At 53.9% G+C, this 48,869-nt stretch carries 46 protein-coding genes and 1 pseudogene (1 of these 47 only partly in view); 31 read left to right on the forward strand and 16 right to left on the reverse strand.

Going from position 1 to position 48,869, the window contains the following annotated elements:
• A protein-coding gene (gene fhuB / locus OGX93_RS13980; RefSeq protein WP_286449856.1) for a Fe(3+)-hydroxamate ABC transporter permease FhuB crosses the window boundary here: on the forward strand, positions 1-723 show its end. Its footprint begins 1,257 nt before the window's first position; the window shows 723 of its 1,980 coding nt (coding positions 1,258-1,980); the start codon falls outside the window, past its left edge; the stop codon is at positions 721-723.
• Between the two features lie 70 nt (positions 724-793).
• Here fhuB and hemL read toward each other — a convergent pair whose 3' ends face one another.
• Positions 794-2,074: a glutamate-1-semialdehyde 2,1-aminomutase gene (gene hemL / locus OGX93_RS13985; protein WP_112001167.1), complete on the reverse strand. Its 1,281-nt coding sequence runs from the start codon at positions 2,072-2,074 to the stop codon at positions 794-796.
• 170 nt (positions 2,075-2,244) lie between these two features.
• Between hemL and clcA the strand changes: the two genes are divergently transcribed.
• The 3 genes and pseudogenes from clcA to erpA all read left to right on the forward strand — a co-directional run bounded on the left by clcA (position 2,245) and on the right by erpA (position 4,091).
• Positions 2,245-3,666, forward strand: a complete 1,422-nt coding sequence (gene clcA, locus OGX93_RS13990; protein ID WP_047458831.1) for a H(+)/Cl(-) exchange transporter ClcA — start codon at positions 2,245-2,247, stop codon at positions 3,664-3,666.
• Between the two features lie 28 nt (positions 3,667-3,694).
• A pseudogene (gene yadW, locus OGX93_RS13995) lies at positions 3,695-3,754 on the forward strand (small protein YadW).
• Positions 3,747-4,091, forward strand: coding sequence for an iron-sulfur cluster insertion protein ErpA (erpA, locus tag OGX93_RS14000; RefSeq protein ID WP_012134001.1), 345 nt, complete (start codon positions 3,747-3,749; stop codon positions 4,089-4,091). Before yadW ends, erpA begins: the two are co-directional and overlap by 8 nt.
• A 105-nt stretch (positions 4,092-4,196) precedes the next feature.
• Here the strand turns inward: erpA and OGX93_RS14005 are convergent, their stop codons facing one another.
• Genes OGX93_RS14005 through mtnN form a run of 3 tightly spaced genes read right to left on the reverse strand, consistent with a single transcriptional unit; the run spans position 4,197 to position 6,348 of the window.
• Complete coding sequence (locus OGX93_RS14005; protein ID WP_012134000.1) at positions 4,197-4,820, reverse strand: TRIC cation channel family protein; 624 nt, start codon at positions 4,818-4,820, stop codon at positions 4,197-4,199.
• A gap of 36 nt (positions 4,821-4,856) precedes the next feature.
• Positions 4,857-5,657, reverse strand: a complete 801-nt coding sequence (btuF, locus tag OGX93_RS14010) for a vitamin B12 ABC transporter substrate-binding protein BtuF (RefSeq protein ID WP_286487809.1) — start codon at positions 5,655-5,657, stop codon at positions 4,857-4,859.
• Positions 5,650-6,348 (reverse strand): 5'-methylthioadenosine/S-adenosylhomocysteine nucleosidase, encoded by a 699-nt coding sequence (mtnN, locus tag OGX93_RS14015; protein ID WP_012133998.1) that lies wholly within the window; start codon positions 6,346-6,348, stop codon positions 5,650-5,652. Before mtnN ends, btuF begins: the two co-directional genes overlap by 8 nt.
• An 83-nt stretch (positions 6,349-6,431) precedes the next feature.
• Between mtnN and dgt the strand changes: the two genes are divergently transcribed.
• The 3 genes from dgt (at position 6,432) to cdaR (ending at position 10,816) form a co-directional block, all read left to right on the forward strand.
• A complete protein-coding gene (dgt, locus tag OGX93_RS14020; protein ID WP_012133997.1) occupies positions 6,432-7,946 on the forward strand; it encodes a dGTPase in 1,515 nt (504 codons plus the stop codon).
• A gap of 132 nt (positions 7,947-8,078) precedes the next feature.
• A complete protein-coding gene (gene degP / locus OGX93_RS14025) occupies positions 8,079-9,500 on the forward strand; it encodes a serine endoprotease DegP (protein ID WP_012133996.1) in 1,422 nt (473 codons plus the stop codon).
• Positions 9,501-9,658: 158 nt separating this feature from the next.
• Positions 9,659-10,816, forward strand: a complete 1,158-nt coding sequence (cdaR, locus tag OGX93_RS14030) for a DNA-binding transcriptional regulator CdaR (RefSeq protein WP_112001165.1) — start codon at positions 9,659-9,661, stop codon at positions 10,814-10,816.
• A gap of 90 nt (positions 10,817-10,906) precedes the next feature.
• Here cdaR and OGX93_RS14035 read toward each other — a convergent pair whose 3' ends face one another.
• From OGX93_RS14035 to map, 4 genes are all read right to left on the reverse strand, one after another.
• Positions 10,907-11,293: a DUF3461 family protein gene (locus OGX93_RS14035; protein ID WP_286449855.1), complete on the reverse strand. Its 387-nt coding sequence runs from the start codon at positions 11,291-11,293 to the stop codon at positions 10,907-10,909.
• A 109-nt stretch (positions 11,294-11,402) separates the two neighbouring features.
• Positions 11,403-12,227: a 2,3,4,5-tetrahydropyridine-2,6-dicarboxylate N-succinyltransferase gene (gene dapD / locus OGX93_RS14040; protein WP_012133993.1), complete on the reverse strand. Its 825-nt coding sequence runs from the start codon at positions 12,225-12,227 to the stop codon at positions 11,403-11,405.
• A 30-nt stretch (positions 12,228-12,257) separates the two neighbouring features.
• The gene (glnD, locus tag OGX93_RS14045; RefSeq protein WP_012133992.1) at positions 12,258-14,930 is read right to left on the reverse strand and encodes a bifunctional uridylyltransferase/uridylyl-removing protein GlnD; all 2,673 of its coding nucleotides are present in this window, start codon (positions 14,928-14,930) and stop codon (positions 12,258-12,260) included.
• A gap of 106 nt (positions 14,931-15,036) precedes the next feature.
• Positions 15,037-15,831, reverse strand: coding sequence for a type I methionyl aminopeptidase (gene map / locus OGX93_RS14050; protein WP_153258118.1), 795 nt, complete (start codon positions 15,829-15,831; stop codon positions 15,037-15,039).
• Between the two features lie 324 nt (positions 15,832-16,155).
• Here map and rpsB point away from each other — a divergent pair, with 324 nt between their 5' ends.
• The 20 genes from rpsB to tilS all read left to right on the forward strand — a co-directional run bounded on the left by rpsB (position 16,156) and on the right by tilS (position 39,887).
• The gene (gene rpsB, locus OGX93_RS14055) at positions 16,156-16,881 is read left to right on the forward strand and encodes a 30S ribosomal protein S2 (protein ID WP_012133990.1); all 726 of its coding nucleotides are present in this window, start codon (positions 16,156-16,158) and stop codon (positions 16,879-16,881) included.
• Between the two features lie 134 nt (positions 16,882-17,015).
• Positions 17,016-17,867: a translation elongation factor Ts gene (gene tsf / locus OGX93_RS14060; protein ID WP_024130688.1), complete on the forward strand. Its 852-nt coding sequence runs from the start codon at positions 17,016-17,018 to the stop codon at positions 17,865-17,867.
• Positions 17,868-18,014: 147 nt separating this feature from the next.
• A complete protein-coding gene (gene pyrH / locus OGX93_RS14065; protein WP_012133987.1) occupies positions 18,015-18,740 on the forward strand; it encodes a UMP kinase in 726 nt (241 codons plus the stop codon).
• A gap of 272 nt (positions 18,741-19,012) precedes the next feature.
• On the forward strand, positions 19,013-19,570 hold the full coding sequence (gene frr, locus OGX93_RS14070) for a ribosome recycling factor (RefSeq protein ID WP_024130687.1): 558 nt from the start codon (positions 19,013-19,015) through the stop codon (positions 19,568-19,570).
• A 95-nt stretch (positions 19,571-19,665) separates the two neighbouring features.
• Positions 19,666-20,862, forward strand: a complete 1,197-nt coding sequence (gene ispC / locus OGX93_RS14075) for a 1-deoxy-D-xylulose-5-phosphate reductoisomerase (protein WP_115626370.1) — start codon at positions 19,666-19,668, stop codon at positions 20,860-20,862.
• A gap of 255 nt (positions 20,863-21,117) precedes the next feature.
• Positions 21,118-21,876 carry a (2E,6E)-farnesyl-diphosphate-specific ditrans,polycis-undecaprenyl-diphosphate synthase gene (ispU, locus tag OGX93_RS14080; RefSeq protein WP_024130686.1) on the forward strand — a complete coding sequence of 253 codons (759 nt, stop codon included), beginning with the start codon at positions 21,118-21,120 and terminating at the stop codon, positions 21,874-21,876.
• 12 nt (positions 21,877-21,888) lie between these two features.
• Positions 21,889-22,746 (forward strand): phosphatidate cytidylyltransferase, encoded by an 858-nt coding sequence (cdsA, locus tag OGX93_RS14085; RefSeq protein ID WP_012133982.1) that lies wholly within the window; start codon positions 21,889-21,891, stop codon positions 22,744-22,746.
• Positions 22,747-22,757: 11 nt separating this feature from the next.
• Positions 22,758-24,110, forward strand: a complete 1,353-nt coding sequence (rseP, locus tag OGX93_RS14090) for a sigma E protease regulator RseP (protein ID WP_286449854.1) — start codon at positions 22,758-22,760, stop codon at positions 24,108-24,110.
• Positions 24,111-24,141: 31 nt separating this feature from the next.
• Entirely contained in the window at positions 24,142-26,571 is a 2,430-nt protein-coding gene (gene bamA, locus OGX93_RS14095) for an outer membrane protein assembly factor BamA (protein WP_071257613.1), read from the forward strand.
• 122 nt (positions 26,572-26,693) lie between these two features.
• Entirely contained in the window at positions 26,694-27,179 is a 486-nt protein-coding gene (gene skp, locus OGX93_RS14100; protein ID WP_024130685.1) for a molecular chaperone Skp, read from the forward strand.
• Positions 27,180-27,182: 3 nt separating this feature from the next.
• Complete coding sequence (gene lpxD, locus OGX93_RS14105; RefSeq protein ID WP_286449853.1) at positions 27,183-28,208, forward strand: UDP-3-O-(3-hydroxymyristoyl)glucosamine N-acyltransferase; 1,026 nt, start codon at positions 27,183-27,185, stop codon at positions 28,206-28,208.
• A gap of 103 nt (positions 28,209-28,311) precedes the next feature.
• Positions 28,312-28,767, forward strand: coding sequence for a 3-hydroxyacyl-ACP dehydratase FabZ (fabZ, locus tag OGX93_RS14110; RefSeq protein ID WP_003018528.1), 456 nt, complete (start codon positions 28,312-28,314; stop codon positions 28,765-28,767).
• A 3-nt stretch (positions 28,768-28,770) separates the two neighbouring features.
• Positions 28,771-29,559 carry an acyl-ACP--UDP-N-acetylglucosamine O-acyltransferase gene (lpxA, locus tag OGX93_RS14115; RefSeq protein ID WP_024130684.1) on the forward strand — a complete coding sequence of 263 codons (789 nt, stop codon included), beginning with the start codon at positions 28,771-28,773 and terminating at the stop codon, positions 29,557-29,559.
• Complete coding sequence (gene lpxB / locus OGX93_RS14120; protein WP_286449852.1) at positions 29,559-30,707, forward strand: lipid-A-disaccharide synthase; 1,149 nt, start codon at positions 29,559-29,561, stop codon at positions 30,705-30,707. Before lpxA ends, lpxB begins: the two co-directional genes overlap by 1 nt.
• Positions 30,704-31,300: a ribonuclease HII gene (rnhB, locus tag OGX93_RS14125; protein ID WP_012133974.1), complete on the forward strand. Its 597-nt coding sequence runs from the start codon at positions 30,704-30,706 to the stop codon at positions 31,298-31,300. The genes lpxB and rnhB overlap by 4 nt, the downstream gene beginning before the upstream one ends.
• Before the next feature lie 36 nt (positions 31,301-31,336).
• Entirely contained in the window at positions 31,337-34,819 is a 3,483-nt protein-coding gene (gene dnaE, locus OGX93_RS14130; protein ID WP_024130683.1) for a DNA polymerase III subunit alpha, read from the forward strand.
• A gap of 12 nt (positions 34,820-34,831) precedes the next feature.
• Positions 34,832-35,791, forward strand: a complete 960-nt coding sequence (accA, locus tag OGX93_RS14135; protein WP_012133972.1) for an acetyl-CoA carboxylase carboxyl transferase subunit alpha — start codon at positions 34,832-34,834, stop codon at positions 35,789-35,791.
• Between the two features lie 129 nt (positions 35,792-35,920).
• Complete coding sequence (gene ldcC, locus OGX93_RS14140; RefSeq protein ID WP_104869059.1) at positions 35,921-38,059, forward strand: lysine decarboxylase LdcC; 2,139 nt, start codon at positions 35,921-35,923, stop codon at positions 38,057-38,059.
• A gap of 59 nt (positions 38,060-38,118) precedes the next feature.
• A complete protein-coding gene (locus OGX93_RS14145) occupies positions 38,119-38,508 on the forward strand; it encodes a VOC family protein (protein WP_286449851.1) in 390 nt (129 codons plus the stop codon).
• 62 nt (positions 38,509-38,570) lie between these two features.
• Positions 38,571-39,887, forward strand: coding sequence for a tRNA lysidine(34) synthetase TilS (tilS, locus tag OGX93_RS14150; protein WP_058668595.1), 1,317 nt, complete (start codon positions 38,571-38,573; stop codon positions 39,885-39,887).
• A gap of 83 nt (positions 39,888-39,970) precedes the next feature.
• On the opposite strand, the gene rof is transcribed toward tilS, so the two are convergent.
• Both rof and OGX93_RS14160 read right to left on the reverse strand, forming a co-directional pair.
• Positions 39,971-40,231, reverse strand: a complete 261-nt coding sequence (rof, locus tag OGX93_RS14155) for a Rho-binding antiterminator (protein ID WP_024130681.1) — start codon at positions 40,229-40,231, stop codon at positions 39,971-39,973.
• On the reverse strand, positions 40,218-40,418 hold the full coding sequence (locus OGX93_RS14160; protein ID WP_012133967.1) for a YaeP family protein: 201 nt from the start codon (positions 40,416-40,418) through the stop codon (positions 40,218-40,220). Before OGX93_RS14160 ends, rof begins: the two co-directional genes overlap by 14 nt.
• A gap of 199 nt (positions 40,419-40,617) precedes the next feature.
• Here OGX93_RS14160 and OGX93_RS14165 point away from each other — a divergent pair, with 199 nt between their 5' ends.
• Genes OGX93_RS14165 through nlpE form a run of 3 tightly spaced genes read left to right on the forward strand, consistent with a single transcriptional unit; the run spans position 40,618 to position 42,317 of the window.
• On the forward strand, positions 40,618-41,163 hold the full coding sequence (locus OGX93_RS14165; RefSeq protein ID WP_286449850.1) for a YaeQ family protein: 546 nt from the start codon (positions 40,618-40,620) through the stop codon (positions 41,161-41,163).
• Entirely contained in the window at positions 41,160-41,582 is a 423-nt protein-coding gene (arfB, locus tag OGX93_RS14170) for an alternative ribosome rescue aminoacyl-tRNA hydrolase ArfB (protein ID WP_286449948.1), read from the forward strand. The genes OGX93_RS14165 and arfB overlap by 4 nt, the downstream gene beginning before the upstream one ends.
• A gap of 30 nt (positions 41,583-41,612) precedes the next feature.
• The gene (nlpE, locus tag OGX93_RS14175) at positions 41,613-42,317 is read left to right on the forward strand and encodes an envelope stress response activation lipoprotein NlpE (RefSeq protein ID WP_012133964.1); all 705 of its coding nucleotides are present in this window, start codon (positions 41,613-41,615) and stop codon (positions 42,315-42,317) included.
• Positions 42,318-42,376: 59 nt separating this feature from the next.
• Here nlpE and proS read toward each other — a convergent pair whose 3' ends face one another.
• The 6 genes from proS to metN form a co-directional block, all read right to left on the reverse strand.
• Positions 42,377-44,095: a proline--tRNA ligase gene (gene proS, locus OGX93_RS14180; RefSeq protein ID WP_012133963.1), complete on the reverse strand. Its 1,719-nt coding sequence runs from the start codon at positions 44,093-44,095 to the stop codon at positions 42,377-42,379.
• 110 nt (positions 44,096-44,205) lie between these two features.
• Positions 44,206-44,913 (reverse strand): tRNA (N6-threonylcarbamoyladenosine(37)-N6)-methyltransferase TrmO, encoded by a 708-nt coding sequence (gene tsaA, locus OGX93_RS14185; protein ID WP_024130680.1) that lies wholly within the window; start codon positions 44,911-44,913, stop codon positions 44,206-44,208.
• Positions 44,910-45,314 carry an envelope stress sensor lipoprotein RcsF gene (gene rcsF / locus OGX93_RS14190; protein WP_012133960.1) on the reverse strand — a complete coding sequence of 135 codons (405 nt, stop codon included), beginning with the start codon at positions 45,312-45,314 and terminating at the stop codon, positions 44,910-44,912. Before rcsF ends, tsaA begins: the two co-directional genes overlap by 4 nt.
• A 118-nt stretch (positions 45,315-45,432) precedes the next feature.
• On the reverse strand, positions 45,433-46,248 hold the full coding sequence (metQ, locus tag OGX93_RS14195; protein ID WP_012133959.1) for a methionine ABC transporter substrate-binding lipoprotein MetQ: 816 nt from the start codon (positions 46,246-46,248) through the stop codon (positions 45,433-45,435).
• 39 nt (positions 46,249-46,287) lie between these two features.
• Entirely contained in the window at positions 46,288-46,941 is a 654-nt protein-coding gene (locus OGX93_RS14200; RefSeq protein ID WP_012133958.1) for a methionine ABC transporter permease MetI, read from the reverse strand.
• The gene (gene metN / locus OGX93_RS14205) at positions 46,934-47,965 is read right to left on the reverse strand and encodes a methionine ABC transporter ATP-binding protein MetN (RefSeq protein ID WP_049008092.1); all 1,032 of its coding nucleotides are present in this window, start codon (positions 47,963-47,965) and stop codon (positions 46,934-46,936) included. The genes OGX93_RS14200 and metN overlap by 8 nt, the downstream gene beginning before the upstream one ends.
• Before the next feature lie 189 nt (positions 47,966-48,154).
• Between metN and gmhB the strand changes: the two genes are divergently transcribed.
• Positions 48,155-48,721: a D-glycero-beta-D-manno-heptose 1,7-bisphosphate 7-phosphatase gene (gmhB, locus tag OGX93_RS14210; RefSeq protein WP_286449849.1), complete on the forward strand. Its 567-nt coding sequence runs from the start codon at positions 48,155-48,157 to the stop codon at positions 48,719-48,721.
• Positions 48,722-48,869 lie beyond the last annotated feature (148 nt).

Below are 48,869 nucleotides of genomic sequence, written 5' to 3' on the forward strand. Positions count from 1 at the left end.
AGCCCGGAAGTGCTGGGTATCAGCTCCGGCGCGGCGTTCGGCGTGGTGCTGATGCTGTTCCTGGTGCCGGGTAACGCCTTTGGCTGGTTGCTGCCTGCCGGGAGCATCGGCGCGGCGGCGACGTTGCTGATCATCATGGTCGCGGCAGGACGCGGGGGCTTTTCTCCGCACCGTATGCTGCTGGCGGGGATGGCGCTCAGTACGGCGTTTACGATGCTGTTGATGATGTTACAGGCGAGCGGCGATCCGCGCATGGCGGGAGTGCTGACCTGGATCTCCGGTTCGACCTACAACGCATCGGAAGAACAGGTGGTACGCACCGGCATTGTGATGGTGATTCTGTTGGCGATTACGCCGCTGTGTCGTCGCTGGTTAACCATTTTACCGCTGGGCGGCGAGACGGCGCGGGCGGTGGGTATCGCGTTGACGCCATCGCGTGTTGGGCTGTTGTTGCTGGCGGCCTGTCTGACGGCGACCGCGACGATGACCATTGGGCCGCTGAGCTTCGTTGGGCTGATGGCACCGCATATCGCGCGGATGCTCGGTTTTCGCCGCACGATGCCGCATGTGATTATGTCGGCGCTGGCGGGGGGAATACTGCTGGTTTTCGCCGACTGGTGCGGCAGAATGGTGTTGTTCCCGTATCAGATCCCGGCGGGATTGCTCTCGACGTTTATCGGCGCGCCGTATTTTATTTATCTGTTACGTAAGCAGAGCCGGTAATGGTGCTTTATCCGGCCTACGGCGCCATATGTAGGCCGGGTAAGCGTAAGCGCCACCCGGCAATGACGATTTACAGTTTCGCAAATACCCGACGTGCGGCATCAATGGTGTTGTTGATATCGTCCATGCTGTGCGCCACGGACATAAAGCCTGCCTCGAAGGCGGACGGCGCCAGGTAAACGCCTTCATCCAGCATCATGTGGAAGAAACGTTTGAAGCGCTCAACGTCGCATGCCATTACATCCTGATAGCAGTTTACGGATTCCGCGTCGGTAAAGAAGATGCCGAACATACCGCCGACGTGATTCACCACCAGTGGAATATCGGCTTCCTGCGCGGCGTCCAGCAGGCCTTCTGCCAGTCGGGTCGTCAGTTCGTCCAGCGTCTCGTGAATCCCCGGCTGGGCGACTTCGGTCAGGCAGGCGAAACCCGCCGCCATGGCAATCGGGTTGCCGGAAAGCGTTCCCGCCTGGTAAACCGGGCCAGTCGGCGCCAGTGCGTCCATCACATCGCGGCGTCCGCCAAATGCGCCTACTGGCATACCGCCGCCGATGATTTTGCCCAGACAGGTCAGATCCGGCACTACGCCGTAATAATCCTGTGCGCCCGCCAGCGCCACGCGGAAACCGGTCATCACTTCGTCGATGATCAGCAGCGCGCCGAATTCGTCGCACAGAGCGCGCAGGCCCGGCAGGAATTCCGGCAGCGGAGGGATGCAGTTCATATTGCCCGCCACCGGCTCGACGATAATACAGGCAATCTCTTGCGGATATTGCTCGAACGCCGCGCGTACAGAAGCCAGATCGTTATAGGTGCAGGTCAGGGTATGTCTGGCGAAATCAGCCGGAACGCCCGGTGAGTTCGGCTGGCCCAGCGTCAGTGCGCCGGAACCCGCTTTCACCAGCAGGCAGTCGGCGTGGCCGTGGTAGCAGCCTTCAAATTTGATGATCTTGTCGCGACCGGTGAAGCCGCGCGCCAGGCGAATCGCACTCATTGTGGCTTCGGTGCCGGAGTTCACCATCCGCACCATGTCCATAGTCGGCACCAGTTCGGTGACCAGCTCCGCCATTTTAACTTCCATCTCGGTCGGCGCGCCGAAGCTCAGCCCGCGCGCAGCGGCTTCAATCACTGCATTACGGATGGCGGGGTGGTTATGGCCCAGCACCATCGGACCCCAGGAGCCGACGTAATCGATGTACGCTTTGCCATCGACATCATACAGATACGCGCCGTCTGCTTTTTCGATAAACAGCGGGGTGCCGCCCACGCCAGTGAAGGCGCGAACAGGGGAGTTGACGCCGCCGGGGATAAGCTCGCGCGCTGCGCTGTAGAGGTTTTCAGACTTGCTCATGGATGGGGTTCCTGGTTCGTAGAAAAAGTGAATGCCCTTTATTCTAAGTTATTCACAGAAGGTTATGAACATTTTGCGCATTTGAAACATGACGATTTACAGGGGATTTTCCCGAAACAGGCGGGTACAATGCCGCTTTTGTATTTGTATTACCAATTAATGATCATCTGATGAACACAGACACTCCCACTTTCGAAGCACAGCAAGTTGTGCGCTTACGGCGCGGGGATCTGATCCGCAGACTACTTCAGCGGGATAAAACGCCGCTGGCCATCTTATTAACGGCGGCGGTGGTCGGCACCGTCACGGGTCTTATTGGCGTCGCGTTTGAGAAAGCCGTGACCTGGGTGCAGAACTTACGCATCGGCGCGCTCGTTCAGACGGCCGATTACGCGATTCTGGTCTGGCCGCTGGCCTTTATCCTCTCTGCGCTGCTGGCGATGGTCGGTTATTTTCTGGTGCGTAAGTTTGCGCCGGAAGCCGGTGGGTCGGGCATCCCGGAAATAGAAGGCGCGCTGGAAGAGTTGCGTCCTGTTCGCTGGTGGCGCGTGCTGCCGGTGAAATTTGTGGGCGGTATGGGAACGCTGGGCGCTGGCATGGTGCTGGGGCGGGAAGGGCCGACGGTACAAATCGGGGGCAATATTGGGCGAATGGTGCTGGACCTCTTCCGTATGCGTAGCGCCGAGGCGCGTCACACCTTACTGGCAACCGGCGCGGCCGCAGGGTTATCGGCAGCCTTTAACGCGCCGCTGGCGGGGATCTTATTTATCATCGAAGAGATGCGCCCGCAGTTTCGCTACAATTTAATTTCGATCAAAGCCGTGTTTACGGGCGTGATTATGTCGAGCATTGTGTTTCGTATTTTTAACGGTGAAGCGCCGATTATTGAGGTCGGGAAGCTCTCAAACGCACCGGTTAATACGCTATGGTTATATTTAATTCTCGGTATGATTTTTGGCTGCGTCGGGCCGCTGTTCAATCACCTGGTATTGCGCACTCAGGATATGTTCCAGCGTTTTCACGGCGGCGAAATCAAAAAGTGGGTTCTGATGGGCGGCGCGATCGGCGGCCTGTGCGGTATTCTCGGCTTAATTGAGCCGGAAGCGGCGGGTGGTGGATTTAATTTGATCCCCATTGCGGCGGCGGGGAATTACAGCGTAGGCCTGCTGCTGTTTATTTTTATCGCCCGCGTCCTTACCACGCTGCTTTGTTTCTCATCCGGTGCGCCCGGCGGAATTTTTGCGCCAATGCTGGCGCTGGGGACGTTGCTCGGCACCGCATTTGGTATGGCGGCTGCGGCGTGTTTTCCGCAGTACCATCTGGAGGCCGGAACATTCGCGATTGCCGGAATGGGCGCGTTGCTGGCGGCGTCGGTGCGTGCGCCTTTAACGGGAATCGTGTTAGTGCTGGAGATGACCGATAACTATCAGCTCATTTTGCCAATGATTATTACCTGTCTTGGCGCAACACTATTAGCACAATTTATGGGCGGAAAACCGCTATACTCCACCATCCTTGCGCGCACGCTGGCGAAACAGGATGCGGAGCAGGCGGCAAAAAGCCAGCGGTCGGCCGCTGGTGAGAATACTTGAATGAAATACCAGGGTATTAGATAATGCCATAACGATTGGGTTATAATTTGCCCAATTGCCAATGTCGTTTGGAGCAAAAAATGAGTGATGACGTAGCGCTGCCACTGCAATTTACTGAAGCAGCAGCCAAGAAAGTAAAAAGCCTGATCGCTGACGAAGATAACCCGAATCTGAAACTGCGTGTGTATATCACCGGCGGTGGTTGCAGCGGTTTCCAGTACGGTTTTACCTTTGATGATCAGGTGAACGAAGGTGATATGACCATCGAGAAGCAGGGTGTTGGCCTGGTGGTTGACCCGATGAGCCTGCAATATCTGGTAGGCGGCGCTGTCGATTACACCGAAGGTCTGGAAGGTTCCCGCTTTGTGGTTACCAACCCGAATGCGAAAAGCACCTGCGGGTGTGGTTCGTCCTTTAGTATCTGATGTATTGCCGGATGGCGACGCAGGGCGTCTTATCCGGCCTACGGTGCGTGTTGCTGCGTTCCTGAATGTAGGCCCGATAAGCGTCAGCGCCATCGGGCAGTGAAATCAACGCCCGTTCTCATCCAGAGCAAACGTCGGTAATTTTAAATGCCAACGAATTGCGGCCAGACGAATCATTAACGTCACAACCATCCCCATCATACTGGCGCTTTCCAGCGGCACGGAAAAGGTATAAAACGCCGTCGCATGCACGATGCCGCCGATAATACAGGCCGTGGCATAAATCTCCGTGCGCAAGATCATCGGCACTTCACGCGCCAGCACGTCGCGGATAATCCCGCCGCCGACGCCGGTAATCACGCCCATACAGATGGCGACCAGCGGGCCTGTTTCGGCAAGGAACGCCTTATTGACGCCGATACCGACGAACACCGCGAGGCCGACGGCATCCAGCACGGGAAGCATCCATTTAGGCAATCGTCTCGGTTGGCGCACCAGCAAAATAGTGAGCATGCTGGTGACCATCGCCACCACCAGGTCGGTCGGATCTTTGACCCAAAAGACGGGCCCGTTATCCAGCGCCATATCGCGGATCGTCCCGCCGCCCACTGCGGTCACGACGCCCAATACCAGTACGCCAAACGGGTCCATACGCAACTTTCCGGCCAGCAATACGCCAGAGATAGCAAAGACAGCTGTGCCTACAATATCCAGCCAATAGACGAGCATTATCGAATCCCCACTGAGAACCTGACTGCGCAGGTTCTATTCTACTTGTGAAAGCGCATTACAGAGTTGTTTTGCGGCGAGGATGATACGCGGGCTCGCGCGTTCAAACCAGTCACCATTCAGCGGTATAACCGGGATTTTTAGCTGATTTTGCCAGTATTGTTCTATTTTAGGAATTTCGCCCGCATCGCCGGTAACGACAATCGCCTGCGGATGTCGGGCCAGCACCTGCTCGCGGCTGACCTGCGGCCAGGGGACGCGACTGCCCGCAAAAATATTTTCTCCGCCGCAGACCTCCAGAACCTGGTGCTGGATGGAGCCTTTTCCGCTGGTGAATAACGGATTCGCGCCAAACTGGAGAAAAACGCGTTTTTTCGGTTTATCAGCGTACTGCGACTTTAGCGCGGCATACTCGTCCAGCAGCGTTTGCGCCGCGCGTCTGGCTTTTTCTGGCTCAGGACTCCATGCGGCAAGCTGGCGCAGTGCGTCGGCGACCTGCTCAATGGTTACGGCATCCACCCACATGATTTTAATGCCCAGGGACGCCAGCTGGTTAACCTGCCGTTCAGCATTGCCCCCTCGCCAGGCGATAACCTGGTCGGGTTTGAGCGCCACAATACGTTCCAGATTCATCCCTTGCCAGGTGGAGACTTCTTCGATGTTTTTCGCTTGCGGGGGATAGTCGGAATAACTGCTGACGCCAACGGGCGTGATCCCTGCGGCAAAGGCAAGTTCGGTGTTGGAAGGGGAGAGGGAAACGACGCGCGGTGCGGCGCAAAGCCACAGCGGAAGGGCTAAAAGCAGGGCGGCCAGCGCCCTGGAGAATAATTTAGCCATGCGCCAGTTTCTGCACCAGCGTTTCAACCATTAGGCTGGACTGCTTCGCGGCTACGGCCAGGAATTCGTCAAAACTGAGGTGGGATTGCTGATCGGCCACATCAGAGATGGCGCGAACCACCACGAAAGGCACGTTGAAGTTATGGCAGACATGCGCGATCGCGGTCGCTTCCATTTCCACGGCAATCGCCTGCGGGAAATTGTGGCGGATTTTCGCCAGGCCCACGGAACCGTTAATGAAAGCGTCGCCGCTGACGATCAGTCCGCGAACCGCATTCAGGTTGAGTTTTGCGATGCAGGATTCCGCCGCCGCGATCAGCGCGTCGTCGGCTTTAAAACCTGCCGGGCAGCCAGGGAGCTGACCAAATTCATAACCAAACGCGGTAACGTCGGCATCGTGATAACGCGCTTCATCGGAAACGACGATATCGCCGACTGTCAGCGTCGGGGCCAGACCGCCAGCGGAACCGGTATTAATAATGACATCCGGCTTGCAACGTTCCAGCAGCAACGTTGCGCCCAGCGCCGCCGCGACTTTACCGATGCCGGATTTCAGCAGCGCAATCTCGGTCCCGTTCAGTTGGCCGGTGTAAATTTCACAACCGCCCAGGGTGATCGTCTGACGGTTTTCGATTTTGTCACGCAGCAGCGTAACTTCTTCTTCCATTGCACCAATGATGCCGATTTTCATAGATTTACTCGCGATAAGCCAGATTTGAGGGCATAGTCTATCATGCGCTTAAGGGGAAGCGCATTTCTCAGGCGGGAGAGGACATGGCACAGATCGATTTCCGAAATAAAATTAACTGGCATCGTCGTTATCGTTCACCGCAGGGGGTGAAGACCGAACATGAGATCCTGCGGATCTTTGAAAGCGATCGTGGACGCATCATCAATTCCCCGGCGATCCGTCGGCTTCAGCAAAAAACGCAGGTCTTTCCACTGGAACGTAACGCCGCCGTTCGGACGCGGTTGACGCATTCTATGGAGGTGCAGCAGGTCGGGCGTTATATCGCGAAAGAGATCCTGAGCCGGTTAAAAGAGTTAAAGCTGCTGGAACAATACGGTCTGGATGAACTGACCGGCCCCTTTGAGAGCATTGTGGAAATGTCCTGCCTGATGCATGACATTGGCAATCCGCCGTTTGGTCATTTCGGCGAGGCGGCGATCAATGACTGGTTTCGCCAGCGCCTGCACCCGGCGGATGCGGAAAGCCAGCCGCTTAGCGACGATCGCTGCGCGGTGGCGGCGTTGCGTCTGCGTGAAGGCGAGGAGTCTTTGAATGATATTCGTCGCAAGGTGCGCCAGGATTTATGTCATTTCGAGGGCAACGCGCAGGGCATCCGCCTGGTGCATACATTAATGCGCATGAATCTGACCTGGGCGCAGGTGGGCGGCATTTTAAAATACACTCGCCCGGCATGGTGGCGAGGAGAAACGCCCGCGACGCACCGTTATTTAATGAAAAAGCCGGGGTATTATCTCTCTGAAGCGCCGTATATTGAGAGGTTACGTAAAGAACTTGCGTTAGCGCCTTACAGCCGTTTCCCATTAACATGGATTATGGAGGCCGCCGATGATATCTCTTATTGCGTGGCCGATCTGGAAGATGCCGTCGAGAAAAGAATCTTCAGCGTTGAGCAGTTATATCACCATCTTTACGAAGCATGGGGCCACCATGAAAAAGGGTCGCTGTTTACTCAGGTTGTTGAGAATGCCTGGGAAAAGTCTCGCTCAAATTCGCTAAGTCGCAGTACGGAAGATCAGTTCTTTATGTATTTACGCGTGAATACGCTAAATAAACTGGTGCCCTACGCGGCTCAGCGTTTTATTGATAACCTGCCGCAAATCTTTGACGGCAGTTTCAATCATGCGCTGCTGGAAGACGCCAGCAGCTTCAGCCAGTTGCTTGAGTTATATAAAAATGTGGCGATAAAACATGTGTTTAGCCACCCGGATGTTGAACAACTGGAATTACAGGGCTATCGTGTCATCAGCGGGTTATTAGAAATTTACCAACCGTTATTACGTATGTCCCTGGTCGATTTCAGGGAACTGGTTGAAAAAGAGCGGGTGAAGCGTTTTCCAATAGAATCTCGTTTATTCCAGAAGCTCTCTACGCGCCATCGCCTGGCTTACGTGGAGGCCGTCAGTAAATTATCGCCGGAGGCGCCGGAGTACCCCACGCTGGAATATTATTATCGCTGCCGTTTGATCCAGGATTATATCAGCGGGATGACGGATCTGTACGCCTGGGATGAATACCGGCGTCTGATGGCGGTTGAATAATAAATACGCTTTTGTAAAGATGGACAATAAATTTTTACTTTTTCCAGAAACTTTATTCTGGAACTTCGCGCTATAAAACGAATCTGACGTACACAGCAATTTTGCGTTATCTGTTAATCGAGATTGAAACACATGAAAAAAACCACATTAGCAATGAGTGCACTGGCTCTGAGTTTAGGTTTGGCGCTGTCTCCCCTGTCTGCAACGGCGGCTGAGACGGCGTCTTCGGCAACGACTGCCCAGCAGATGCCAAGTCTGGCACCGATGCTCGAAAAAGTGATGCCATCGGTGGTGAGTATCAACGTGGAAGGTAGCACAACCGTCAACACGCCGCGCATGCCGCGTAATTTCCAGCAGTTCTTTGGCGATGATTCGCCATTCTGCCAGGACGGTTCGCCGTTCCAGAGTTCTCCGTTCTGCCAGGGCGGGGGTCAGGGCGGCGGTCAGCAACAGAAATTTATGGCGCTGGGCTCCGGCGTCATTATTGATGCCGCAAAAGGTTATGTCGTCACCAACAACCATGTGGTGGATAACGCGACGGTCATCAAAGTTCAGCTGAGTGATGGCCGTAAATTTGACGCTAAGGTCGTCGGTAAAGATCCGCGCTCTGATATCGCGCTGGTTCAAATTCAGGACCCGAAAAATCTGACGGCCATTAAGCTGGCGGATTCCGATGCGCTGCGCGTGGGGGATTATACCGTCGCTATCGGCAACCCGTTTGGTCTGGGCGAAACGGTGACTTCCGGTATCGTCTCCGCACTGGGCCGTAGCGGTCTGAACGCGGAAAACTACGAAAACTTTATCCAGACGGATGCCGCCATCAACCGTGGTAACTCCGGTGGCGCGCTGGTGAACCTGAACGGCGAGCTGATCGGGATTAACACCGCGATTCTTGCGCCGGACGGCGGCAACATCGGTATTGGTTTTGCTATCCCCAGCAACATGGTGAAAAACCTGACCTCCCAGATGGTGGAGTATGGCCAGGTTAAACGCGGTGAGTTGGGTATCATGGGGACGGAGCTAAACTCTGAACTGGCGAAAGCGATGAAAGTCGATGCCCAGCGCGGCGCGTTTGTCAGCCAGGTGATGGCGAACTCTTCTGCGGCGAAAGCCGGTATTAAAGCCGGGGATGTGATCACGTCCCTGAACGGTAAGCCGATCAGCAGCTTTGCCGCGCTGCGCGCCCAGGTGGGTACGATGCCGGTAGGCAGCAAAATCAGCCTTGGTCTGCTGCGTGATGGCAAGCCGGTGACCGTCAACCTGGAACTGCAACAGAGCAGCCAGAATCAGGTTGATTCCAGCTCCATCTTCAATGGTATTGAAGGCGCGGAAATGAGCAACAAAGGCCAGGATAAAGGCGTTGTCGTCAGCAACGTGAAGCCGAATACGCCGGCTGCGCAGATTGGCCTGAAGAAAGGGGATGTGATTGTGGGAGCCAACCAGCAGGCGATTAAGAACATCGCTGAGCTGCGTAAAATCCTCGACAGCAAACCTTCTGTTCTGGCGCTGAATATTCAGCGCGGCGATAGCACCATCTATCTGCTGATGCAGTAATTTCCTCTCTTGCCCTTTTCCTGTCCGGGAAAAGGGCATTTCTCACATTCTGTGAGGCCCCCCACAACTCCATACTTCTCTGCTTTAGTTTGTGCAGATGCACAATGATGCAGGTTAGCATCTTCCCTATGCTTGAGCTCTGCTCACAGGAGGGGATTATGGCTGGCTGGCATCTTGATACCAAAATGGCACAGGATATTGTGGCGCGCACAATGCGCATCATCGATACCAATATCAACGTAATGGATGCCCGTGGGCGTATTATCGGTAGCGGCGATCGGGAGCGCATTGGTGAATTGCACGAAGGCGCGCTGTTGGTGCTGTCGCAGGGGCGCGTGGTCGATATTGATGATGCGGTGGCGCGGCATCTCCACGGCGTGCGCCAGGGGATCAACCTGCCGTTGCGCCTGGAAGGGGAGATCGTCGGCGTTATTGGTTTAACCGGTGAGCCACAATACCTGCGAAAATACGGTGAGCTGGTCTGTATGACGGCCGAAATGATGCTGGAGCAGTCGCGGCTGATGCATCTGCTGGCTCAGGACAGCCGTCTGCGTGAAGAACTGGTGATGAACCTGATTCAGGCCGAGGAAAATACGCCAGCGTTGACGGAGTGGGCGCAGCGGCTGGGTATCGACCTGAACCAACCGCGTGTGGCTGCCGTGGTCGAAGTGGACAGTGGGCAGCTTGGCGTTGACAGCGCGATGGAGGAGTTGCAGCAGCTGCAAAATGCGTTAACGACGCCTGAACGCAACAATTTGATTGCTATCGTTTCTTTGACGGAAATGGTGGTGCTGAAACCGGCGCTGAATCAGTTTGGGCGCTGGGATGCGGACGACCATCGCAAGCGTATTGAGCAGTTGATTGCCCGGATGAAAGAGAACGGGCAATTGCGCTTTCGGGTCGCACTGGGGAACTATTTTACCGGCCCGGGCAGTATCGCCCGCTCCTGGCGCACTGCGCGTACTACCATGATGGTGGGCAAGCAGCGTATGCCGGAGCAACGCAGCTACTTTTACCAGGATTTGATGCTGCCAGTGCTGCTGGACAGCCTGCGTGGCGGCTGGCAGGCCAATGAGCTGGCGCGCCCGCTCTCAAAGCTGAAAGCGATGGATAATAACGGGCTGTTACGCCGGACGCTGGCCGCGTGGTTTCGCCATAACGTGCAGCCGCTGGCAACGTCGAAGGCGCTCTTTATTCACCGTAATACGCTGGAATACCGTCTGAACCGCATCTCTGAGTTGACGGGGCTGGATTTGGGCAATTTTGACGATCGGCTGTTGCTGTATGTCGCGTTGCAACTGGACGAGCAGCATTGATTGCCTGATGGCGCGACGCTTATCAGGCCTACCGGGAGTTACCTGTAGGCCGGATAAGGCGTAACACGCCGCCATCCGGCAACACACAGCTTACTTACGCGTTAGTTTTTCCAGATCCGCTTCGATTTCGTTGATCTTGTTGGCGACTACGCTTTCCAGATGACGTAAATCATCCAGGATCTTACGTTTGAGATCGACTTCCGTGCGATCGCGCTGGCAGATCTGATCCAGTTCATCGATCACATAGCGCAGGTTAGGACTGATCTCCTGCACCTCTTTGTAACCTTGTCCGATACCATCGGTGACGACGGTTTTACGCTGGCGGGGATATTTGAACTTTACGCTTTTGGCAAAGAACTCGCCTCTATCCTTCTGGAAATAGATTTTCAGGATATCGTTGTTGGCTTCTTGCCGCAGGCTGTAACGATCGATTTCTTCAGGATTGGTAATGCCCAGACTTTTCAGATTGTCATACATAGCGGTACCCTTCATCTCAACATAACCTATGAATAATTAACGAAAAGTTCTCTTTCCGCCAGCCACAGATGTAAAAAAAGCGGGCTCAGCCCGCTTTTTCAAATCATTGTTAGTCGATGGTACGTAACAGCTCGTTGATCCCGACTTTGCCGCGCGTCTTCGCGTCAACTTTTTTCACGATGACCGCACAGTACAGGCTGTATTTGCCGTCTTTCGACGGCAGGTTGCCGGAAACCACAACGGAGCCTGCCGGTACGCGGCCATAATGGATTTCGCCCGTTTCGCGATCGTAAATACGGGTGCTTTGACCGATGTACACGCCCATAGAGATCACGGAACCTTCCTCAACGATCACCCCTTCAACCACTTCAGAACGCGCGCCGATGAAGCAGTTATCTTCGATGATTGTCGGGTTTGCCTGTAGCGGTTCCAGTACGCCGCCAATGCCGACGCCGCCGGACAGGTGTACGTTTTTACCAATCTGCGCGCAGGAACCTACGGTCGCCCAGGTATCTACCATCGTGCCTTCATCAACGAATGCGCCGATGTTTACGTAGGATGGCATCAGCACAGTGTTGCGTGCGATAAACGCGCCCTGACGCACAGCGGCAGGCGGCACTACGCGGAAGCCTTCTTTCTGGAAGCGCGCTTCGTCATAGTCGGCGAATTTCATCGGTACTTTATCGAAGTAGCGGCTTTCCGCACCGTCGATAACCTGGTTATCGTTAATACGGAAAGAGAGCAGAACCGCTTTCTTCAGCCACTGGTGAGTCACCCACTGGCCATCAATCTTTTCTGCCACACGCAGCGCACCGGAATCCAGCAGAGAAATGACCTGGTTAACCGCTTCGCGGGTCACGGTATCTACATTCGCCGGAGTGATGTCGGCACGGCGCTCGAAAGCGGACTCAATAACGTTCTGTAACTGCTGCATTGTTAAACTCTTTCCATATGAATAAACACACTACCCTTTATCGTTTGGATTGAGGGCCGCTGTCAACCGTTGATGCACTTCCTGCTGTAGCTCATTATTAAGGGCACGCCGGTCGGCTGTCGCGATTATGAATAAATCTTCTACTCGCTCGCCAATGGTTGTAATTCGGGCGCCATGAAGCGAAATTCCCAGATCGGCAAAAATTTGCCCGACCCGCGCCAGCAGGCCCGGCTGATCGAGAGCGATAAGTTCAAGGAACGATTTTCTGTCGGTGTGAGTAGGCAGAAAAGTGACCTCGGTATCGACGGTAAAGTGGCGCAGTTTGGCCGGCTGGCGACGCGGCTGCGGAGGCTGCCAGCTGCTCTGGGTAATTGCCTGCTCCAGTCCAAAACGGATGGCTTCGTGACGGTCGGCGGAGAGAGGGCTGCCGTCCGGCTCCAGCACAATAAAGGTATCCATCGCCATGCCGTCGCGGGTGGTGAAGATTTGCGCGTCATGAACGCTCAGATTGCGCCTGTCCAGCTCTGCGCAAACGGCGGCAAACAGATAAGGGCGATCAGGACTCCAGATGAAGATCTCCGTTCCGCCGCGCGTGGCCTGCGGGCTGACCAGAATCAGCGGTCGGGTCAGATCGTGCTGTAACAGATGACGCGCATGCCAGGCCAGCTGATTCGGACTATGGCGCACGAAATAGTTAGCGCGGCAGCGTGTCCAGATTTGATGCAGCGCCTCTTCGTTTATATTGTCCATTCGCAGCAGCGCCAGCGCCTGAAGCTGATGATGGCGCACGCGTTCGCGCATATCCGGCGTGTTTTGCATGCCGCGACGTAGCTGTTTTTCGGTGGCGAAGTACAGTTCGCGCAACAGGCTTTGCTTCCAGCTGTTCCACAGCGTTTCGTTAGTGGCGCAAATGTCAGCGACCGTCAGGCATACCAGGAAACGCAGGCGGTGTTCCGTTTGCACCTCTTCGGCGAACTGTTTGATGACCTCAGGGTCCTGGATATCGCGCCGCTGGGCGGTAACCGACATCAGCAGGTGCTGGCGTACCAGCCAGGCGACCAGTTGCGTTTCGCGTGAGTTCAGGCCGTGCAGTTCGGCAAATTTGAGCACGTCCTGCGCGCCGAGTACCGAGTGGTCGCCGCCGCGCCCTTTGGCAATATCATGGAACAGCGCCGCGATCAGGATCAGTTCCGGTTGCCGCAGGCGCGGCCAGAGATCGACGCACAGCGGATGGCGCTGGCGGGTCTCTTCTTTGGCGAAACTTTCCAGCTTCAGCATCACGCGAATGGTGTGCTCATCCACCGTGTAGGCATGGAACAGGTCGAACTGCATTTGGCCGACGATATGCGACCATTGCGGCATGTAAGCCCAAAGCACGCTGTGGCGATGCATTGGCAGCAAACCGCGGCTGACGGCGCCCGGATGACGCAGCATACTGAGAAACAGAGAGCGCGCTTCCGGGATGTAGCACAGCGGCTGGGTCAGGTGGCGGCGGGCATGGCGCAGATGGCGCAGCGTGGTGGAATAGATGCCAGTGATGGTGCTATTGCGCACCATCATATAAAACATCCGCAGGATCGCTTCCGGCGAACGGATAAACAGATCGTCATCGCGCAGGTCGATCAGCGTGCCGCGCAGTTGAAAATCGTCATCAATCGGGCGAGGTTTTTCATCGGCGGGTAGGGCGAGGATTGCTTCATCAAACAGCTGCAATAGCATCTGGTTCAGTTCGCTCACCCGACGCGTGACCCGGAAATAGTCTTTCATCATGTGCTCAACCGGCTCGTTGCCTTCGCCAGTGTAGTTGAGCCGCTGGGCAACGCTGAGCTGCCTGTCGAACAGCAGGCGGTTGTCGTAACGGCTGACCACCAGGTGCAACGCGAAGCGAATGCGCCACAAAATATGCAGGCATTCGTTTAGCTCGGCGCGTTCTGCCTGGGTTAAGAAGCCGAAGCCGACCATCTCATTGAGAGACGTTGCGCCGAAGTGGCGGCGGGCCACCCATTGCAGGGTGTGGATATCACGCAGGCCGCCGGGGCTGCTTTTAATATCGGGTTCAAGGTTATAGCTGGTGCCGTGATAGCGCTGGTGGCGCTGGTTTTGCTCTTCGACTTTGGCAGCGAAAAATTTCTCCGACGGCCAGAAACCTTCACTGAAAATATGCTTTTGCAGCTCCAGAAAAAGCGCCACGTCGCCGATCAGCAGACGTGTTTCAATCAGATTGGTGGCGACGGTTAAGTCTGACAGCCCTTCCAGCAGACACTCTTCCAGTGTGCGCACGCTATGCCCGACTTCCAGCTTCACATCCCACAGCAAGGTCAGCAGTTCCCCGACTTTTTGCGCCTGAGCGTCGGGCAGCTTTTTACGGCTCAGGATGAGCAGGTCAATGTCGGAAAGCGGATGCAGCTCGCCCCGGCCATAGCCGCCGACGGCCACCAGGGCCAGATCGGCAATTTGCCCGAATCCGGCATCGATCCACAGTCGTTGCAACAACTGGTCGATAAATTCGGTGCGGGCTTCAATCAATTGCTCTGCGGAAATCCCGCTGTCAAAAGCGTCTCCCAGCCACTGCTGGAAAATATCAATGTGGGCTTTAATTCCGCTGACGGTAAGCTCGTCACGCGACCAGGCTCCCGGATTTTGCGGTTGGCCGGGTAGGGTGGGGAGAGCCGTATTCGCGTGCTGTTCAGGAAGAGTATTCATTATGCGCCACCCATTAAAAAGCCGGATGCGGCGTTAACGCCTTATCCGGCCTACGGGTAAACGCTGATTGTAGGCCTGATAAGCGGTAGCGCCATCAGGCAAAAGTTTATGCGTCGTGCGTGGTAATCGCCGGGATGGTGTCATCCTTGCGTAACGTCAGAATTTCACAGCCGTTTTCGGTTACCACAATAGTATGCTCGTACTGTGCAGACAAGCTTCTGTCTTTGGTTTTTACCGTCCAGCCGTCTTTCATGGTGCGGATGCGGTAATCACCGGCGTTCAGCATCGGTTCAACGGTGAACGTCATTCCCGGTTGCAGAACCACGCCGCCGTCGTCCGCATCGTAGTGCAGAACCTGCGGTTCTTCATGGAAGCCGCGACCAATCCCGTGACCGCAATATTCGCGAACGACAGAGAAGCCTTCGCCTTCCGCGTATTTCTGAATGGCCGCGCCCAGCGTGCGCAGACGGATGCCCGGCTTGACCATTCGCAGCGCCAGATACAGGCTTTCCTGGGTTACACGGCACAGGCGCTCGCCCAGAATCGTCGGTTTGCCGACGATAAACATTTTCGACGTATCGCCGTGGTATTCATCTTTAATTACGGTTACGTCGATATTGACGATATCGCCGTCTTTCAGCAATTTTCCGTCGTCCGGGATACCGTGGCACACCACTTCATTAATGGAGATACAAACGGATTTCGGATAACCGTGGTAGCCGAGGCAAGCGGAGATCGCGTGTTGTTCATTGACGATGTAGTCGTTGCAGATGCGATCCAGTTCCCCGGTGCTGACGCCCGGTTTGATATACGGTTCGATCATCTCCAGCACTTCAGCGGCCAGGCGGCCAGCGACGCGCATTTTTTCGATTTCTTCAGGGGTCTTGATTGAGATAGCCATGAATTCTGTCCATCGGTGTCGATTATTTCGACAATAATTGTGTAAGTGCTGTCAATGGTATCAGTCCAAAGCGTAGCCTGCCAAATTGAGAATCATTAACAGCACATCGAGCCAACAATTATTGGTGTCTGCGGCGTATTTGTGGTATAAAGCGCGCCGGACTTCCGTTCCATTCGAAGACTACACAAGATGGACTGAAGCGACAAATCTCACTTTGTGTAACAACACACACGTATCGGCACATATTCCGGGGTGCCCTTTGGGGTCGGTAATATGGGATACGTGGAGGCATAACCCCAACTTTTATATATAGAGGTTTTAATCATGGCAACTGTTTCCATGCGCGACATGCTCAAGGCTGGTGTTCACTTCGGTCACCAGACCCGTTACTGGAACCCGAAAATGAAGCCGTTCATCTTCGGTGCGCGTAACAAAGTTCACATCATCAACCTTGAGAAAACTGTACCGATGTTCAACGAAGCGCTGGCTGAACTGAACAAGATTGCTTCTCGCAAAGGTAAAATCCTTTTCGTTGGTACTAAACGTGCTGCAAGCGAAGCGGTGAAAGACGCTGCTAACAGCTGCGACCAGTTCTTCGTGAACCATCGCTGGCTGGGCGGTATGCTGACTAACTGGAAAACCGTTCGTCAGTCCATCAAACGTCTGAAAGACCTGGAAACTCAGTCTCAGGACGGTACTTTCGAAAAGCTGACCAAAAAAGAAGCGCTGATGCGCACTCGTGAGCTTGAGAAACTGGAAAACAGCCTGGGCGGTATCAAAGACATGGGCGGCCTGCCGGACGCACTGTTCGTTATCGATGCTGACCACGAGCACATTGCTATCAAAGAAGCAAACAACCTGGGTATCCCGGTATTTGCTATCGTTGATACCAACTCTGATCCGGACGGTGTTGACTTCGTTATCCCGGGTAACGACGACGCAATCCGTGCTGTTAGCCTGTACCTGGGCGCTGTAGCTGCAACCGTTCGTGAAGGCCGTTCTCAGGATCTGGCTTCTCAGGCGGAAGAAAGCTTCGTAGAAGCTGAATAATAAGGCACGCTCGTTCGAGCCCCCTTATAAACCAGGTAGTATCACGTTTGGTTAGGGGCCCTTTAGGCCCCTTTTTCACTTTTAAATCTGTGCGGTTTGATGCCGGGCAGATCAAATCTTCCGAGGATTTTAGAATGGCTGAAATTACCGCATCCCTGGTAAAAGAGCTGCGTGAGCGTACTGGCGCAGGCATGATGGATTGCAAAAAAGCACTGACTGAAGCGAATGGCGACATCGAGCTGGCAATCGAAAACATGCGTAAATCCGGTGCGATCAAAGCAGCAAAAAAAGCAGGCAACGTTGCTGCTGACGGCGTGATCAAAACCAAAATCGACGGCAACTACGGCATCATTCTGGAAGTTAACTGCCAGACTGACTTCGTTGCTAAAGATGCTGGTTTCCAGGCATTTGCTGACAAAGTGCTGGACGCCGCTGTTGCTGGCAAAATCACTGACGTTGACGTGCTGAAAGCACAGTTCGAAGAAGAGCGCGTTGCTCTGGTGGCAAAAATCGGTGAAAACATCAACATTCGCCGTGTTGCTTCCCTGGAAGGCGACGTTCTGGGTTCTTACCAGCACGGTGCGCGCATCGGTGTTCTGGTTGCGGCTAAAGGCGCTGACGAAGAGCTGGTTAAACAGCTGGCAATGCACGTTGCTGCAAGCAAGCCTGAGTTCGTTAAGCCGGAAGACGTGTCTGCTGAAGTGGTAGAGAAAGAATACCAGGTACAGCTGGACATCGCGATGCAGTCTGGTAAGCCGAAAGAAATCGCAGAGAAAATGGTTGAAGGCCGCATGAAGAAATTCACCGGTGAAGTTTCTCTGACCGGTCAGCCTTTCGTTATGGAACCGAGCAAATCTGTTGGTCAGCTGCTGAAAGAGCACAACGCCGACGTAACTGGTTTCATCCGCTTTGAAGTGGGCGAAGGCATCGAGAAAGTTGAGACTGACTTTGCAGCAGAAGTTGCTGCGATGTCCAAGCAGTCTTAATTGTCGAAAAGGAGCCGCCTGAGGGCGGCTTCTTTTTGCGTCCATCTTGTAAATTCAGCCAACCCCTATAGTGGCTGCGCTGAAAAGCGACATACAATGTCGCCGGAATTAACTCATCTCAATCGTTGACAGTCTCAGGAAAGAAACATGGCTACCAATGCAAAACCCGTCTATAAACGTATTCTGCTTAAATTGAGTGGCGAAGCTCTGCAGGGTTCGGAAGGCTTCGGTATTGATGCAAGCATACTGGATCGTATGGCTCAGGAAATCAAAGAACTGGTGGAACTGGGCATTCAGGTTGGTGTGGTGATTGGTGGCGGTAACCTGTTCCGTGGTGCTGGTCTGGCGAAAGCGGGTATGAACCGCGTTGTGGGCGACCACATGGGCATGCTGGCCACCGTGATGAACGGTCTGGCGATGCGCGATGCGCTCCACCGCGCCTATGTGAACGCCCGCCTGATGTCCGCTATTCCGCTGAATGGCGTGTGTGACAACTACAGCTGGGCAGAAGCCATTAGTCTGCTGCGTAATAACCGTGTGGTTATCCTGTCTGCGGGCACCGGCAACCCCTTCTTCACCACCGACTCTGCGGCTTGCCTGCGCGGTATCGAAATTGAAGCGGATGTGGTGCTGAAAGCCACGAAAGTCGATGGCGTATTTACTGCGGACCCGGCCAAAGATCCGTCCGCCACGATGTATGAGCAACTCACCTACGGCGAAGTGCTGGATAAAGAGCTGAAAGTGATGGATCTGGCCGCGTTCACGCTGGCTCGTGACCACAAATTGCCAATTCGTGTTTTCAATATGAACAAGCCGGGCGCGCTGCGTCGCGTCGTGATGGGCGAAAAAGAAGGGACTTTAATCACGGAATAATTCCCGTGATGGCCAATTCCGGGTAAGATTCGCCTTTACCCGGCAGGATTTATATATCCTGTGGCATGAATTAAACGAGACTATACTGAGCATACTCTGTATACACGAAATCATTCATGCTGCATCACGGCGGCAAGAGCATGAATCCCGAGGCCCGTACACTGGTACGTGACAGGGAAGAACGTTCGCAGCCAACGCAGAGGCAGCCTGAAGGATGAAGTGTATTGTGTGATTGTCTGGTCGACTGAGACTAGTTTTCAAGGATTCGTAACGTGATTAGCGATATCAGAAAAGATGCTGAAGTACGCATGGAAAAATGCGTTGAAGCGTTTAAAAACCAAATCAGCAAAATTCGCACGGGTCGTGCTTCTCCCAGCCTGCTGGATGGCATTGTCGTGGAATATTACGGCACGCCGACTCCGCTGCGTCAGCTGGCGAGCGTAACGGTAGAAGACTCCCGCACGCTGAAAATCAACGTGTTCGATCGCTCCATGAGCCCGGCGGTTGAGAAAGCGATTATGGCTTCTGACCTCGGCCTGAACCCGAGTTCTGCGGGTAGCGATATCCGTGTTCCGCTGCCGCCGCTGACTGAAGAACGTCGTAAAGACCTGACCAAAATCGTTCGTGGCGAAGCAGAGCAGGCGCGTGTTGCCGTGCGTAACGTACGCCGTGATGCGAACGACAAAGTAAAAGCGCTGCTGAAAGATAAAGAGATCAGCGAAGATGACGATCGCCGTTCTCAGGACGAAGTACAGAAACTGACTGACGCTGCCATCAAGAAAGTTGATGCGGCGCTGACGGAAAAAGAAGCGGAACTGATGCAGTTCTGATTTTCCTGTACGACTAAAACGCCGCTGGTTGACCCTGACGGGTCTTCCGGGCGGCGTTTTGCTTTCTATCCTGTCTCAATTCTTCTGGACGTTTCATGAAGCAACTAACCATTCTGGGCTCGACCGGCTCTATTGGTTGCAGCACGCTGGATGTGGTGCGCCATAATCCTGAAAGCTTCCGTGTTGTCGCGCTGGTTGCGGGTAAAAATGTCACCCGTATGGTAGAGCAGTGCCTGGAGTTTTCGCCGCGTTATGCGGTGATGGACGATGAACAGAGCGCTCAACGGCTGAAAACTGCGCTTCTGGAACATGGAAGCCGCACTGACGTCCTGAGCGGACAACAGGCCGCCTGCGATATGGCTGCGCTGGATGAGGTCGATCAGGTGATGGCGGCTATCGTGGGCGCGGCAGGTCTGCTGCCTACGCTTGCGGCGATTCGCGCCGGTAAAACCATCCTGCTTGCCAATAAAGAGTCGCTGATTACCTGCGGGCGTCTGTTTATGGACGAGGTGAAACGCAGTAAAGCCCGGCTTTTACCGGTAGATAGCGAACATAACGCGATTTTTCAGAGTATGCCCCAACCTATTCAAAACGATCTGGGATACGCTGAGCTGGAGCAAAATGGCGTGATGTCGATTTTGCTTACCGGGTCTGGTGGCCCTTTTCGTGAAACGCCATTGTGCGATCTGGCGACCATGACGCCCGATCAGGCATGTCGTCATCCGAACTGGTCTATGGGACGAAAAATTTCCGTCGATTCCGCCACCATGATGAATAAAGGTCTGGAATACATTGAAGCGCGTTGGTTGTTTAACGCCAGCGCAAGCCAGATGGACGTGTTGATTCACCCGCAGTCGGTTATTCACTCAATGGTGCGTTATCAGGACGGCAGCGTTCTGGCGCAACTGGGGGAGCCGGATATGCGTACGCCAATCGCGCATACGATGGCGTGGCCGAATCGCGTGAACTCTGGCGTGAAGCCGCTCGATTTTTGCAAGCTCAGTGCGTTGACGTTCTCTGCGCCGGATTATCAGCGCTATCCGTGCCTGAAACTGGCGATGGACGCGTTTGAGCAAGGTCAGGCCGCGACAACCGCGCTGAATGCGGCGAATGAAATCACCGTCGCCGCATTTCTGGCTGAAGAGATTCGCTTTACAGATATTGCTGAGCTCAATTTATCTGTGCTGGAGAAAATGGATTTGCAGGAACCGGGAAGCGTTGACGACGTTCTCAGGGTTGATGCCGTCGCGCGTGACGTCGCCAGAAAACAGGTGATGCGACTCGCAAGCTGATGATAATCCCTCTACACAGGATCGTGCTATTTGTTAGCGTTGGGCTTCAGTGATATAGTCTGCGCCACCCGATCGCAGATATTTGGCTTTATGCGGTCAGGTAAGCCGTGGTTTGACACGGCTTTTTTGTGGATGCACAAAATCATTCAGGTTGCATCATTCATAGCCAACGAAGAGGCAGCCTGAAGGATGAAGCGCAAAAGGCTTCAGTATTCCTGAGTACCGTTAAATCCTTTCAGGGACTAAAAACGCGTTATGTTGTCTGCAACTCAACCACTAAGCGAAAATTTGCCAGCACATGGCTGTCGCCATGTAGCAATCATTATGGATGGCAATGGCCGCTGGGCGAAAAAGCAAGGGAAGATTCGCGCCTTTGGGCATAAGGCCGGAGCAAAATCCGTCCGTCGGGCCGTATCTTTCGCTGCCAACAACGGTATTGATGCGTTAACGCTGTATGCCTTTAGCAGTGAGAACTGGAACCGACCAGCGCAGGAAGTGAGTGCGTTAATGGAGCTGTTCGTGTGGGCGCTGGATAGCGAAGTAAAAAGCCTGCATCGCCATAACGTTCGCCTGCGCATTATTGGCGACACCAGTCGATTTAACTCGCGTTTGCAAGACCGTATTCGCAAGTCTGAAGCGCTTACCGCCCAGAATACCGGGCTGACGCTGAATATCGCGGCGAATTATGGCGGACGTTGGGATATTGTCCAGGGAGTCAGGCAACTGGCAGAACAGGTGCAGGAAGGACTGCTGCGCCCTGATCAGATTGACGAAGAGATGCTAAACCAGAAAATCTGTATGCATGAACTGGCTCCTGTAGATTTAGTAATTAGGACTGGGGGAGAGCATCGCATTAGTAACTTTTTGCTTTGGCAAATTGCCTATGCCGAACTTTACTTTACTGATGTTCTTTGGCCCGATTTCGATGAACAAGACTTTGAAGGGGCGCTGCATGCCTTTGCTAATCGAGAGCGTCGTTTCGGCGGCACCGAGCCCGGTGATGAAAAAGCCTGATGGGGGTCGCTTTTGCTGAAGTATCGCCTGATTTCTGCTTTTGTTTTAATACCCGTTGTCATCGCGGCGCTTTTTTTACTCCCGCCGGTGGGGTTCGCCATTGTCACGCTGGTCGTTTGTATGCTGGCCGCCTGGGAATGGGGACAGTTAAGCGGTTTTACCACGCGTACTCAGCGGGTCTGGCTGGCGGTGCTGTGCGGGTTATTGCTGGCGCTGATGCTGTTTTTGCTGCCTGAATATCACCGCAACATTCATCAACCGCTTGTTGAGGTTTCGCTTTGGGCGTCGTTGGGCTGGTGGGTCGTTGCATTATTACTGGTGTTATTTTATCCCGGTTCGGCGGCGATCTGGCGTAATTCAAAGACATTACGCGTAATTTTCGGGGTGTTAACCATCATTCCTTTTTTTTGGGGAATGCTGGCGCTGCGCGCCTGGCACTATGATGAGAATCATTACAGTGGCGCCATATGGCTGCTCTATGTCATGATCCTCGTCTGGGGGGCAGACTCCGGGGCATATATGTTTGGCAAACTGTTCGGCAAACATAAACTTGCGCCAAAGGTTTCTCCTGGTAAAACCTGGCAGGGCTTTATTGGCGGACTCGCGACTGCCGCCGTGATTTCATGGGGTTACGGCATGTGGGCGAATCTGGATGTTGCGCCTTCAACCTTACTGATTTGTTCTGTCATCGCGGCCCTGGCGTCAGTGCTGGGCGATCTGACTGAGAGCATGTTTAAGCGTGAAGCAGGAATTAAGGATAGTGGTCACTTGATCCCAGGGCATGGTGGTATTCTGGATCGTATTGATAGCCTGACGGCGGCAGTACCGGTCTTTGCTTGCCTGTTGTTACTGGTATTCAGGACACTCTAACGGAAGGTTTTATGCTGAGTATTCTCTGGAATCTGGCTGCATTCATCGTCGCACTGGGTGTGCTTATCACCGTGCATGAATTTGGTCATTTCTGGGTTGCCCGGCGCTGCGGTGTTCGTGTCGAGCGCTTTTCTATCGGTTTTGGGAAAGCGCTTTGGCGGCGTACCGATCGATACGGTACGGAATATGTGATCGCCATGATTCCCCTCGGCGGTTACGTCAAAATGCTGGATGAGCGCGCTGAGCCGGTTGTGCCGGAACTGCGCCACCACGCTTTCAACAATAAAACCGTGGGACAGCGGGCGGCGATTATCGCCGCAGGTCCGATTGCAAATTTTCTTTTCGCTATTTTTGCCTACTGGCTGGTTTTTATCATCGGCGTCCCTGGCGTTCGTCCGGTGGTTGGTGAAATAACACCCAACTCGATTGCCGCCCAGGCGCAAATTCTTCCTGGTACGGAACTTAAAGCCATTGATGGCATCGAAACCCCTGATTGGGATGCGGTGCGCTTACAGCTGGTGTCCAAAATCGGCGATGAGCGTACGACAATCAGCGTGGCGCCGTTCGGCAGTAATCAGCGCCAGGATAAAACGTTAGATTTGCGCCACTGGGCATTTGAGCCAGACAAAGAAGATCCTGTATCTTCTTTAGGGATTCGGCCGCGTGGTCCACAGATCGAACCGGTGCTGTCAGAAGTGCAGGCGAACTTCGCTGCAAGTAAGGCGGGTTTGCAAGCAGGCGACAGGATCGTTAAAGTCGATGGTCAGTCGTTAACGCAATGGATGACGTTTGTGACGCTTGTGCGCAACAATCCAGATAAGCCGTTAGCGCTGGAAATTGAAAGGCAGGGGAGTTCCTTGTCTTTGACGTTAATCCCGGATACAAAGCCGGTTAACGGAAAGGCAGAAGGTTTTGCGGGTGTTGTGCCTAAAATTATTCCTCTGCCGGATGAGTACAAGACTGTACGCCAGTATGGGCCATTCAGCGCCATCCTCGAAGCCACGGACAAGACGTGGCAGTTGATGAAGCTGACGGTCAGTATGCTGGGAAAATTGATAACCGGTGATGTGAAACTGAACAACCTCAGTGGGCCGATTTCTATCGCTCAGGGGGCTGGGATGTCAGCGGAATTTGGGGGCATTTATTACCTGATGTTTCTTGCGCTTATCAGCGTGAACTTAGGGATAATCAACCTGTTTCCGCTGCCCGTTCTTGACGGGGGGCATCTGCTGTTCCTGGCGATTGAAAAGCTGAAGGGCGGGCCGGTATCCGAGCGGGTTCAAGACTTTAGTTACCGCATTGGCGCGATTTTGCTGGTGTTGTTAATGGGGCTTGCACTTTTCAATGATTTCTCTCGGTTGTAAGAGAGTTAGTTAGGAAGAACGCATAATAACGATGGCGATGAAAAAGTTGCTCATAGCGTCGCTGCTGTTTAGCAGCGCCACCGTATACGGTGCTGAAGGGTTCGTGGTGAAGGACATTCATTTCGAAGGCCTACAGCGAGTCGCCGTTGGTGCGGCCCTCCTCAGTATGCCGGTGCGCACAGGCGACACGGTTAATGATGAAGATATCAGTAATACCATTCGTGCTCTGTTCGCCACTGGCAACTTCGAGGATGTCCGCGTCCTGCGCGATGGTGATACGCTTCTGGTTCAGGTAAAAGAACGTCCGACGATTGCCAGTATCACTTTCTCCGGTAACAAATCGGTGAAAGATGACATGCTGAAGCAGAACCTTGAGGCGTCTGGCGTGCGTGTTGGCGAATCACTGGATCGCACCACGCTCTCTGATATCGAAAAAGGACTGGAAGACTTCTACTACAGCGTTGGTAAATACAGCGCCAGCGTAAAAGCGGTCGTCACGCCGTTGCCGCGTAACCGTGTGGACCTCAAACTGGTGTTCCAGGAGGGTGTATCGGCGAAGATCCAACAGATCAATATCGTCGGCAACCATGCCTTCAGCACTGACGAACTCATTTCTCACTTCCAACTGCGCGACGAAGTGCCGTGGTGGAACGTCGTGGGCGATCGTAAATACCAGAAACAGAAACTGGCTGGCGACCTTGAGACGCTGCGCAGCTACTATCTGGATCGCGGTTATGCCCGTTTCAACATCGATTCGACGCAGGTCAGCCTGACGCCGGATAAGAAAGGCATCTACATCACCGTTAATATCACCGAAGGCGATCAGTACAAGCTTTCCGGTGTGCAGGTGAGCGGTAACCTGGCTGGACACTCCGCCGAGATTGAGAACCTGACGAAGATCGAACCAGGTGAACTCTATAACGGCACCAAAGTGACCAAAATGGAAGACGACATCAAGAAACTTCTTGGTCGTTATGGCTATGCCTACCCGCGCGTGCAGTCGCAGCCTGAAATCAACGATGCCGACAAAACCGTTAAATTACGTGTGAACGTTGATGCGGGTAACCGTTTCTACGTGCGTAAGATCCGTTTTGAAGGCAACGACACCTCGAAAGATTCCGTCCTGCGCCGCGAAATGCGCCAGATGGAAGGGGCATGGTTAGGCAGCGATCTGGTCGATCAGGGTAAAGAGCGTCTGAACCGTCTGGGTTACTTCGAAACCGTCGATACCGACACGCAGCGCGTTCCGGGCAGCCCGGACCAGGTTGACGTCGTCTATAAAGTGAAAGAGCGTAACACCGGTAGCTTTAACTTCGGTATTGGTTACGGCACAGAAAGCGGCGTGAGCTTCCAGGCGGGCGTTCAGCAGGACAACTGGTTAGGTACGGGTTATTCCGTGGGTATTAACGGAACCAAAAACGACTACCAGACCTATACTGAACTGTCTGTCACTAACCCATACTTCACCGTTGATGGCGTCAGCCTCGGCGGCCGTATCTTCTATAATGACTTCCAGGCAGATGATGCGGACCTGTCCGACTATACCAACAAAAGTTATGGTACGGACGTTACGCTGGGCTTCCCGATTAACGAGTACAACACGCTGCGTGCAGGTTTAGGTTATGTACATAACTCCCTGTCCAACATGCAGCCGCAGGTTGCCATGTGGCGTTACCTGAACTCGATGGGTGAATATCCGTCCGATACGAATGACCGCAACTCATTCAGCGCTAACGACTTCACCTTCAACTACGGTTGGACTTATAACAAGCTGGACCGTGGCTTCTTCCCGACGGAAGGTACGCGTGTCAACCTGAATGGTAAAGTGACCATCCCGGGCTCTGATAACGAATACTACAAAGCGACGCTGGATACCGCGACCTATGTGCCGATCGATGACGATCACAAATGGGTGGTTCTGGGTCGTACTCGTTGGGGTTATGGTGACGGTATTGGCGGCAAAGAGATGCCGTTCTATGAGAACTTCTATGCCGGTGGCTCAAGCACCGTGCGTGGCTTCCAGTCCAATACTATCGGTCCAAAAGCGGTGTACTACCCGGCGAGCAGCCGTCATGACGGCGATGACGACTACGATAACGATTGTAAGAGCACTGAAACTGCGCCATGTAAGTCTGATGACGCAGTAGGCGGTAACGCTATGGCTGTCGCCAGCCTCGAATTCATCACCCCGACGCCGTTTATTAGCGACAAGTACGCTAACTCGGTTCGTACCTCCTTCTTCTGGGACGTAGGTACTGTCTGGGATACGAACTGGGATTCGAACGCGTATGCCGGTTACCCGGACTACAGCGATCCGAGTAATATCCGTATGTCTGCTGGTATCGCATTACAATGGATGTCCCCATTGGGGCCGTTGGTCTTCTCCTACGCCCAGCCGTTCAAAAAGTACGATGGAGACAAATCGGAACAGTTCCAGTTTAACATTGGTAAGACCTGGTAATTGTTCTGTGCAAAGGAATGTAATGGTAGTGTAGCGATGACTTTTGGCGATCTCGTCTGAGATCGCCTGGCCACGCAAAGAACTGTGCCTGCGGGCACAAATGGGATGGTAAGGAGTTTATTGTGAAAAAGTGGTTATTAGCTGCAGGTCTCGGTTTAGCGATGGTAACGTCCGCACAGGCTGCTGACAAAATTGCGATCGTTAATATGGGTAGCCTGTTCCAACAGGTCGCACAGAAGACGGGTGTTTCTAACACGCTGGAAAACGAGTTCAAAGGCCGTGCCAGCGAATTGCAGCGTATGGAAACCGATCTGCAATCTAAAATGCAGCGTTTGCAGTCCATGAAAGCAGGTAGCGAACGTACTAAGCTGGAAAAAGACGTGATGGCTCAACGCCAGACTTTCTCTCAGAAAGCCCAGGCTTTTGAACAGGATCGCGCGCGTCGTTCCAACGAAGAACGTGGCAAACTGGTTACCCGTATCCAGACTGCTGTGAAATCCGTTGCTAACAGCCAGAGCATCGATCTGGTCGTTGATGCCAACACCGTTGCTTATAACAGCAGCGACGTGAAAGACATCACTGCTGACGTACTGAAACAGGTTAAATAAGTAATGCCTTCAATTCGACTGGCTGATTTAGCAGAGCAGTTGGATGCAGAATTACACGGTGATGGCGATATCGTCATCACCGGCGTTGCGTCCATGCAATCTGCGCAAACAGGCCACATCACGTTCATGGTGAATCCTAAATACCGTGAACACTTAGGCGTATGCCAGGCTTCTGCCGTTGTCATGACGCAGGACGATCTTCCTTTTGCTAAGAGTGCTGCGCTGGTAGTGAAGAACCCCTACCTGACGTATGCGCGAATGGCGCAAATTTTAGATACCACGCCGCAGCCTGCGCAGAATATTGCACCGAGTGCAGCGATCGATGCGACAGCGACGCTGGGTAACAATGTTTCAGTTGGCGCGAATGCGGTAATTGAGTCTGGCGTAGAACTGGGCGATAACGTGATTATCGGCGCAGGTTGCTTCGTCGGGAAAAACACAAAAATCGGTGCAGGTTCGCGTCTGTGGGCGAATGTAACGATTTACCACGACATTCAGATCGGTGAGAATTGCCTGATCCAGTCGAGCACTGTCGTCGGCGCAGACGGTTTTGGTTACGCTAACGATCGGGGTAACTGGGTGAAGATCCCGCAGCTTGGTCGCGTCATTATTGGCGATCGTGTTGAGATCGGCGCCTGTACGACGATTGACCGTGGCGCGCTGGATGACACTGTGATCGGCAACGGCGTTATCATTGATAACCAGTGCCAGATTGCACATAACGTTGTGATTGGCGACAATACGGCGGTTGCCGGTGGCGTCATTATGGCGGGCAGCCTGAAGATTGGCCGTTACTGCATGATTGGCGGGGCCAGCGTGATTAACGGGCATATGGAAATATGCGATAAAGTCACGGTGACGGGTATGGGGATGGTCATGCGTCCTATCACTGAGCCTGGCGTCTATTCTTCAGGCATTCCGTTGCAGCCTAACAAAGTATGGCGTAAAACCGCTGCACTGGTGATGAACATTGATGATATGAGCAAGCGTCTCAAAGCGATTGAGCGCAAGGTTAATCAACAAGGCTAGCGTTCCACCTGTAGTGCCATCCTTTTACGGCCTGTCACATTCATATGATTGCGGCAGGCCGTGTTATTATTGCCTTTTAGTATATTTGGACAGGAAGAGTATTTTGACTACTAACACTCATACTCTGCATATTGAAGAGATTTTAGAACTTCTGCCGCACCGTTTTCCGTTTTTGCTGGTTGACCGTGTGCTGGACTTTGAAGAAGGTCGTTTTCTGCGCGCAGTGAAGAATGTCTCCGTAAATGAGCCTTTCTTCCAGGGCCATTTCCCGGGTAAACCGATTTTTCCGGGTGTGCTGATTCTGGAAGCGATGGCGCAGGCAACAGGGATTCTGGCGTTTAAAAGCGTTGGAAAACTGGAGCCGGGTGAACTGTATTACTTCGCGGGTATTGACGAAGCGCGCTTTAAGCGTCCTGTCGTGCCTGGCGATCAGATGATCATGGAAGTGACTTTCGAGAAAACGCGCCGTGGCCTGACCCGCTTTAAAGGGGTTGCTCTGGTCGATGGCAAAGTTGTGTGCGAAGCAACCATGATGTGTGCTCGTAGCCGGGAGGCCTGATACGTGATTGATAAATCCGCCTTTATTCATCCAACTGCCATTGTGGAAGACGGCGCCTGTATTGGCGCTAATGTTCATATTGGTCCTTTTTGTATTGTTGGACCCCATGTCGAAATTGGTGAGGGTACCGTACTGAAGTCTCACGTTGTCGTGAATGGCCATACAAAAATTGGTCGCGATAACGAGATTTATCAGTTCGCCTCCATCGGTGAAGTAAACCAGGATCTGAAATATGCTGGCGAACCGACCCGTGTGGAAATTGGCGATCGTAACCGCATTCGCGAAAGCGTCACCATTCATCGTGGCACAGTGCAGGGTGGTGGGTTGACGAAGGTGGGCAGCGATAACTTACTGATGATCAATGCCCATGTGGCGCACGATTGTACAGTAGGCAACCGCTGTATTCTGGCCAATAACGCTACGCTTGCGGGCCACGTTTCGCTGGATGATTTTGTCATCATCGGCGGCATGACCGCAGTGCACCAGTTCTGCACCATTGGCGCGCATGTGATGGTTGGCGGCTGTTCTGGCGTTGCCCAGGACGTTCCGCCGTACGTTATTGCTCAGGGCAATCACGCGACGCCGTTTGGCGTCAACATCGAAGGGCTGAAGCGTCGCGGTTTCACCCGCGAAGCGATCACCGCGATCCGCAACGCTTACAAAGCGTTGTACCGCAGCGGCAAAACGCTGGATGAAGCTAAACCGGAAATTGCCGAACTGGCGAAGCAGTACCCGGAAGTGCAACTCTTTAGCGATTTCTTTGCCCGCTCAACGCGCGGTCTGATTCGTTAATGGCGGAACAGCGTCCCTTAACGATAGCCCTGGTCGCCGGAGAAACCTCCGGCGATATTCTTGGTGCAGGCTTAATTCGCGCGCTGAAGACGCGTGTGCCCAACGCGCGTTTCGTCGGCGTGGCGGGGCCGCGTATGCAGGCTGAGGGCTGCGAAGCCTGGTATGAGATGGAGGAGCTGGCGGTAATGGGCATTGTTGAAGTGCTTGGTCGCCTGCGTCGCTTATTGCATATTCGTGCCGATTTGACCCGCCGCTTTACCGAGCTTCAGCCGGATGTTTTTGTCGGCATTGATGCGCCGGACTTCAATATCACCCTTGAAGGCAACCTGAAAAAGCAGGGCATAAAAACCATCCATTATGTCAGTCCGTCCGTCTGGGCGTGGCGACAGAAACGCGTTTTCAAAATAGGCAGATCCACCAATATGGTGCTGGCTTTTCTGCCTTTCGAAAAAGCGTTTTACGACAAGTTTAACGTGCCATGCCGTTTTATCGGGCATACGATGGCGGACGCTATGCCGCTGGACCCGGATAAAAACGCCGCGCGTGATGTGCTGGGAATCTCGCATGATGCACACTGCCTGGCGCTACTGCCCGGTAGCCGTGGCGCGGAAGTGGAGATGCTCAGCGCGGATTTCCTGAGAACCGCGCAGCTGCTGCGTCAGACCTATCCTGACCTTGAAGTTGTCGTACCGCTGGTGAACGCCAAACGCCGCGAGCAGTTTGAGCGCATTAAAGCTGAGGTTGCGCCGGAGCTTTCCGTGCATCTGCTCGACGGAATGGGACGTGAAGCGATGGTGGCCAGCGACGCCGCATTGCTGGCGTCTGGTACGGCGGCGCTGGAGTGTATGCTGGCGAAATGCCCGATGGTGGTGGGGTATCGGATGAAACCCTTTACCTTCTGGCTGGCGAAGCGCCTGGTAAAGACCGATTATGTTTCGCTGCCTAATCTGCTGGCGGGAAGAGAATTAGTCAAAGAGCTGTTGCAGGAAGAGTGTGAGCCGCATGCGCTTGCAGAGGCCTTGCTGCCGCTGCTGGCGAATGGCAAAACCAGCCATGCGATGCATGACACCTTCCGCGAGTTGCACCAGCAAATCCGTTGCAATGCCGATGAGCAAGCGGCGGACGCTGTCCTGGAGTTAGCACAATGATCGAATTTGTTTATCCGCATACGCAGTTGGTCGCGGGTGTGGATGAAGTTGGACGCGGCCCGCTGGTCGGCGCGGTGGTGACGGCCGCTGTGATCCTCGATCCGGCTCGCCCAATCGTGGGTCTCAATGATTCCAAGAAGCTCTCAGAAAAGCGCCGTCTGGCGCTGTATGATGAAATCAAAGAAAAAGCGTTAAGCTGGAGTCTGGGACGCGCGGAACCTCATGAAATTGATGAGCTAAATATTTTGCACGCCACGATGCTGGCGATGCAGCGCGCCGTTGCCGGTTTGCATATTGCGCCGGAATATGTGCTGATTGACGGCAACCGCTGTCCGGCACTGCCCGTGCCCTCTATGGCGGTGGTGAAAGGCGACAGCCGTGTGGCCGAGATCAGCGCGGCATCTATTATTGCGAAAGTGACGCGCGATGCCGAAATGGCGGCGCTGGACGGTATTTTCCCACAGTATGGTTTTGCCCAGCACAAAGGGTATCCGACCGCTTTTCATCTGGCGGCGCTTGCTGAACATGGTGCGACGGAGCATCATCGACGTAGTTTTGCTCCTGTCAAACGCGCCCTGGGACTTGCGTCCTGATTCTTGTGTCGAGATTAAGTAAACGGGAATCTGAAGATGTCTGAACCACGTTTCGTCCACCTGCGGGTGCACAGCGACTACTCCATGATCGATGGGCTGGCGAAAACCGGGCCGCTGGTAAAAAAGGCGGCCGCGTTAGGCATGCCTGCGCTGGCGATCACCGACTTTACCAACCTTTGCGGTCTGGTGAAGTTCTACGGAACGGGCCACGGCGCAGGGATTAAGCCCATTGTCGGCGCTGATTTCCATGTTCGCGGCACCCCGCTGGGAGATGAACTCTGCCAGTTGACCGTGCTGGCGGCAAATAATACGGGCTATCAGAATCTTACTCTGTTGATCTCAAAAGCCTATCAGCGTGGCTACGGCGCAGAAGGGCCGGTGATCGACAGGGAATGGCTGACTGAATTAAAAGACGGTCTGATTTTGCTTTCCGGTGGCCGGATGGGCGATGTGGGCCGCAGTTTGTTGCGCGGCAACAGTGCGCTGGTGGACGAATGCGTCGCCTTCTATGAAGAACATTTCTCCGACCGCTACTATCTGGAGCTGATCCGCACGGGTCGGCAGGATGAGGAAACGTATCTGCATGCGGCGGTTGAGCTGGCGGAAACGCGTGGCTTGCCGGTTGTCGCAACGAATGATGTCCGCTTTATTAACAGCGAGGACTTTGACGCGCACGAAATCCGCGTGGCTATTCACGATGGTTTTACGCTCGACGATCCTAAACGCCCGCGTAACTATTCGCCACAGCAATATATGCGTAGCGAAGACGAGATGTGCGAGCTGTTCTCCGACATCCCGGAAGCGCTGGAAAACAGCGTTGAGATTGCCAAACGCTGTAACGTGACCGTCCGTCTGGGAGAATACTTCCTGCCGCAGTTTCCGACGGGTGATATGACCACCGAAGACTTCCTGGTCAAGAAATCGAAAGAGGGTCTGGAAGAACGTCTCGAATTCTTGTTCCCTGACGAAGCGGTGCGTAAAGAGAAGCGTCCCCCCTATGACGAACGTCTGGACATTGAACTTCAGGTTATTAACCAGATGGGGTTCCCAGGCTACTTCCTCATCGTGATGGAGTTTATCCAGTGGTCGAAAGATAACGGCGTACCGGTAGGGCCGGGGCGCGGTTCCGGTGCGGGGTCGCTGGTGGCCTATGCGCTGAAAATTACCGACCTTGATCCGCTGGAATTCGACCTGCTGTTCGAACGTTTCCTTAACCCGGAACGTGTCTCCATGCCTGACTTCGACGTTGACTTCTGTATGGAGAAACGCGACCAGGTTATCGAACACGTAGCGGATATGTACGGCCGCGATGCGGTATCTCAGATTATTACCTTCGGTACGATGGCGGCGAAAGCGGTTATCCGCGATGTGGGGCGCGTGCTGGGGCACCCATATGGTTTCGTGGATCGTATCTCGAAACTGGTGCCGCCTGACCCGGGCATGACGCTGGCGAAAGCGTTTGAGGCGGAACCGCAACTGCCGGAAATTTACGAGGCGGATGAGGAAGTTAAAGCGCTGATCGATATGGCGCGCAAGCTGGAAGGCGTCACGCGTAACGCCGGTAAGCACGCCGGTGGCGTGGTTATCGCGCCGACCAAAATCACCGATTTTGCGCCGCTGTACTGTGATGAGGCCGGTCAGCACCCGGTAACGCAGTTTGATAAAAACGACGTGGAATACGCCGGGCTGGTCAAATTCGACTTCCTGGGGCTGCGCACGCTCACCATCATTAACTGGGCGCTGGAGATGATCAACGCCCGCCGCGAGAAGAATGGCGAACCGCCGTTGGATATCGCGGCAATCCCGCTGGATGACAAGAAAAGCTTCGACATGCTGCAACGCTCGGAAACCACGGCGGTCTTCCAGCTTGAATCCCGTGGCATGAAAGATCTGATTAAGCGTCTGCAACCTGACTGCTTCGAAGATATGATCGCGCTGGTGGCGTTGTTCCGCCCCGGCCCGTTGCAGTCGGGCATGGTGGATAACTTCATCGACCGTAAGCATGGCCGTGAAGAGATTTCCTATCCAGACGTGCAATGGCAGCATGAAAGCCTGAAACCCGTACTGGAGCCGACCTACGGCATCATCCTGTACCAGGAACAGGTTATGCAGATTGCCCAGGTGCTTTCCGGTTATACCCTTGGCGGCGCGGACATGCTGCGTCGTGCGATGGGTAAGAAAAAGCCGGAAGAGATGGCGAAACAGCGTTCCGTCTTTGAAGAGGGCGCCAGAAAGAACGGCATCGACGGCGAACTGGCGATAAAAATCTTCGACCTGGTGGAAAAGTTCGCCGGGTACGGGTTTAACAAATCGCACTCCGCCGCCTATGCGCTGGTGTCTTACCAGACGCTATGGCTGAAAGCGCACTACCCGGCAGAGTTTATGGCGGCGGTAATGACCGCCGATATGGACAACACCGAAAAAGTGGTCGGTCTGGTGGATGAATGCTGGCGCATGGGGCTTAAAATCCTGCCGCCGGATATCAACTCAGGACTGTATCACTTCCACGTTAACGACGACGGCGAAATTGTTTACGGCATCGGTGCGATCAAAGGCGTGGGTGAAGGCCCGATTGAAGCTATCATCGAGGCGCGCAATAAAGACGGTTACTTCCGCGAACTGTTTGATTTATGCGCTCGTACGGACACGAAAAAGCTCAACCGCCGGGTACTGGAAAAACTGATTATGTCCGGGGCGTTTGACCGCCTTGGGCCGCACCGCGCCGCGCTGATGAACTCGCTGGGCGACGCGCTGAAAGCCGCCGATCAGCATGCCAAAGCGGAAGCGATCGGGCAGGCGGATATGTTTGGCGTACTGGCGGAAGAGCCGGAACAAATTGAACAATCCTATGCCAGCTGCCAGCCGTGGCCGGAACAGGTGGTGCTGGACGGGGAACGTGAAACGTTGGGGCTTTACCTGACGGGGCACCCTATCAATCAGTATTTAAAAGAAATTGAGCGCTATGTCGGAGGCTACCGGCTGAAAGACATGCATCCGACAGAACGTGGTAAAGTCACCACGGCTGCGGGGCTCGTGATTGCTGCAAGGGTTATGGTCACCAAGCGCGGCAATCGTATCGGCATCTGTACGCTGGATGACCGCTCTGGACGTCTGGAAGTTATGCTGTTTACCGACGCTCTGGATAAATATCAGCAATTGCTGGAAAAAGACCGCATACTTATCGTCAGCGGACAGGTCAGCTTTGATGACTTCAGCGGCGGGCTTAAAATGATGGCCCGTGAAGTCATGGATATTGACGAAGCCCGGGAAAAATATGCTCGCGGGCTTGCTATCTCGCTGACGGACAGGCAAATTGATGACCAGCTTTTAAACCGACTCCGTCAGTCTCTGGAACCCCACCGCTCGGGGACAATTCCAGTACATCTCTACTATCAGAGGGCGGATGCACGCGCGCGGTTGCGTTTTGGCGCGACGTGGCGTGTCTCTCCGAGCGATCGTTTGCTAAACGATCTCCGTGGCCTCATTGGTTCGGAGCAGGTGGAACTGGAGTTTGACTAATACAGGAATACTATGAGTCTGAATTTCCTTGATTTTGAACAGCCGATTGCAGAGCTGGAAGCGAAAATCGATTCTCTGACAGCGGTAAGCCGCCAGGACGAGAAACTGGATATTAATATCGATGAAGAAGTGCATCGTCTGCGTGAAAAAAGCGTAGAACTGACGCGCAAAATCTTTGCCGATCTTGGCGCATGGCAGGTTGCTCAACTGGCGCGCCATCCGCAACGTCCATACACCCTGGATTATGTTCGCCTGGCGTTTGATGAATTTGACGAACTGGCGGGCGATCGCGCCTATGCGGATGATAAAGCTATCGTCGGCGGTATCGCGCGTCTGGATGGTCGTCCAGTGATGATTATTGGTCATCAGAAAGGCCGTGAAACGAAAGAGAAAATCCGTCGTAACTTCGGCATGCCGGCACCTGAAGGGTATCGCAAAGCGCTGCGTCTGATGGAAATGGCTGAGCGTTTCAACATGCCGATCATTACCTTTATCGACACCCCTGGCGCTTACCCTGGCGTGGGCGCGGAAGAACGCGGTCAGTCTGAAGCGATCGCACGTAACCTGCGTGAAATGTCACGCCTGAGCGTACCGGTGATTTGTACCGTTATCGGCGAAGGGGGTTCCGGCGGCGCGCTGGCGATTGGCGTGGGCGATAAAGTGAATATGTTGCAGTACAGCACCTATTCCGTTATCTCCCCGGAAGGCTGTGCGTCCATTCTGTGGAAAAGCGCGGACAAAGCGCCGCTGGCTGCCGAAGCGATGGGTATTATTGCGCCGCGCCTGAAGGAGCTGAAGCTGATTGATTCTATCATTCAGGAACCGCTGGGTGGCGCGCACCGTAACCCGGAAGCGATGGCGGCTTCTCTGAAAGCGCAACTGCTGGCCGATCTCGCCGATCTCGACGTGTTGAGCAAAGACGATTTGAAAAACCGTCGTTATCAGCGCCTGATGAGCTACGGCTACGCGTAAACATCATCAATGCCTGATGGCGCTTGCGCTTATCGGACATGGAGTAAAAAGGGTCACATTTTGTGGCCCTTTTTTTTACCTGCGGTTTGACCAGGCTATGATTAGCTAAGGTTTTTCCAGGAGGAACGCATGAATATCATTGCCATCATGGGGCCGCATGGCGTTTTTTATAAAGACGAACCCATCAAGGAACTTGAGCTTGCCCTACAGTCGCAGGGGTTTCAGATTATCTGGCCGCAAAATAGCGTCGACCTGCTGAAATTCATTGAACACAATCCGCGAATCTGTGGCGTCATTTTTGACTGGGATGAGTACAGCCTCGATTTGTGTAGCGATATCAACCAGCTAAATGAATACCTGCCGTTGTATGCGTTTATCAATACGCATTCGACGATGGATGTCAGCGTGCATGATATGCGTATGGCTCTGTGGTTTTTTGAATACGCGCTCGGCCAGTCAGAAGATATTGCGACGCGCATCCGCCAGTATACGAATGAATACCTTGATAATATCACGCCGCCGTTCACCCGGGCGCTGTTTACCTATGTGAAGGAAGGGAAGTATACCTTCTGTACGCCGGGACATATGGCGGGAACCGCTTACCAGAAAAGCCCGATTGGCTGTCTGTTTTATGACTTCTTCGGAGGGAATACGCTAAAAGCGGATGTGTCTATTTCCGTGACCGAACTGGGGTCGCTGCTGGACCATACCGGGCCGCACCTGGAGGCGGAAGAGTATATTGCCCGCACCTTCGGCGCCGAGCAGAGTTATATGGTGACCAACGGCACCTCTACATCGAACAAAATTGTCGGCATGTACGCGGCGCCGTCGGGCAGCACGCTGCTGATTGACCGTAACTGCCATAAATCTCTCGCGCACCTGTTGATGATGAGCGATGTGGTGCCCCTCTGGCTGAAACCCACGCGCAACGCACTCGGTATTCTGGGGGGCATTCCTAAGCGTGAATTTACGCGTGAGAGTATTGAACATAAGGTTTCGGAGACGGCGCAGGCGCAGTGGCCGGTACATGCGGTTATCACCAACTCGACCTATGACGGCCTGCTGTACAACACGAACTGGATTAAACAAACGCTGGATGTCCCTTCGATCCATTTCGACTCGGCCTGGGTGCCCTATACCCATTTTCACCCGATTTATCAGGGGAAAAGCGGGATGAGCGGCGAGCGGGTGCCGGGAAAAGTCATCTTCGAAACGCAGTCGACGCATAAAATGCTGGCGGCGCTGTCTCAGGCATCGCTTATTCACATTAAAGGGGATTACGATGAAGATACCTTTAATGAAGCGTTTATGATGCACACCTCAACATCGCCAAGCTACCCCATCGTGGCGTCGATTGAGACGGCTGCGGCAATGCTGCGCGGCAATCCGGGTAAACGATTGATCAATCGCTCCGTGGAGCGGGCGCTTCATTTTCGCAAAGAGGTACAGCGGCTGCGCGAAGAGTCGGAAGGCTGGTTCTTTGATATCTGGCAACCGGAAGAGGTGGATGAAGCGGAATGCTGGCCCGTTGCGCCCGGCGAGGAGTGGCACGGTTTTACCGATGCGGATGCCGACCATATGTTTCTCGATCCGGTGAAAGTCACCATTTTGACGCCCGGTATGGATGAGCAGGGCAACATGAGCGAGGAGGGGATTCCCGCCGCGCTGGTGGCGAAGTTCCTTGATGAGCGCGGCGTAGTGGTAGAAAAAACCGGGCCTTATAACCTGCTGTTCCTGTTCAGTATTGGTATTGATAAAACCCGGGCGATGGGGTTGCTGCGCGGCCTGACGGAGTTTAAACGCGCTTACGATCTTAATCTGCGCATTAAAAATATGCTGCCGGATCTGTACGCCGAAGATCCAGATTTTTATCGTAATATGCGGATTCAGGATCTGGCGCAGGGTATCCATAAACTGATCCGCCAGCACGATCTTTCCGGGTTGATGTTACGGGCGTTCGACACATTGCCCGAAATGAAAATGACGCCGCATCAGGCCTGGCAGAGGCAGATAAAAGGCGAAGTGGAGACCATCGCGATTGATCAACTGGTGGGGCGTATTTCCGCCAGTATGGTGCTGCCGTATCCGCCTGGCGTGCCGTTGCTGATGCCGGGGGAGATGATCACCGAAGCGAGCCGTGCGGTACTCGATTTTCTGCTGATGCTGTGTTCCATCGGCCACCATTACCCTGGCTTTGAGACCGATATTCATGGCGCAAAACAGGATGAGGATGGCGTTTACCGAGTGAGAGTCTTAAAAACGGCATGATGGCTTGCCTGAGCGACTGCAAGGCGGGTAACGTGCTGATAACACATTAAGGAGACGCTATGCTGGGATTAAAACAGGTTCACCATATTGCGATTATCGCGACGGATTATGCGGTGAGCAAAACGTTTTATTGTGACGTACTGGGCTTCACGCTGTTGAGTGAAGCGTACCGGGAAGAACGTGATTCCTGGAAAGGCGACCTGGCGTTAAACGGGCAATATGTGATTGAGCTTTTTTCTTTTCCCTTCCCGCCTGTGCGACCGAGCCGACCGGAGGCCTGCGGTCTGCGGCATCTGGCGTTCAGCGTGGAAGACGTAGACAAAGCGGTAGCGCATCTGGAGGCGAACAACGTTAAATGCGAGTCGGTTCGCGTTGACCCGTTTACGAATAAACGTTTTACCTTTTTCAACGATCCAGACGGACTGCCGCTCGAACTGTATGAGCAGTAAAACTTGTCATCACGGTTTCTGCCCGGTAACGTGCCGGGCAGTGCCACAGTTAAGCAATGATCATGACAACACTCACCCTGAACGCCTCACTCCTGCCATACCGCCAGATTCTGGTGGCCTTTAGCGGCGGGCTGGATTCTACCGTACTGCTGCATCAACTGGTGCAATGGCGAGAACAGCAGCCTGATGTCACGCTGCGCGCCATCCATATTCATCATGGGTTAAGCTCTCATGCCGATAGCTGGGTGACGCATTGCGAGGCTGTGTGCCAGCAGTGGCAGGTGCCGCTGGTTGTCCGACGAGTGCAGCTTCAGGATGAGGGGTTGGGGATTGAGGCTCAGGCGCGCCAGGCGCGATACGCGGCCTTTGCGCAGGCGCTGCATCCCGGTGAAGTCCTGGTCACGGCCCAGCATCTTGACGATCAATGTGAAACGTTTTTGCTGGCGTTGAAGCGCGGCAGCGGCCCGGCGGGATTGTCCGCTATGGGGGAACGCTCGTCGTTTGCCGGAACGCAGCTGATCCGCCCGCTACTTGGGGAAACCCGTGCGGCGCTGGAGCAGTGGGCAAAACGCTATGCGCTGCGCTGGATTGAGGATGAAAGCAATCAGGATGATGCCTACGATCGTAATTTCCTGCGCCTTAGGGTGCTGCCGCTGCTGCAACAACGCTGGCCACATTTTGCTGAAGCGACTGCCCGTAGCGCCGCGCTTTGCGCAGAACAGGAGCGCCTGCTGGATGAGCTTCTGGCAGAGGATTTAGCGGGCTGTATCACCGCTGATGGAGCATTGCAGTTAGCGCCGTTAATGGCGATGAGCGGCCCGCGACGTGCTGCGCTATTGCGCCGCTGGCTGGCCGCGAAGCATGCGCCGATGCCTTCCCGCGACGGGCTGGAACGTATCTGGCAGGAGGTGGCGCTGGCGCGTGAGGACGCCGCTCCCTGTTTGCGCTTTGGCGAGTACGACATTCGCCGTTATCAGTCACAGCTATGGTGGATAAAATCCGTTACCGGCCAAAGCGCGACGGTGATCCCGTGGTCATCGTGGCAAACACCGTTATCGCTGCCCGTTGGACTTGGGACGGTGCGGCTCGTTCCAGGAGGCGACCTGCGCATGCCGCGTGCCGACGAGCCAGTTAGCATACGCTTTAAGGCATCTGGGTTACTGCATATTATCGGGCGCAATGGCGGGCGTAAGCTAAAGAAAATCTGGCAGGAGCTGGGCGTACCGCCCTGGCGGCGGGATACCACGCCGCTGCTGTTTTATGGCGAGACGTTGATTGCTGCCGCAGGTATTTTTGTTACCTGTGATGGTCTGGCGGAGGAGGGAGCGGGCGTCAGGCTGGAATGGAAGGAAGAGACGTCGTCATCGCGTAATGCCTGATGGCGCTGCGCTTATCAGGCCTACGTATCGCATGGAAAGTAGGCCGGATAAGGTGCTTGCACCGCCATCCGGCAACAAAAGAATCAGGATTCGCTGACGATTACAGTACCGATTTGTGGATGACTGAAGCTGGTAATTTTGTCCAGACGCAGCTCGCGTGTTTCACCGGCGACATCCGCGATCAGATATTCCACGTTTTTGCGCGACACCAGATCGTTGGCTTTCGCCTGTAAAACTTCTCCATCCTTAAGTTCCAGCGTCAGTAACAGATGATGCTGGCAGGCGAGCTCAAGATTATCGTAATCATCGCAGTTGATGGGTTGATACGTTTCATTCATTGACATAATCGCTCACCAGTAAGTTCGCGGCAGCATATGCCGCCTTTTCCCTGACCGACTCTGAAAGGGCATCGTCTGCTGCCACTTCATTAAGCACTTTCAATACACAACCCAGCGCATCCGGGACATACCCTAAGTCTCCGCTGGCGATTTCCGCATACCGCTTGCGTATTAACTCACAATATTTTTCCACATGCCCTCCTGTCAGCACTCTGACTTAACCGTGGATGCAAGTCTAAGCCTACGAAGATAAACTCTGTTTAGCAAGGTGACTATAACATACCCATCCAGGCAATATCAGCAGGTTGACGGCGCAGGTATACGACATCCGTTAACAGCCTTTTGACGCAGATTTCGCTACAATGTGTCCCTGATTCGAAAGGAGTTCTCTCATGGCGCTTAAAGCGACGATTTATAAAGCCGTAGTCAATGTGGCGGATCTTGACCGCAACCAGTTTCTTGACGCGGCATTGACGCTGGCTCGTCACCCTTCTGAAACGCAGGAGCGCATGATGTTGCGCCTGCTGGCCTGGATTAAATATGCCGATGAGCGCCTACAGTTCACGCGTGGTCTGAGCGCAGAAGATGAGCCTGAAGCATGGCTGCATAACGACCATCTGGGGATTGATTTATGGGTTGAGCTGGGGCTGCCGGATGAGCGCCGCATTAAGAAAGCCTGTACTCAGGCTGCGGAGGTTGCGCTGTTTGCCTATAATAGTCGTGCCGCGCAAATCTGGTGGCAGCAGAACCAGAGTAAATGCGCGCAGTACGCTAACCTGTCCGTGTGGTATCTGGATGATGAGCAACTGGCGAAACTGAGTGATTTTGCCGGCCGAACCATGACGTTGCAGGCAACGATTCAGGATGGCGCCATCTGGCTGTCGGATTCTCAGAATAATCTGGAAATTCATCTGGCTGCATGGCAACAGCCTTCATGATTGTCATCTCCCGAAATGTCTCGATTCCCGACAATGAGCTGGAAATCACAGCCATTCGTGCGCAGGGATCGGGTGGACAGCACGTTAATAAGACCTCAACGGCTATCCATTTGCGCTTTGACATTCGGGCCTCTGGCCTGCCAGAGTATTATAAGGAACGTTTGTTGGCTGCCAGCCATCATCTTATTAGCAGCGATGGCGTCATTATTATCAAGGCGCAGGAGTATCGCAGCCAGGAGCTCAACCGGGAGGCGGCTATCGCCCGGCTGGTGGCAGTCATCAAAGAATTAACCGCAGTGCAAAAAAGCCGACGGGCAACCCGCCCTACGCGCGCGTCGAAAGAACGCAGGTTGTCATCGAAGGCACAAAAATCCACAGTGAAGGCGCTTCGCGGTAGAGTTCGTCGTCCTCAGGAGTGACGAGCGGGGATAACATTTCATAAGGAATTTATGGTGAAAACAGCGATATTGTCAGTAGCGGCAGCATGTACGCTCTTTGCCTTGATCGGATGTAATAATCGTACTGAAGTGGAGGCGTTACAGCCGACGCAGACGGCAGAATTAAAACCGATGCAGCAAAGCTGGCGTGGCGTATTGCCTTGCGCAGACTGTGAAGGGATCGAAACCTCTTTGTTCCTGGAAAAAGATGGAACATGGGTGATGAATGAACGTTATCAGGGCGTTCGTGAAGAACCCTCTTCGTTTGCCTCGTATGGCACCTGGGCGCGTACAGCCGATAAACTGGTATTGACCGACAGCAAAGGCGAGAAGTCTTACTATCGTGCGAAAGGCGACGCTCTGGAAATGCTTGATCGTGAAGGTAATCCGATTGAGTCGCAGTTTAATTACACGCTTGAGTCGGTGTCTGCCAGTTTGCCCGTAACGCCAATGCCGGTGCGCGGCATGTATTTCTATATGGCGGATGCGGCGACCTTTACCGATTGCGCTACCGGGAAACGCATGCCGGTGGCGAACAATGCTCAGCTGGAACGTGATTATCTGGCGGCACGAGGCGCTGCGGAAAAACCGGTATTATTAACGGTGGAAGGTCACTTTACGCAGGAAGCCAACCCGGATACGGGCGCGCAGGTAAAAACGCTGGTGGCCGATAAAGAGATTAAATTCGTTCCTGGACAGGATTGTTCCAGCAAGTAATTGCGGTATCGACCCCGTCTGGACATTAAAAAACCCCGCATTAGCGGGGTTTTTTGTGTTTAGCCTTTGATGGCTTTCACCAGGAAATCGACGATCTCGCCAGTTTTAATCAACTGCTTCTCGCCGTTACGACGGTATTTGTATTCAATATCGTCGTTGTCCAGGTTACGGTCGCCCAGCACGATAGTGTGCGGGATGCCGATCAGTTCCATATCCGCGAACATGACGCCCGGACGCTCTTTACGGTCATCCATCAGCACTTCGATGCCTTGTGCGCGCAGTTCACCGTACAGTTTTTCCGCCAGTTCCTGCACCCGGAAGGACTTGTGCATATTCATCGGCAGAATGGCAACCTGGAATGGCGCGATGGCGTCAGGCCATACAATACCGCGTTCGTCGTAGTTCTGCTCAATCGCCGCCGCCACCACGCGCGTTACCCCGATACCGTAGCAACCCATCGTCAGGATCTGGTTACGACCATCTTCACCCTGTACGGAGGCTTTCAGCGCTTCGGAATACTTGGTGCCCAACTGGAAGATATGACCTACTTCGATGCCGCGTTTAATCAGCAGCGTGCCCTGGCCGTCCGGGCTTGGATCGCCTGCCACGACGTTACGGATATCGGCGACTTCTGGCGTCGCGACATCGCGATCCCAGTTGATGCCGAAGTAGTGCTTACCGTCGATGTTGGCGCCTGCCGCGAAATCGCTCATTACTGCAACGGTACGGTCGATCACCACCGGAACCGGCATATTTACCGGGCCGAGAGAACCCGGGCCGGCTTTCACCAGCGCACGAATCTCTTCTTCTGTGGCGAAGGTCAGCGGGCTGGCAACCTGCGGCAGTTTTTCCGCTTTCACTTCGTTCAGTTCGTGATCGCCACGTACCAGCAGAGCAACCAGCGGGTAGCTGCTTCCTTCAACCGCTTTCACCAGCAGCGTTTTGACGGTTTTCTCAATCGGCAGATTGAACTGCTCAACCAGCTCCGCGATGGTTTTCGCGTTTGGCGTATCAACCAGCGTCATCTCCTGGCTGGCAGCCGCGCGCGGCGCTTTCGGCGCAACGGCTTCGGCGAACTCAATGTTAGCCGCGTAGTCAGAAGAATCAGAGAAGATCACATCATCTTCACCGCTTTGCGCCAGTACCTGGAACTCGTGGGATGCGTTACCGCCGATAGACCCCGTGTCTGCCTGTACCGCGCGGAAATCCAGGCCCATACGGCTGAAGATTTTGCTGTAAGCGGCATACATCGCGTCGTAAGTTTCCTGTAGCGATTCCTGAGAGGTATGGAAAGAGTAGGCGTCTTTCATCAGGAACTCGCGGGAACGCATTACGCCGAAACGCGGACGTACTTCGTCACGGAATTTGGTCTGGATCTGGAAGAAGTTCAGCGGCAGCTGTTTGTAAGAGCTGAGTTCGTTACGAATCAGGTCGGTGATAACTTCTTCGTGAGTCGGGCCGAGTACGAACGGACGCTCGCCACGGTCAACAAAACGCAGCAGTTCCGGGCCGTACTGTTCCCAACGACCACTCTCTTGCCACAGGTCAGCAGGCTGAACCACTGGCATTGACACCTCGATGGCACCGGCGTTATTCATCTCTTCACGCACGATGTTTTCGACTTTTTTCAGGACGCGCAGGCCAGTCGGCAGCCAGGTATATAACCCGGAGGCGAGCTTGCGGATCATCCCGGCGCGCAGCATCAGCTGATGGCTGATAACCTCGGCGTCGGCAGGTGTCTCCTTCAGAGTGGAGAGCAGATATTGGCTAGTACGCATGTTGTTACGGTTCCAGTTGGACGATCGAACAGGCTCAACGCGAGCCTGACACAAAAAAAGTGATTTAGTTTACCAGCGAGAAAGGGATGTCAAAAGAGAAGGGCGTGAAATTAGCGGGGTTCCAGCGCAAAGACTTCAAAACCCTCTTCGGTGACGCGCCAGCGCACGTTGAAATCGTGCAGCCAGACGGCGTACGTTTTACCGGTCTCTTCACCTTTACGATAGGCAGGACGCGGATCTTGCGCCAGCACTTCGCCGATAAATGTTTTCAGTTGCGGGTAACGTTGTTCAAGCCGTGAAAGCTGTTGGTCAATGTCGGCCGTGAAGCTGACGTGCATCTCTGCCACAGGCGCCTGTTGCGCGTAGCTGGCCGTTGCGCCCGGTAATGACTCGGCAAACGGCAGGTAGGGTTTGATATCAATAACCGGCGTACCATCAACCAGATCCAGGCTGCCCAGCTTCAGGATGACTTTCTCTTTCTGACAGACAATCTCTTTCAACTCAACCAGCGACATGCCGACAGGGTTAGGGCGAAAGGTGGAGCGGGTCGCGAAGACGCCCATCCGGGCATTGCCGCCGAGACGGGGAGGGCGAACCGTCGGGCGCCATCCGCCAGCCATCGTCTGATGAAAGACGAAGATCACCCACAAATGGCTGAACGCTTCCAGACCGCGAACGGCATCGGCCTGATTATAGGGCGCAACAAGATGCAGTTCGCCGTCGGCGCTTTTTACCAGACCAGGCTGGCGCGGGACGGCGAACTTTTCTTTATAGGGGGAGCGAATAACGCCTATTTGCTCGAACTGAAAACTGCTCATTTAGCCGAGATGTTAAGGGCGGAACCGATGCAAACAGCCTGACGGTAGCAGCCTGGCGTTCCACTGGTGACTTCGCAGCTGTGCAGCAGTACAGCATTCGCCTTCATTTTAGAGGCGTTAATCTGCATGCGTTTACGTGCCGTCGGGATGCTCGGCGGGGAATCCTGATTAGATGCCTGGCAGGAGTCACCGCTGACTTCGCCAAGATCGCGGAACGGTTTACCCACTAACTCTTCGGCGTTGGTGTAAATTCGGACCGGTGCGGCACGCGGCGCTTTCGGTTTTTCCGACTCCGCTTTTGGCGGGGTTGCGGTGCTTTGAACGGGTTCAACAGGGGATCTGCTTAGCATGGAACAACCGCCCAGCATGAGTGCCAATAAACAGATCGGTAAAGCACGCATAATATTTCCTCAATGAATGATCTAATCGTCAGATATTGAATCAGGAGCTTGCATAAATGACAAGACGGGCAAGCGCCCGTCCTGAATGATATTACAGATTGTGGAAACCGCCTAAAAATTACCAGCCTTTAACAGCACCGCCGTTGAAGACTTTATTCGCGGCTTCGTAGACTTCGTCAGACTGATAAGCCTGAACGAATTTCTTCACGTTCTCTGCGTCTTTATTGTCTTCACGCGTTACGATCAGGTTAACGTACGGGGAATCTTTATCTTCCACGAAGATACCGTCTTTTGCCGGCGTCAGGTCAATCTGGCTGGCGTAAGTGGTGTTAATCACGGCCAGGGCAATTTGCGCATCGTCCAGAGAGCGCGGCAGTTGCGGTGCTTCCAGCTCAACAATTTTCAGGTTCTTCGGGTTTTCGGTCACGTCCAGAACGGTCGGCAGCAGGCCAACGCCATCTTTCAGTTTGATTAATCCTACTTTCTGCAACAGCAGCAGTGAACGACCAAGGTTAGTCGGATCGTTTGGTACGGCTACCTGAGAACCATCCTGTAGCTCATCAAGTGATTTGATTTTTTTGGAATAACCGGCAATCGGATAAACAAAGGTATTGCCAACGGCAACCAGCTTATAACCGCGATCTTTGATCTGCTGATCCAGGTACGGCTTGTGCTGGAAAGCGTTCGCGTCGATATCGCCTTTGCTTAACGCTTCGTTCGGTAATACGTAGTCGTTGAACGTCACCAGCTCAACATCCAGACCGTATTTTTCTTTCGCTACTTTTTGCGCGACTTCCGCAACCTGCTGTTCAGCGCCGACAATCACGCCCACTTTGATGTGGTTCGGATCTTTTTCATCCTGGCCGCAACCCACAAGTGCCAGAGAACCAATCAGGGCTCCCACTGCCGCAAAGGTTTTAAATTTGAACGCCATGCTTATTTCCTTAATGAGTCATTTGTGTTGTGTTTAATGTTACTTGTGCGTCACTGCCCGAACGATGCGATCGCCGGATAACTGAATTAAATAAACCAGAACGACCAGTAATACCAGCACCGTATTCATCACGGTAGCATTGTAGCCAATGTAACCATACTGATAGCCAATCTGACCGAGTCCGCCAGCGCCAACGGCGCCGCCCATAGCAGAGTAGCCCACCAGAGTGATCAGGGTAATGGTTGCGGCATTGACCAGACCCGGTAATGCTTCCGGCAGCAGCACCTTACGCACGATTTGCAGCGGCGTGGCCCCCATCGCACGTGAGGCTTCGATCAATCCGGTTGGGATTTCCAGCAATGCGTTTTCCACCATGCGGGCGATAAACGGCGCGGCGCCGACGGTTAACGGCACAATCGCCGCCTGCAAACCGATGGAGGTGCCGACAATCACACGGGTAAACGGAATCATCCATACCAGTAAGATAATGAACGGGATTGAACGGAAGATATTGACGACCGCAGAGAGTGTGCGGTAGAGCTTCGCGTTTTCAATAATTTGCCCTGGACGCGTAACGTACAGCAGTACGCCAACCGGCAGACCAATAACAAAACCAAAAAAGCCGGATACAAAAGTCATCGCCAGCGTTTCCCAGACGCCGCGCGCCAGTAACCACATCATCGCCTCAGACATAACCCAGTACCTCTACTTTCACATGGTGTTCCTGCAACCAGGCAATTGCGGCTTGCGTCTCTTCTTGCGTGCCGTGCATTTCCGTCAGCATGATGCCGAACTTCACGCCGCCTGCGTAATCCATCTGCGCGCTAATAATGTTATTGTTCACATTGAAGCGGCGGGCCGTCTCAGACAGCAGCGGGGCGTCTACGGATTGTCCGGTAAATTCCATACGCAGCATGGGGACGCTGTCCGCATACGGCTCCGCTTTTAAACGTTCCAGATAATCTTCCGGGATATCCAGATGCAATGTGGACTGGATAAACTTCTGCGCCAGCGGCGTCTTTGGATGGGAGAACACTTCGCTGACCGTATCCTGCTCAATCAGTTCTCCGTTACTGATAACTGCGACACAATCGCAAATGCGCTTAACCACATCCATCTCATGAGTAATAAGAAGAATGGTCAGGCCAAGGCGACGGTTAATATCTTTCAGCAGTTCCAGAATCGAACGGGTCGTTGCCGGATCGAGTGCGCTGGTGGCCTCGTCGCACAGCAGGACTTTGGGATTGCTGGCTAATGCGCGAGCAATCGCCACACGCTGTTTCTGACCGCCGGAAAGGTTGGCCGGGTAGCTGTCGTGCTTATCGCCGAGCCCTACCAGATCCAACAGCTCTGTGACGCGGCGTTTAATCTCGTCTTTCGGCGTATTGTCCAGTTCCAGCGGCAACGCCACGTTGCCAAAAACGGTACGTGAAGATAACAGGTTAAAATGCTGGAAAATCATGCCAATCTGGCGACGGGCTTTCGTCAACTCAGATTCAGAAAGGGTGGTCAGCTCCTGGCCGCCAACCAATACGCTCCCTTCCGTGGGACGTTCCAGCAGATTCACACAGCGAATGAGTGTGCTTTTACCGGCGCCGGAGGCGCCAATAACGCCATAAATTTGTCCGGCAGGGACATGCAGGCTGACGTTGTTCAGCGCCTGAATGGTGCGAGTCCCCTGTTGGAACACTTTGGTGATATTCGAAAGTTTAATCATTGATTATTTATTATCGTAATTAAGTTAGCCGTGGCATTTTCTTCTGCCTGATACGGTCGAAGCCGTCAACAAAATGGATGTTAAGGCATCCAGACGTCTAAATCAATCAGGCTTTCGATGATGAGCACTTTCTTGCTCGCTGAAACATGCGATACTAACGGCACATGCCTTATTCAGGAGCTATAAAAGGTGGCAAAGTCCGTACCCGCAATTTTCCTCGACCGTGATGGCACTATTAATGTGGATCATGGTTACGTACATGAAATCGATGAGTTCGAGTTTATTGAAGGCGTCATTGACGCGATGCGTGAACTGAAAAAGATGGGCTTTGCGCTTGTCGTTGTTACCAATCAGTCTGGTATTGCGCGCGGTAAATTTACGGAAGCGCAGTTCGAGACGCTGACCGAATGGATGGATTGGTCGCTGGCGGACCGCGATGTCGATCTGGATGGCATCTATTATTGTCCGCATCATCCGCAGGGCAGCGTAGAAGAGTTCCGTCAGGCGTGTGATTGTCGTAAACCGCATCCGGGGATGCTTATCTCTGCGCGTGATTTTCTGCACATTGATATGGCCGCGTCTTATATGGTGGGTGACAAAATAGAAGATATGCAGGCGGCGGCAGCTGTAAATGTTGGTACGAAAGTATTGGTACGCACCGGTAAGCCCGTTACGCCCGAAGCAGAAAATGCGGCAGATTGGGTGTTAAATAGCCTTGCTGACCTGCCATCGGCGATAAGAAAGCAGCAAAAATAAGCGTTATGATTAAAAGATGAGCGGTTGAGATAAAAATGCATTTTTCCGCTTGTCTTCCTGAGACGACCCCCTATAATGCGCCTCCATCGACACGGCGGATGTGAATCACTTCACACAAACAGCCGGTTGATTAAAGAGAAAAATCCTG

It is taken from the genome of Citrobacter sp. CK195 (genome assembly GCF_030333365.1).
Lineage (GTDB): Bacteria > Pseudomonadota > Gammaproteobacteria > Enterobacterales > Enterobacteriaceae > Citrobacter_B > Citrobacter_B koseri.

Bases quoted from the DNA above. Each gene is read 5' to 3' on its own strand.
- pyrH (WP_012133987.1), top strand. From the start codon at position 18,015: ATGGCTACCAATGCAAAACCCGTCTATAAACGTATTCTGCTTAAATTG.
- rnhB (WP_012133974.1), top strand. From the start codon at position 30,704: ATGATCGAATTTGTTTATCCGCATACGCAGTTGGTCGCGGGTGTGGAT.
- erpA (WP_012134001.1), top strand. From the start codon at position 3,747: ATGAGTGATGACGTAGCGCTGCCACTGCAATTTACTGAAGCAGCAGCC.
- btuF (WP_286487809.1), bottom strand. From the start codon at position 5,657: ATGGCTAAATTATTCTCCAGGGCGCTGGCCGCCCTGCTTTTAGCCCTT.
- ispU (WP_024130686.1), top strand. From the start codon at position 21,118: ATGTTGTCTGCAACTCAACCACTAAGCGAAAATTTGCCAGCACATGGC.
- metN (WP_049008092.1), bottom strand. From the start codon at position 47,965: ATGATTAAACTTTCGAATATCACCAAAGTGTTCCAACAGGGGACTCGC.
- OGX93_RS14005 (WP_012134000.1), bottom strand. From the start codon at position 4,820: ATGCTCGTCTATTGGCTGGATATTGTAGGCACAGCTGTCTTTGCTATC.
- dapD (WP_012133993.1), bottom strand. From the start codon at position 12,227: ATGCAGCAGTTACAGAACGTTATTGAGTCCGCTTTCGAGCGCCGTGCC.
- tsf (WP_024130688.1), top strand. From the start codon at position 17,016: ATGGCTGAAATTACCGCATCCCTGGTAAAAGAGCTGCGTGAGCGTACT.
- OGX93_RS14145 (WP_286449851.1), top strand. From the start codon at position 38,119: ATGCTGGGATTAAAACAGGTTCACCATATTGCGATTATCGCGACGGAT.
- proS (WP_012133963.1), bottom strand. From the start codon at position 44,095: ATGCGTACTAGCCAATATCTGCTCTCCACTCTGAAGGAGACACCTGCC.
- lpxB (WP_286449852.1), top strand. From the start codon at position 29,559: ATGGCGGAACAGCGTCCCTTAACGATAGCCCTGGTCGCCGGAGAAACC.
- ldcC (WP_104869059.1), top strand. From the start codon at position 35,921: ATGAATATCATTGCCATCATGGGGCCGCATGGCGTTTTTTATAAAGAC.
- rof (WP_024130681.1), bottom strand. From the start codon at position 40,231: ATGTCAATGAATGAAACGTATCAACCCATCAACTGCGATGATTACGAT.
- tsaA (WP_024130680.1), bottom strand. From the start codon at position 44,913: ATGAGCAGTTTTCAGTTCGAGCAAATAGGCGTTATTCGCTCCCCCTAT.
- rseP (WP_286449854.1), top strand. From the start codon at position 22,758: ATGCTGAGTATTCTCTGGAATCTGGCTGCATTCATCGTCGCACTGGGT.
- nlpE (WP_012133964.1), top strand. From the start codon at position 41,613: ATGGTGAAAACAGCGATATTGTCAGTAGCGGCAGCATGTACGCTCTTT.
- OGX93_RS14200 (WP_012133958.1), bottom strand. From the start codon at position 46,941: ATGTCTGAGGCGATGATGTGGTTACTGGCGCGCGGCGTCTGGGAAACG.
- tilS (WP_058668595.1), top strand. From the start codon at position 38,571: ATGACAACACTCACCCTGAACGCCTCACTCCTGCCATACCGCCAGATT.
- glnD (WP_012133992.1), bottom strand. From the start codon at position 14,930: ATGAATACTCTTCCTGAACAGCACGCGAATACGGCTCTCCCCACCCTA.
- bamA (WP_071257613.1), top strand. From the start codon at position 24,142: ATGGCGATGAAAAAGTTGCTCATAGCGTCGCTGCTGTTTAGCAGCGCC.
- OGX93_RS14165 (WP_286449850.1), top strand. From the start codon at position 40,618: ATGGCGCTTAAAGCGACGATTTATAAAGCCGTAGTCAATGTGGCGGAT.
- OGX93_RS14035 (WP_286449855.1), bottom strand. From the start codon at position 11,293: ATGTATGACAATCTGAAAAGTCTGGGCATTACCAATCCTGAAGAAATC.
- rpsB (WP_012133990.1), top strand. From the start codon at position 16,156: ATGGCAACTGTTTCCATGCGCGACATGCTCAAGGCTGGTGTTCACTTC.
- clcA (WP_047458831.1), top strand. From the start codon at position 2,245: ATGAACACAGACACTCCCACTTTCGAAGCACAGCAAGTTGTGCGCTTA.
- mtnN (WP_012133998.1), bottom strand. From the start codon at position 6,348: ATGAAAATCGGCATCATTGGTGCAATGGAAGAAGAAGTTACGCTGCTG.
- cdaR (WP_112001165.1), top strand. From the start codon at position 9,659: ATGGCTGGCTGGCATCTTGATACCAAAATGGCACAGGATATTGTGGCG.
- dgt (WP_012133997.1), top strand. From the start codon at position 6,432: ATGGCACAGATCGATTTCCGAAATAAAATTAACTGGCATCGTCGTTAT.
- map (WP_153258118.1), bottom strand. From the start codon at position 15,831: ATGGCTATCTCAATCAAGACCCCTGAAGAAATCGAAAAAATGCGCGTC.
- arfB (WP_286449948.1), top strand. From the start codon at position 41,160: ATGATTGTCATCTCCCGAAATGTCTCGATTCCCGACAATGAGCTGGAA.
- accA (WP_012133972.1), top strand. From the start codon at position 34,832: ATGAGTCTGAATTTCCTTGATTTTGAACAGCCGATTGCAGAGCTGGAA.
- ispC (WP_115626370.1), top strand. From the start codon at position 19,666: ATGAAGCAACTAACCATTCTGGGCTCGACCGGCTCTATTGGTTGCAGC.
- dnaE (WP_024130683.1), top strand. From the start codon at position 31,337: ATGTCTGAACCACGTTTCGTCCACCTGCGGGTGCACAGCGACTACTCC.
- hemL (WP_112001167.1), bottom strand. From the start codon at position 2,074: ATGAGCAAGTCTGAAAACCTCTACAGCGCAGCGCGCGAGCTTATCCCC.
- rcsF (WP_012133960.1), bottom strand. From the start codon at position 45,314: ATGCGTGCTTTACCGATCTGTTTATTGGCACTCATGCTGGGCGGTTGT.
- lpxD (WP_286449853.1), top strand. From the start codon at position 27,183: ATGCCTTCAATTCGACTGGCTGATTTAGCAGAGCAGTTGGATGCAGAA.
- degP (WP_012133996.1), top strand. From the start codon at position 8,079: ATGAAAAAAACCACATTAGCAATGAGTGCACTGGCTCTGAGTTTAGGT.
- metQ (WP_012133959.1), bottom strand. From the start codon at position 46,248: ATGGCGTTCAAATTTAAAACCTTTGCGGCAGTGGGAGCCCTGATTGGT.